This window comes from Chitinophaga silvatica, from assembly GCF_003419895.1.
GTDB classification, from domain to species: domain Bacteria; phylum Bacteroidota; class Bacteroidia; order Chitinophagales; family Chitinophagaceae; genus Chitinophaga; species Chitinophaga silvatica.
Window position 1 is genome coordinate 230686 of the sequence record NZ_QPMM01000010.1, and the last position, 57671, is coordinate 288356.

Consider the following 57671-nt stretch of genomic DNA (forward strand, 5'->3'; position numbering starts at 1 on the left):
ATATTGGAGGAAATTGAAAAAGGTACGATTGTAATTTCTCCTTATGACAGGAAGTACCTGGGAACCAACTCCTACGATGTACATCTTGGCAAATATCTGGCCACCTACAAAGATCGGGTACTGGATGCTCGCAAACACAATGAAATTGAACACTTTGAAATCCCCGAAGAAGGATTTGTATTACAGCCAGGAACCCTCTATCTGGGTGTAACTGAAGAATATACAGAAACTCATGCGCATGTTCCCTTCCTGGAAGGTAAATCAAGCACCGGTCGTCTGGGTATCGATATTCATGCAACTGCCGGTAAGGGCGATGTAGGTTTCTGCAACACCTGGACTCTCGAAATCTCCTGTGCACAACCTGTAAGAGTATACGCAGGCATGCCGGTTGGACAACTAATTTATTTTGTAGTAGAAGGAGATATCGCAACGTTCTATAATAAGAAAGGAAACGCCAAATACAATGGCCGCACAATCAAACCGGTTGAAAGTATGATGTGGCGCAACGAATTCTAAATATTACAACAATTCCTGCCATGAGAAAAATTCTACTTTGCGCCTATGCCGCAGTAGCTGCCTCCGCTTGTAATACTGGTACGAGTACCAGCAAAAGCGCTGTCGACAGCACTCTCAATCAGGCATTTGCAGGCTACGAACAACATTTTATTGATGACCTCTGGAAAGCAAACCCCGATTGGGCCACCAGCGTTGGCTATCATAAATATGATAGTGTGCTGATTATACCCAACAATGCAGCCAGAGAAGCAGCTTTACAGTTTGCCGGCCGGCACCTGGATTCACTTAAATCCTATAATCCGGATGCCCTTACCGATGCCAACAAAATTGACTTCCAGTTAATCAACAATTTCCTGGAATCTGTAAAATGGAGCATCGATACGGAGAAAAATTATATCTGGAATCCTTCAAACTACAATGTAAGCGGAACATTTGCTTTCATTCTAAATGAAAACTATCAACCATTAGAACAAAGGCTCCGCAGCTTTGCAGCAAGACTTAATAATGTTCCGGCATACTACGAAGCTGCTAAATCACAGATTAGCAATCCGGTACCAGAACTTACTACCCTGGCTATTGAGCAGAATCTCGGAGGTTTATCTGTTTTCGAAAAAGACTTCGCAGATTCTCTCCGCAAAACCACTATTCCGGCAGCCGAACAGGCCAGCATGGTGGCTCAGGCTAAAGCAGCGGTAGGTGCTATAAACTCGTATGTAAACTGGCTTAAGGCATTAAAACCTGAAAATCCACGCAGCTTCAGATTGGGTAAAGACCTGTATGATCAGAAATTCAGGTACGACATTCAGTCTGCTTATACAGCCGGTCAGATATTTGATTCCGCCATGGTTCGCAAAGCCTATGTACATAAAGAAATGGCGCGGATCAGCAGGGAATTATGGCCTAAGTACTTTGGTAATAAAGCAATGCCGGCAGATTCTTTGGAATTGATTGGTGCAATGATAGATACTTTATCTGCCAACCATGTAAAACCTGAAGAATTTCAGACAGCCATTGAAAAGCAATTACCAACTCTTATCAGCTTTATCAAAGAAAAAAATCTTCTTTATATAGATCCATCAAAACCGCTGGTGGTGCGTAAAGAGCCAGCATATATGGCAGGAGTTGCAGGTGCTTCCATCAGCGCGCCTGGCCCTTATGATAAAGGAGGAAATACTTATTATAATGTTGGAAGTCTTGAAGGCTGGCCTAAAGATAAAGCAGAAAGTTACCTGAGAGAGTACAATCACTATATTCTTCAGATCCTTGATATTCATGAAGCAATCCCAGGACACTACACTCAGCTGGTATATTCCAATCAATCGCCAAGCCTCATTAAATCGATCCTTGCCAATGGTGCTATGATTGAGGGTTGGGCTGTATATACTGAGCAAATGATGTTGGAAAATGGATATGGTAATAATGAACCTGAAATGTGGCTGATGTGGTATAAATGGAATCTTCGCACCGTTTGCAATACTATATTGGATTATAGTGTGCATGTTAAAAACATGAGCAAAGAAGAGGCTATTCATTTATTAACAAAAGAAGCATTTCAACAAGCAGCAGAAGCAGAAGGAAAATGGAGACGTGTAAGCGTGACCAGCGTTCAGCTGACCAGCTATTTCACTGGTTACAAAGAAATTATTGACCTGAGAACTGCATACCAAAAGCAGGAAGGTGCCAATTATAGCTTAAAGGCTTTCAACGAGAAGTTCCTTAGCTATGGAAGTGCGCCGGTTAAATATATTAGTCAATTAATGTTAAAACATTAATACTGTTCTTTTTAATGTGGAGGCCGACTAAAAAGTAAAAAAGTGCTTTTTGGTCGGCCTTCTTTTTTGGGTTATAAATTTCAGTTTTGTTGATTCGAGTACCGTGTCGGCGCCTTTAAATCTCTAAAAATGTAGTTTTAAACAGTCTTCTACTTGTTAACGAGATGATATCTCAACTGCGTTTCCTGGAGAGAAATCTGTGCACCAGGATTTCCTGAAAGATCCTGGTGCACAGATCAATAGCGTTTTTCACTAAAGTCTTACGTTTTTTAATCCTTTAGTGGCACCGGAACAACTTCATCGATGTTATGGGTACCTTCCTTTATCAGAACCAGGTTTCCGTTATCACCCATTTAAAGATCCCGGTGCACAGATCAATAGCGTTTCAATAAAGCCTTACGTTTTTTAATCCTTTAGTGTCACCGGAACAACTTCATCGATGTTATGGGTACCTTCCTTTATCAGAACCTGGTTTCCATTATCACCCATTTTAAAGTCAATCAGGTATTTATTAATCTTTGACAGCAAATTAAACTCGATTTCAAATATATCCGAGGCTTTCCAATAGCCTCTTAATGCATACAGATGGCCTGAATGGGGATCCTGATAAAATTTATAGGCGACCCCAATTCCTAAAGGATAGACGACGGTTGGCTCCCCAATTTGTTTTAACATCAGGGACAGACTTCCTTTTTGCGATATAATTTCGGCGGTTTCGATAGCTAAACTATTTGTGGGAAAAGTGATTATTTTATTAAACAGCTTGTTTTGCTCAGTAGCGCTGGAAATATACCTGGGAGTATCGATCACCATTTTTGCCGCTTGAAGTTCCATTTTTTTCAAGGCATTAAACGCTACAGGATCACTTTTCAATTTCTTATCAGGGTGTAGTGAATGACCAATAATTTCACCAATCTGTTCCTTCTGATCATTAGTAATGCCACCTGCCGTTTGTACGATAATTGCATTATGAATGGAATCGATATGTACTTTTTGACTGCCTCTGCCTTCCATATTGATGCTACCATCCTCGTCGATCCAAAAGCCATAGCCGTAGCCGTCTCCATTTGGAAATACCGTGTTCATTGATTTGGCTTTCTTTATCCATTCCGAAGAAACAATTGACTTATTATTCCATTTACCATTGTCTAACAACAGCTGACCAATTTTAGCCAGGTCATATGGTTTCAAAGCAAGATCCCCCCAGCCATAATTAATACCACGGCTATTTTTCGACCAATAAACGGACTTTATCCCTAATTCATTAAAGAGGTATTTTTTGGCAAAATCTTCAGGAGATAATCCGGTTGCCCGGTAAATAATTTCGGCCAGCAAGTAATAATTGCAACTGCAATAAGAGAATTGCTGACCAGGATTAGCTACAAAAGGAATATTGAAAATGAATTTGGGCCAATTATTTGTTGGAAAAAATTCATGCAACAGACTATCTTCATTTGAAAAGCCACAATCGAAACCCGACGTCATGGTGAGTAAGTTTTTGATAGATAAAGTTTCAAAACCCTTAGCAGTTAATTTGACCTCTGGAAAAAATGAGGACACCAATTGATCTTCATTCTTGATAAAACTTTTGTCTATGGCGATGCCAATAAGGAGTGATGTTATGGATTTTGTACAAGACGCCAGGTCATGGCGTAAATTTGAGCGAAAGGGATAAAAATAAGCATCCAGTATGACTTTCTTATTCCGTACAATTAACAGGCTATGAATATTTACTTTGTTTTCTTTTACATAAGTAAAAATCTCACTTAAACCTTTTGAAGAAAAACCTTCGTTTTCTGGTGTGGAGAAAGCAAGTATTTCCTCCGGGGTCAACGGTTTAGAAACCTGTGTTGTTTGTGAAAAAATCAGCACTGTTTTAAACAACAGTAGTAGTAATAGGGTAATCCTCTTATAATGGAAATTGTTCATAAGTATCATTTAATATATGTACGAAGATAAAAAAGGCTATTTAAAAGCACTTTTTGCTTTTAAATAGCCTTTTTTTGTCTTTATACTTGCGGAATAACTTTTGCAATACAATGATATCACCTCAAAATCAGCAATCATGAAAAAAGCATCGTTATCATTATCATTACTTGCAGGAGGGATATTTTTACTTACATCATGCGTGGTACCAAGACCGCCCAGACCTCCACATCATAGGCATCACAGGCATCATATGGAGACTACTTTTTCTGCTTTGGTTTATTCCTTTGTTGCAGAAGTTTCAAAATTTTATTGAGTTTGGCAGGATCATCGACATATGGAGAAAGGTCGAAGAGCTCTACCTTCCTGAATGCAACAGGGTGACTTTCACTTTGTAAAGAGATCGTGCCTTCAGAAAGCAAGCGGCCTTCCTCCAATAGTTTTGGATCGGCATGGGAAACTGAGCCACCACCTACCTGAGGCTTATTGTAAACAATCACGGTATCTCCTTCAACAATGTGCTTGATTACTGAATCTCTGAGTACCAGTGCTTCAGCATGCACCCAAACATCGCCATGATATGTTTTGGAAGTAGAACTGATACAGTGATCTTTAATCAGTTTACCATTCATTACAACGTTGGTGCCTGGCGTACACAGATTGGAAGTAGTACGAACATCTTTTCCATTTCCACCTAACAATTGTTCTTCCAGGGAGATAGGAAAATCCTGATCTTTAGTCATACTCGCAGCAGTTTGTCCGTGCAGCATTACACCACTATTGCGATAAGCCCAACCTGGTCCGCCTTTCACCTGATCGCCGGTAAATTTATATTCAACGACTACCAGGTAAGCAGAGAAATTCTTTCTATAAAAAATATGTCCATATTGATTGTTAAAATCGTCGTATCCTTCGTAACTCACTTTGAGCATGCCACTATCAACGCGAAAGGTATTGGCAAAATTATCATTCAATTCATGTCCGCTGATTTTAATATCCCAATCTTTCAGGTCTTTTCCATTAAACAGTTTTATCCATTTGTCGGGTCCAATTTCTTTTTGTGCATAGGTGTTTAGTCCAGCTAGTAACAATAACGCGGTCAGTGTTTTTTTCATGTGTTCAGTATTTAACTGATCAAGATACTTGTTAGAAAAGATAAAAGCAAGGATGGCACATAATTCGTGAAAAAAACACAGATCAAAGTGTTGAGGTATGCGATATTTTCCGTGGTTGATAATAGCAATCGGATTGTTAACGAGTCAGTTATTGTATAGCCAGAGTGCGTGGCAGAATACGCTTAAGACAGAGTTGGAACAATTGGATAAAGTGGGGCCTGAGAATTGGCCAGCTCATGTTTCGGCGTTGGAAAAGCTTGCAAAGCAATATCCTGATGAGTGGTTATTACAGTATTATGCAGGTTGGTCGGCCACCCAGTTATCATTTAGAAGTGGTAAGGCAGAAGCAGAAAACTTGTGCAATAAGGCAGAACCTTATGTAAAAAAAGCCCTGGATATGCAACCGGATAATACAGAAACGCTGACATTGATGGCGTATTGGTTATCGGCTAAAATAAATGCAGTGCCATCGAGGGGTGCGAAATTGGGAGTAGAAAGCCGTAAATACGCAGAAAAAGGAATTAATGCCAATCCAGATAATCCGAGGGCCTGGCTGATTAAGGCACTGAATATTTATTATACGCCTAAAATCTTTGGGGGAGGAAAGCAAAGGGCTAAGTCGACCGTTGACATAGCAGGGAATAAATTTGCGGCATTCAGGCCTAATAATACGCTGGCGCCAAATTGGGGGCAACAAATTTATAATGTGTTATCTGAGAGTTATAAATAGTGTGTAAGAAAATATACAACGGGTCGCGGGTGCCACAGTACCGAATACACGAAATATATGTAACATATTGATTATTAAACAATTGAAAAATTTGCAAGATTTTGGTGGCGATAGCTACAAACGCATCTTATGAATTTACGGACACCTCGACTCAACCATTTGGAGCCTGCCCCTCCTAAAGCCGGGCCACTGTACGACAGTTCCAACATTATTAACGTTACACCAGAGGGTAGAATAGTTTCGATTTTTATAGGCTCATGGCTGGTTGGATCGGCAATCAGTAAGGTGGATAAATCGCCGGTACAAAGTCTTTTCAAGCTATTGGGAGCCGGGTATTTATTGTACCGCGGGATTAGTGGTAATGATTTTATCAGTGGTTTATTTGGGAAGCGGATGCCCGACAGGCATACTTCCTCTATCAATATCCGAACATCAATAAGAATCGATAATCCTAAGGAAGAAGTATATTATTTCTGGCGCCAGTTAGGAAATCTTCCTTCTTTTATGAAGCATTTGCAATCTGTGGAGGAGAAAGATCCTTTTCATTCGCATTGGATTGTGAAAGGACCAGGAGGAATTGGCTCTTTGGAATGGGATGCAGAAATAGTGAAAGAGATACCAGGAGCAATAATTGGTTGGCGATCCTTACCAGGATCAAGTATCGCAACAGCGGGAAGAGTTACTTTTATTGATACGCCCAATGGAGGAACTGAGATTGATGTAATGATTACCTACAGGCCGCCAGCGGGATATGTAGGATCCGGACTGGCCTGGCTTTTAAATCCAACTTTTGAGAATATGGTGATAAAAGATATACGAAGATTTAAAAACTATATGGAAACTGGCGAGAGCATCCAGTAAATCGACTTACCAAAACTCACCAGGTACGCGAATAAAAAGAGGCTTTTTCTACTGAGTAGAGAAAGCCTCTTTTCAATAAGTTAATGGCTTTTAAGAAAGTACTTCTCTTTTAAAACGGTTGAATCCATTTTGGCTTTTGTTGATCAACCTCAAAATCCTTTCCCGGGTATCGTCCTGTAGCCCAGAAATTTCATGTTCAAAAAGTTCTTTCAGATCAGAAAGATCTTCCCCACCTTTACCAATAAGGCCATTGATTTTATGGCGCCAGTCATCGGCTGTGCTTTTGATTTTTTTACGAGTTTTATTACCGCTATCAGGTGCAGTTAATAATCCAATTACTATTCCTGCAGACAATCCGGCAATAGCACCTGCTAAAAATTTCGTTGTAGACATAATACTGGATTTTTTTATGGTTTAACAAAAGTTGCGTGTGCATGGTTTAAACACGCTCAGCTCATATTTTTCAAATATCGAGCCATACCAGAATTATGGGAAGAAAAAAACCACCTGTTAAAACAGTGCAAGAATGCTAAACAAAAGTGTGGAATTGTGATCCCGGGACAACCTCAGAACGATAATTGCCCCGGTCAGGTGGATAAGTAGATAAGCGTAATAGATAATGGAATTTATAAAAGTCAAACGGTGAAAATAAAAATAAGCACATTCTGGTATTTTTCAAACCTTTTTGAAAGATATGAAATAATAAATTTTATTAAAAAGTAAATCCCCTCCGGAAATTCAATACCAGAGGGGATTTACTTAGTTTTTAAATATATTAAATAAGATTGATTTTTTTTCTAGTTCGCTTCCAACAAGCGATTTATAAGCCTGTTGAAGTCTGATTGAAATTGTTGGTAATGCTCGCCGGTACCTGGTCCGGAGAAGCCTGTATGTATTTCTTCCACGTCTCCGTGTTTGTTTATAAAGATGGTAGTAGGAAATCCTTTGATACCTGTTAGCTGAGGTAAAGTTTTTTCACCTTTTTCGGGATCACCTGGCGTTACTCCGGTAATCAGCACGGGATATTTCACATCAAAACGTTGGAGGAAGCCTTGCAGGCTCTTTTTAGATTTCTCGAAATCAGTAGTTCTTTCGTAAGCCAGACCAATTACTTCTACTCCCCTGTCCTTGTTCTTATCGTACCACTTGCTTAAGAAACCAGTTTCATCCATACAATTGGGGCACCATGAACCCATCAGTGTAATGACTACAACCTTATTTTTAAACCTCTCGTCTTTGATACTTACTTTATTTCCGTTTAAATCCGGGAAGGTGAAGTTGAGCTGCTTTTGCCCCGGTTTCATTGTTGCCAATGTTCTTTCATCGGGAAGTTTTGCAGAATCATTTTTTACAGCGCTGAAGTATTCCAATCCGTCACCAATGCCGGCATAAAAAATACCGTTAGTGATGCTATCTTTTTTTACGAGGGCAGTAAACAGATAAGCATGGGAGCCATCGAAGGTAGATAAGCGAAGCGTATCGCCATTCATTACCCCATCGAGGAAACGATAATCACCGGTCGTAGTAAGGAAAGTACCATGTACTATGTTTCCTGCCTGTTTGAATTCTCCGATCGCAGTAGAAGGTGCTTTATCCTTATCTTTTGCAGATACAAACTGAGTAACCCACCTGCCAGAGACATCGGCAGTAGCAGGAGTTGTTTCAGGGAATCTTTCTTTTATTCCGGCTTTAGCCGTAAACGGAACACTTACATCCTTATCTGCCAGATGCCTGATCCAAAGACCGGTGGCTGTACTATCGTCTGTTAGTTTTGCCTTAAACTCAGAATCAAAGAATGGCATTTTGATAAAGAGAGAATCTCCTTCAACCTTAATATCATCAACCAATAATCTATCATCTGCATTTAAAACATACAATACACTATCCTTTACATCAAAGTTGAAAACAATATCTGCTCCATCGCTTCTGTGTAATTTGGCCTGCCATATACCATTGGCCAGGTTTCTGCTTGTGTTACCAGCACCACAGGCTGCTAAAAACAAGCCCATAATGCCCATCCAGCTTTTTTTCATACCATTAAATTTGTGAATAATTTCTGTTACCAAACAGCAGACTGCCGATGCGCACCATAGTACTTCCTTCCTGTAAGGCTATGTGATAATCGGCACTCATACCAATAGATAATTCTTTGAAATAGGAATGATCCTTCAGAAAGGTATTCCTGATGTTATTGAAAATTTCATGGAGCTGGTGGAACTCCGAGCGAATTTTAGATTCATCATCTGTATTGGTAGCCATGCCCATTAAACCAGCAATTCTTATGTTGGCATATACAGATTGGTTTTCGGTAAATGCTGTGAGAAGTGATTCAATCTCATTCACATCCATTCCAAACTTTGTTTCTTCATCAGCAATATGTACCTGTAACAAACAATTAATGATGCGCTGATTTTTTGCAGCCTGTTTATTTATTTCCTGCAGGAGTTTCAGGCTATCAACAGCATGAATAGTGTGCACATAAGGGGCAATATACTTTACTTTATTGGATTGCAGGTGACCAATAAAATGCCATTCGATATCGCTTGGCAGTACTCCCTGCTTTTCGGTCATTTCCTGTACATAATTCTCACCAAAGATCCTTTGTCCTGCTTCATAAAGAGCTGTAATATCCTCTGCCGGCTTGGTTTTAGACACTGCCACAAGTCTTGCATTGTAGGGATTTAGCTCCTGAAGTATTTGCTGATATGCTACTAAATTGATTGCCATGCCACAAAAATAATCAGGATTCAGCGAATTTTGTGTTGTAACCACAAAATCCGTGAATCCTGACGTATGTGTTGACCTTAATTTTATTTGTTAACCTAAGATAGATCTGCTGATTACGATCCTTTGAATTTCGGATGTTCCTTCATAGATCTGAGTAATCTTAGCGTCTCTCATCAGCCTTTCTACATGGTATTCCTTTACAAATCCATAACCTCCGTGCACCTGTACCGCTTCGGTGGTTACCCACATTGCAGTTTCAGAAGCAAATACTTTGGCCATAGAACCACTAAGGGTATAATCGAGATGCTGATCTTTTTCCCATGCGGCTTTCAGGCATAATAATCTGGAAGCTTCCACTTTGGTGGCCATGTCGGCTAATTTGAACTGAATAGCCTGATGATGAGATATTTCCTTACCAAAAGCTTTTCTTTCTTTTGAATATTTAAGAGCCAGTTCGTAAGCTCCACTTGCAATACCAAGAGCCTGGGAAGCAATACCAATACGGCCTCCGGCTAAGGTTTTCATTGCAAATTTGAAACCGAAGCCATCTTCACCGATTCTGTTCTCTTTCGGCACTTTCACATCCTGGAACATTACGCTGTGCGTGTCGCTACCTCTGATACCCAGTTTATTTTCTTTAGGGCCGATTGTAACACCGGGAGTATCTTTTTCTATAATGAGGGCATTAATACCTTTACTGCCTTTTTCGGGATGAGTTTGAACAATTACCAGGTAAACGCTGGCGGTACCACCATTGGTAATCCAGTTTTTTGTACCATTAACTAAATAATGGTCCCCCATATCTTCGGCTGTGGTACGTTGACTGGTAGCATCGGAACCAGCTTCTGGCTCGCTGAGCATAAAGGCACCGATAATCTGACCGGAAGCCAGAGGTACCAGGTATTTTTGTTTTTGTTCTTCGGTTCCGAAAGTTTCTAACCCCCAACAAACCAATGAGTTATTTACACTCATAACTACAGAAGCAGAAGCATCAATTTTAGAAATTTCTTCCATAGCCAATACATAGGAAATGGTATCCAGTCCGGCACCGCCGTACTTAGGACTAACCATCATTCCCAGAAAACCCAACTCTCCCAATTTCTTTATCTGCTCGGTAGGAAATTTCTGATGCTCATCTCTTTCTATCACACCTGGAAGTAATTCATTGACTGCAAAATCCCTTGCGGCCTTTTGAATCATCAGGTGCTCTTCTGTAAATTGAAAATCCATTGTTTTAGTTTTAGTGTATTAAGCCCAAATTATTTATAAATCAGGACCTAAAAAAATAGGTAGATTAAAATTCAGGTTTGTCAACCAGAACAGGGGAAATATTAAACAAATCGTTATAATAATTGATCTGTATTGGAATTGGTTTAGTGATTTCAGTCAAGTTTTACACTAAGATATTATGGCATCCTTTGTGGGTTCATCTAAAAACCAGTAGCTTGCCAGTAATTCTATCTTTATGAAGAATATTAAAATAATAGAAGTAAAATCAGAAATTGGAGCTGGAACCCGAGGCGCCAGTTTAGGAGTAGACGCAATTAAGATAGCCGCTCTTGACTTTATGAGTAACTTTTTTGTGCACTTCCCCACCGAAGCAATTGAAACGGAAAACAAACTTTTATTTGAGCCCATCGAATCTCCTTATGCTAAAAGGATAAAAGGTACATTAACCATGTACGAAAGGATCAGCAAAAGTGTTTGCGAAACAGTAAAAACCAACTGGTTCCCTGTTTTATTATCCGGTGATCATAGTACCGCAGGTGCTACTATTGCAGGTTTGAAAATGGCACATCCAAAAGCCAAACTTGGAGTAATTTGGATAGATGCTCACGCAGATCTGCATACTCCGTATACCACACCTTCGGGTAATATGCATGGTATGCCGCTTGCTACTGCGATAGCAGAAGATAATCTCGACTGTAAAGTGCATGATATAGATGAAAATGCAGCCAAAGCCTGGAATGCGCTTAAGAATATCGGAAAGATAGCTCCCAAAGTATTACCGGAAGATATAGTATTTATCTCTTTGCGTGACTATGAAAAAGAGGAAGATCATCTCATCAAAAAATACGGGATGAAAGTGATCACCACTAATGAAGTACGCAGAAAAGGCCCGGAAGCGATTTCCAGGTCGGTATTCCGCTACCTGAGTGATTGTGATTACATCTATGTATCATTTGATGTAGATAGTCTGGATGCTTCTATATCCAGGGGCACAGGAACTCCGGTAAGTAATGGACTGAGAGAGCGGGAAGCAGAAGATCTTATTGCTAAGTTTATGCAGCACCGTAAGATCTGTTGTTTCGAGATTACAGAAGTAAATCCAACACTGGACAGAGAAAACCTGATGGCAGAAATAGCCTTTAATATTCTGCAGCGTAGTGTGAATGTGCTGATGATGAATTAGCTTCTACAGATGGAAATATGCAATTAACCACCCGGTTACTTCACTGTAGCTGCGGATTCCTTTTTCCTGGTTATTGGCTTTCAGGTAGCGGTCGTAGAGCATGGTAGAATATTCATCCACCTTCCCGGTATAAGGTTCATAAAACTCGATAATCGATTTATAATCTGCCTTTACCCCAGGCAATGCCCTGCGCCAGATTTCCTTAGCTAAAGCAGTATCACGATAACTTAACTGTCGGATACTGTACAGAAACATATCGAAATTGGCGGAATAACGGAAACGGGTATCCGAAGTACTGGTAGCAGCCAGATAACCAACAAAATTTGCTGTTTCTTCGGGGGCATATCCCAATTGATGTGCAATTTCGTGGCAGGAAATAAAAGGATGTAGAACAGGAGGAACTGTGAGGTTGACCTGTGCTTCATTGGTAAAAGGATTCAGGTAACCGGTTACGCCGGTATAATTCAACCATTTACCATAAATAGATCTCTTGATACTAGGAGCTTTATATCTGAATGCCGGCCAGGTTTCGGCAGCAGCTTTATACGCTACGATGGCCCGTTTAAAAACATTCTTATCAGGATCGGGAGATAAAGCGTTTAGGGTATCACCTGTCTGGAGTTTTCCTTTGTTGACCAGAGATAGCAAGGTATCAGTCAAATGATAGAGCTGTTGGGTATTATAAGAGGGTTGAACAACTAGTCCAACATCTTTAGCGGGGCTACTTCTTTCATAGTTGAATCCCCATAAAATCAGAAAAGCCAGATAAGTTCTCAACAAAAAATGAAGGGCTCTGAGAAGGATCTCAAATACACCTTCCCAGGCAAAAGTTATGAGTTTATAACATAGTTTTAACAAATAAACTATAGCTCCAATAACCCAGGCAGTATATATTACATCGCCAATGCTAAATGGAACTATACCTGTTATCTGTCTAAATACCAGACTACTCCAATTATACCACCTATCGAAGTAGAAACTACTGAATTGGTTGCTCCAGGAGAATAAACCTTTTAACAACAGTATAGCCGCAAGTGTTAGTACAATACGGAAGATTTTCTTATTAATCCAGACTTTTGTCTCCATATAATGTGGCGAACATGATAGATGAAATTCTACAAAAACAATTAAGTACGGCAATTACCGAACAATTAAAGGTAAAAATACTGATTAATGATGCAAAAAGCATTCATGGAGGAGATATTAACCAGGCTTATCGTATAAATACCAATGAAGGGTATTTTTTTCTGAAGATGAACGATGCAGAAAAATACCCGGATATGTTTGCACAGGAGTATATGGGAATGCTTGAATTGAAAAAAGCAGATGCATTACCAATTCCGAAGCCATTGGCATACGGACAGGTAAATGGGCAGTCGTACTACTTATCGGAATATATCACCAAGGGCCAGACCATACCGGATTTTTGGGATGATTTTGCTTTATTACTGGCCAGACAACATAGAATTACCCAACCACATTTTGGCTTTATTTCGCCTAATTATATCGGTTCGTTGAAGCAATATAATACCCCATACAGCAATTGGCCGGTATTCTTTGCATTTAACCGTTTATTGCCGCTAATACGAATGGCATATGACCAGAAGATTGTAGATAAATCGATGGTTCAGCAGGTAGAAGCATTATGCAAGCAGCTCCCGCAGTTATTTCCATCAGAGCCGCCGGCCTTGTTGCATGGCGATTTATGGTCGGGGAACTTCATGGTGGGAAGTAACGGGCGAGCTTGTGTATTTGATCCGTCAGTGTATTACGGGCATAGAGAAATGGACCTGGCAATGACAAGGTTATTCGGCGGATTTGATACCCGCTTTTACTATGCTTACCAGGCCGTATATCCTTTACAACCGGGATGGCAGCAACGCATCGGTGTATGTCAGCTATACCCGTTGTTGGTACATTTAATCTTATTTGGGGGGAATTATTACGGAAGCATCAAAGAAATACTACAGTCGTACTAGTTATTGTTCGTCATTCGATTCCATGAATTCGCGCATCTTGTGATACTCTTCCTGGATAAGCGGATAGTACTTATCGACATCAGCCTGCACTTCTTCAAAAAGTTTGACAACTTCCTGGTCGTCAGGGATCTGGTTATTTCTGAAAATATTTTCCAGGTTTTGCATTTTGGCACTGATCCAGGTAAGTCCAACCATTGCGAAGTTAGGTTTGAGCTTGTGTACCTGAATTTTCATCATATTCCAATCTTTATTGTCGACCATCACAATGAGTTTATTCAGTTCTTCTCTGATGGTACGAATAAAGATTTCAAACAAGTCGGCGGCATAGGAGATATTACTCTCATAGAGATCTGTGAGATACTTAACATCTAAATCTTCATTAAACTCAAATCCGCTAATATTCTGCACTTCTTCCATTATTAGTTCTGTTTCGTCTTCGTTTAGATATTTATTAAAAATCTGTAATAGTTGATCTGGTGTATAGGGTTTAGTGAGTATATCGGTAATCCCGGCCTCTCTTGCCATGGTTGCAGTGCTTTCCATTGCAACGGCGGTGGTGGCGATAACGGGAGTAGCAACATTGGGTTTATTTTCATCGGCTCTGATCATTTGAGCGAGTTCGAGTCCATTCATTCCGGGAATTCGTATATCCATCAGGATAAGATCGTACTGTCTGGATTCCAGGAACCAGGAAGCATCCGGGCCGTTTGTAGCTATCTGGTATTGTATTTTATATTTTTCCAGTAAGCTCATGATATATCGAAGATTCATCTGATTATCTTCAACTACCAGTACTCTTGCTCCTTCAAAAGATCTATGAACCAGTTGTTTGTTTAATTTTCCTGCAGTTACCAGTGGTTTACGGCTATCCATGAAAGGGATAGTAAAACTGAAGGAGGTATTATATCCGGGTACTTCTGTTACTACAATATCGCCGCCCTGAAAGTTTACCAGTTGTTTGGCGATGGCCAGGCCGAGGCCGGAGCCGCCGTATTTTTGTCTGATTTCTTCTTCGGCTTGTTTATAGTTTTGGAAGATGAGTTCCAGTTTATCTTTTTTTATGCCGATACCGGTATCGCAAATACGAAACCGGACCCATACTTTATTTTCCTGCCAGTTTTCGAGGGTTGCTTTGAGAGCGATTTCTCCCTCATGGGTGAATTTCTCTGCATTACCTAACAAATTGATTAATATTTGGTTTAAAAGCATATCGTCACCGATCAGCCAGGTATTCAGAGCAGATTCTACTTCAGCAGTTACGGTAATTGGGCGATTTCCGACCTTCAGTTCAAAGGTTTGGCGGAGAGACTGAATCAGTTCTCTTAGGTTAAACTCACGCTGATTGACTTGGATTTCACCAGCTTCGATACGTGAAATATCGAGTATATCGCTGACAATTCCCAGCAGTATGTTGGAAGAGTGTTTTAGTATTCTTACGTATTCGGACTGGCGTTGATCCAGGGAAGTTTCTTCCAGGAGGTGAGACATTCCGATGATGGCGTTGAGGGGCGTGCGTATTTCGTGGCTCATATTGGCCAGGAAATCTTTTTGTGCGTGCCGGGCTTCTTCAGCCTGGCGGCGGGCGTCCTCGAGTTCGGCCTGTAGTTTTTTCTGAGGGGTGATATCCATATGGATGCCTGCCCCACCGATTACCTTTCCTTTATTATCGTAGATGTTGGTAGAGCTTGCGAGGATCCAGCGGGGAGAACCATCTTTTAGTCTGATTTCCATATCATAGACCAGAGGGATATTGTCTTCCATTCGTTTTTTACGAAGTGCTTTGGCATAGGCGCGATTTTCTTCGGGAACGAAAATATCGGTCAGGTTTTTACCGATCAGTTCGTCTTCTTTATATCCGGAGAGGCGGCAAAAGCTTTCGTATACTCTGGTGATATTTCCTTTTTCGTCGGTTTCGCACATGGCGGCGTTGAGGTTATTCAGGATTACCCTGAATTTTTCCTCGTTGCGTTTTATTTCGGATTGGATGTGATGTCGCCGGGTGACATTAATTGTTTGCCAGATAGCTCCTTTGAATGATTGGCCGTGGAAAAGGGGGAGGTAAGTAATTTCCCACATTTCTCCGTTTTTGAAGGGTACTTCCCAACCGAACCAAGGTTTTTTTTCTTTTCTGAAGGCTTTGAGTCGATCTGCAATATTGACAGATGGGTCGACCATTGGTTCGAAGAAGCGGATGAGTTTGGTGAATGAGAGATTGATAGGATTTTGGCCTTTCATGTGTTGGAGGAAGGCGTTGTTGACCCAGGTGCAGCGGTACTTTTCGTCGGTGACGAGGAGGCCTGCGATAGAGCTGTTGAGCCAGGCGGTTAAGGGCAAAGAAAAGATATCCGGGCTGTCGGTAGTAGACAGGTCGGTTGACTCATTGGCATACTTTTCAATGTTTTTTCGTATGGCTTTCATCATCTAAGATGGACTGGGGATAAGGGTTTTTCTAAAAGTAATAGGTTGTGAGAACGGGCGAAAATGCTTATCTTTGCGGTTCACACCAGTTGGACACAGCGCTAATATGGTTGATATTTTATCATATAAATATATATATAAGATATCATTAGTGAACAAAATTAGTAAATTTTTGCAATTGCAAATATTTAATTACCTTTGCATCCCTCTAAAAGTGAGGATATTGATATGAAACAACTCCGCGAATTTGACATTGCCTTTGTTGGGTTAAAACCAGGGGAGCATTCATTTCAGTACACTATCGGAGATAGTTTTTTTGAGAATTTTGAGGAGCCGAAAGATTTCAGTGAATGTGAAGTTACGGTGCAGTTGACATTGGATAAGAAGAGTAATTTCTTTTTATTGAAGTTTGCCATAGGAGGTAAGGTTACTGTAACTTGTGACCGATGTGGGGAGCCTTTCGAGATGCAGCTATGGGATGATTTCAATCAGATAGTTAAGCTGGTTGATAATCCGGAAGAGATGAGTGAAGGTGAAGAGGATCCTGATGTTGCGTATATCTCAAAAACGGAGAGTCATTTGAATGTAGCGGAATGGATATATGAGTTTATTCATTTAAGTATTCCGATGCAACGAATACATCCGGATAAGGCAGGAAAAAGCGGGTGTGATCCGAAGGTGCTTGAAATGCTGGCTCAGATGAATCAGCAGGCAAAAGAGAACGATAACCCAATCTGGAAAGGATTGGATAAATTTAAGGACAATTAAAAATTAAATAAAATGCCAAATCCTAAACGCAGACATTCTCAGCAAAGATCAGCAAAGAGAAGAACGCATTATAAGGCGGTAGCGGATACATTAAGCACAGATAGCGCAACTGGTGAAGTGCATCTGAGACACCGTGCTCATTGGGTAGAAAACAAACTGTACTACAGAGGAAAAGTAGTGTTGGAAAAACAGAGTGCTGCTAAATAATAAATTTTACTAATTTTACCCCGGCTAACAAGAACAAACTTGAGTTACATGAGAATCGGGCTTGATATGATGGGTGGCGATTTCGCACCCGCAGAAGCAGTAAAAGGAGTAAAATTATTTTTAGACACTGTTGCATCTAATGTGCATCTGGTATTAATTGGAGATGAAGAACAATTAGCTCCGTTATTATCAGCTGCACAGGTGGACCAATCAAGATATTCAGTTGTTCATTCATCTCAGGTTATTGGGATGAATGAACACCCTACCAAGGCACTGAAAGAAAAGCCACAATCTTCTATTGCAATAGGCTTCTATCTTTTAAAGAATGAAAAAATTGATTCCTTCATCAGTGCAGGTAATACCGGAGCAATGATGGTGGGAACTTTTTATTCTATTAAGGCAATAGAAGGAGTGCAACGTCCTACAATCTCTACTCTGGTACCCCGTGAAAACGGTACGTACGGTCTTTTACTCGATGTAGGTATCAACGCCGACTGCAAACCTGAAAACCTGTCACAATTTGCCATTTTAGGCTCTCTTTACTCCAAGCATATTTTGAATATCCCTAACCCTAAAGTTGGTTTATTGAATATCGGGGAAGAAGAAGGAAAAGGCAATTTACTGGCAATGGCCACCTACCCTCTGCTTAAAGAAAACAAACAAATCAATTTTGTTGGTAATATCGAAGGAAGAGATGTTTTCTCCGAAAAAGCCGACGTTATTGTTTGTGAAGGTTTTACCGGCAACGTAGTTCTAAAAATGGCCGAATCATTCCATGAATTAGCAGTAAAACGCAATATTCATGATGAGTATATCGACAAATTTAACTTTGAAGCATATGGCGGTACCCCAGTTCTGGGTGTCTCTAAACCAGTGATCATCGGTCACGGTATTTCAAAGGGGCTCGCATTTAAGAATATGATACAGCTGGCTCAGCAGATCAACGAAAGCAAACTGCTGGAAAAAATTAAAGAAAGCTTTGACGCTAAACCTACAGAATAGGTACTGTCACGACGAACTTAAAGTATTGAACGCTTCGGGAAACCGGAGCGTTTTTTTGTTGGGGTAATACAAATTTGTCATTAATATCCTAAGTGCTTGTTTCACTAATAAAATACCAGGGGTGTTTTCTCTATAATTGCTTCCATTTTACAATAGTTATTTGTTTTCTTAATAAATCACAATGGCTCACCTCTATTTTCCAGAATTCCCAAATCACTTTTTGAACAGAATGAATTGACATTTAGATGGTCATTAACAAAGAATAATCAATTGGGGCGAGCTTATATCTTAATAGATCATTCACAATTTCATAAAAATCATCAACCTCGATTTTAAACTCTTCCCGGCTTTGCTTTATACCTTCATACAACTCATCTGATAGGATAGAATTTAGCTTTTGTGTAATAATAAAAATTGGAGAAATCTGAATAATAATTGTACCTGCAATATCCTTATCAATATGATTGAAATTATTATAAATTGATTCAACTAGTTGCTTTATCCTGGCAGTAACATCACCTAACCTTTCCTTCATCAAGAGTAATCTCACCAAATGTTTATCTGAATCCATTTTAAAATACCCTGGATCAGGATTATTCATATAAAATGTTCTCTCCGTTTCTCTTAAGGAATCAACAACAATTTTAATTTCATCAATTACAGTCATAGATTAAATCATTGAGAGGAATTTATTCGGGGAATTTTTGTAAAATAAAAATACTGTAAAAGTCCGAACAATACATTTTACAACACCAAATATTTATAATTAAATACTTCATAAGTATTTAATTATAAATATATTATCAAACTAAAATTAGTAATTCACATTTAATAATATAAATTATAATTTGATTGACAGAGGATCAAGAAAATGCATTTTGAGGTTTGTAAAATTCGATTTAGTAATAATGGTAAAAATACAAGGACACAGACATTAGTAAGATTTTTTTCAATTCAATGAATGTCCGATTAAACTTTTTCTATCGTTGTTTTCTGGTCGTTTTTAGCTTTATTTCAATTCAGCAATTGTACGATTACAACTTACGTAATTAGAGTATGGCGAGGAACAAGAAAACAATTTCCATTCAACTATTGTACGATTACAACTAAAAACTTATTGCAATTGCCACCAACTGTTGTTCCAATTTCCATTCAACATTGTACGATTACAACTGAAGGTCCGGGAGTTGAACCCGCCCGCCGAATATATTTCCATTCAACATTGTACGATTACAACGTGTTGCGCATTATTCAAAAGACCTTTCAACTCGTAATTTCCATTCAACATTGTACGATTACAACTTTAAGCGGTGAAAATGCAAATAAGGTCATCGCTAAATTTCCATTCAACATTGTACGATTACAACCATTACTGACCGTCGTCCGTTTGTTCCGCGCTTGCCTATTTCCATTCAACATTGTACGATTACAACTTTTGTTTGTCAGAAAAGAAATAGCACCACCGGCAGATTTCCATTCAACATTGTACGATTACAACTATTATCACGCAGGAGAAAGTACACTTCAAAAATCAATTTCCATTCAACATTGTACGATTACAACCCTCCTCCTCTCCCGCCAAAACCCTTGCCCCTCCTGCCCTCTTACCTCAAAAACATAGGCAAAAAGTCGTCGATGTCTAATAACCGGTTTTATGCCGGGGATCGACGACCAATAAGAATCAATAAGTTAAGCAAAAAATAGCTAAAATCACCTGCAAGGACAAACGAAAATTTCAACGGTCGACGACTTATTCTGCCAAAGGAAGTTTCACATAAAACGTTGTGCCTTCATTCAGCTTGGTTTCGAACCATATTTCACCTCTTGCCTGTTCCGCAATGTTCTTACACATCGCCAAACCAAGACCAGTACCAGATGATTTAGTAGTGAAGTTAGGTACAAAGATGCGTGATTGAATTTCAGTTGAAATACCTTCTCCATTATCCGAAACACTTACCAATACATGATTATCGGCTGTTTGCTGAAGCCTTACAACTATGTGGCCATGCTTATTCTCAGGAATAGCCTGGCTTGCATTCTGCAAAAGATTAGTAAACAAACGATTCATCTGAGTTTTATCTGCATATACGTAGAAATCGTGATGTGGCTGAATATATTCAATCTCACAGTTTTCCTGCCCCTGGTACAACGATGTTAATGAATGAATTACTTCGTTTAGAAGTACCCTTTCATTATTCGCTTCTCCAATCCGGGCAAAAGTAGAGAAGTCGGAAGCAATATTAGATAAGTGATCTATCTGCTCAACCAGCGTATTAGCTACATTGCGCGAAAGCTCTTTTACATTCGGAGAATCATTTGCTATTGCACGTTGAAGATACTGGATACTCAGCTTCATCGGAGTAAGCGGATTCTTGATCTCATGAGCTACCTGCCGCGCCATCTCTCTCCACGCCCCTTCCCTTTCACTCTTCGCTAACCGCACCGCACTGACTTCCAGCTTCCGCACCATCTTATTATACTCTTTTACCAAAGCACCAATTTCGTCGTCTTTATCCCACTCAATTTCATCGTTACGCTGCCCAAGGTTCACATGCCGCAGCTTCTCAGCTACCAGCGAGAATGAACGGGTGATAGAATTCGTGATCAACAAAGCAAGCATACCCGCAATTAAAAAGATAAATGCATTGAAATTGATCAGGGCAACCAGGAAGTTCGAAATCTGCTGATTCAACTCTGTTTGCGTAGCGAAATAAGGTACATTCAAATATGCTACTACCTCATGGGTATCATGATTACGAATCGGCGTATAACCCGATAAATAAGGCATTTCACCAATATACTCCGTATGGATGTATTGTACCTGGTCTAAACGTGACAGGTGATAATACGCACGAGGGTCCATTTTCGTTGAGATCAGACCTTTGCCTGTCATCATAGGTTGGGTGGTAAGTTGAAGATTCCCATCTCTATCATAAACATTTATATCCAAAGCTCTTTCATCAGCAATATCAGCTAAAGAAGTATTCAGCTTTTTCATAAGCTCCGAATCGTAAATATCTCCAACCTGATCGAGGTCGCGCTGCGTCTCGAACACCTTCTCAATATCTACTCCTACTTCACGCATTGTTTTGCTAAGTCGCTCCCTGTTCTGAGTTTGAGAACGATAGGTGAAGAATTTAACAGTAGTAATACCTAATATTACAAATGAGAAAACTACTACAAAAATGATTGTTCCGTGCACCTTCCTCCGGATGCTAACATCAATGAGAGAACGAAGATTGCTCAGGCGCATACGAGCTTTGATCAACAAATCAAATACCTTATATACTGCAACAATCAACAAAAATAAACAGAACATGTAGGCAAACAGCGTAATAAACTCAACAAACATCCTGTTCTCCTTCACCACTATTACTACCTTATCCGGACTTGCCTTATAAATCATTTCCGAATATCCATTTACCGATCTTACAGACAGATCAGAAACCGGCAAATCATGGGCATATAAACGAATAGGAAATGGATATCCACTATTATTACTTACTAATATATTCTTATCGTAAACTGCATAGGCATAATTTCCGGCATTATCTCTACCCGGATCAGTAAGATCACCTTCTACCAGCAGCTCAGGATAAAGCCTTCCATTATTAACAACCTTAGGAGTAAGTGTATAAACCAACCATCCACTTACTTCATTATTTGTATTATGGAATTCTTTCTTCACTATATAGCTGTAGTCATTAAAGCTGCGCTCATAGTAATAGAGATCATTACCAGCACCCGATGCAGGAGTAGCCTGAGACTCAAAAAACATCAGGCGGTTAAAAGTCATCAGACTTACAGTATCGGAGTTCGGGAACAGGGAACTACCGTTTTCGTCATACACGTAAATATTGACCTTAAACCTGCTCAGGTATCCCTGGAAATATTTTTGTAAAAGTTGATTATCAAATACCGATTTTCTTCTTTCCCTACGCTGACTGTCCTGAAAGAAATACTGGATTGCTTCATCCTGCTCAATCTTCTTTCCTACATCATTCAATAACATTTCCAGATAAGGATCTTTCTTGCGGGAAAGATCTTCAGCCAGCTTTTGACGTACCGATAATTCCTTATGGTTGTTGTAGTGTACAAGAACTGCAGAAGTGGTAATCGTTAACAGAAACAGCCAGAATAAAAATGGAATGGTTGCCGTACTGCTTTCAAATCTATCTGCCAGAAAATCCAGCAAAACGATATACAACAACAACCAAATCACCATCGAAATAAAAAAGTAAAGCTCCGGATGATGGATTCTGAATAACAGCCAGATTAATCCAACAGCTCCCAACCAGATGTATTTAGTTTTATACTGGAAGTTTGTCAGTTCATTTAGCAGATAGTTGATGATCTGGGAGAAAAACAAAAAGCTAAATGAGATAAAACCTAAAACTACAAACCCTACAATACTGTATTCTGTTAAACTAAACGGATTAGTTACATCAAACGAGATTTTAGAATCGATCACCAAACTTTGGATCAGTTCTGCCAGGAATTGTTCTACTATGTAAAGTATGAGACTGGCTATAATAATCACCAGGCTTTGAATCCAGCGGTTACGGATTACGGGAGGGTTAATAGTTTTAACATGCTCTCTGAAAAATAAAATCATCCAGAAAGTAAGTAATACGTTCACCAACAGATCTCCCAATGAATAGAAAATTTCATCCTTCGCGTAGATCCTGGGATCAAAAATATTTAAAGCACGGAGATTAAAAGGGAATGGATAATAATAACTGGTAACCCTTAATGTAAGTACAATGGTAAACAAAAACAGGAATCCATATAACGGATTGGTTGTTTTTGCAAGAAGGGTTGCAAATAAGTTGATAAAGATCAACACACAAATACATCCCAATACCATCAGCAATACACTAAGGGAATTGGGAGACCTGATTTTCATATTGCTGTTATAATCGAGATAGAATAATGTTTCTCCATCACTATTATTTACAGGCAATATAATATGCTCCGGAAGCCGCAGGGAAGGCATATCTCTCAATATGCTATATTCTTCTCCTAATTCTTCCTTATCATAAAAATGACTAACGAGATAATTATTTTTGATAGAATACTCAAGTCTGACAGGGATTACACCCACCAGATACTGATGATGCCGGGCCGGGGCTTTTAGTCTTTTTGTAATGACTTCATAATAGCCATTATTCAGTTTCATGAAGCGGGAACTATCTGAAAAGGTAGCTTCCAGTTCTTCGGGCTGAACCTGATTAGTACTCCAGAAGGTAAGCCAGATACCGGCATTACTGGAATCGTAGGCAAAAAGGGAGTATTCGAGATCGGTTAACTTATCGAGGGTTGTCTGATCATAGTTTCGATTGAGTAGTTCGGAGGTGAGAGTAGTATCATTGGCAAGTTTATAAAAACTTCTTTCTCTTTGATGAATACTTTTCTCCATACTCCTTTTAACTCCCTGAGGAGAAGAGTAATAAGACCAATAATTGCTAAACAGAAAAGCGAATGTAAACAGCCAGGCGGCAATGATTAAGAGATAACCATGTCGCAATAAGAACAACCTTATTTCCTTAGTATCAATCAATTTACCTAATCTTTATTTTTCAGCAGCTTTAATCTGGTTCCAGAGCGCATCCATTTCGGATAAGGACATATCATTTAATGTTTGTCCGTTCTCCAATGCTAATTTTTCCATGGCCTGAAAGCGGCGTTGGAATTTCTTATTAGTTCTTTCCAGGGCGTTTTCAGCGTCAATTTCCAGGAATCGTGAATAATTAACGAGCGAGAAAAGAACATCACCGAATTCGTCTTCAATCGCGTCTTTATCATTAGTAGCCACTACCTCATGAAGTTCACCTACTTCTTCCTTTACTTTATCCCATACCTGAGAGGCATTATCCCATTCGAAGCCAGTTTGCTTTGCTTTTTCCTGTAATCTCATGGCTTTAACGAGAGCGGGCAGGGATTGTGGTACTCCGCTTAATACAGATTTCTTTCCTTCCTTTAGCTTTAATTTTTCCCAGTTTTGCTTAACCTGTTCTTCAGTTTCAGCTTTTACGTCACCATAGATATGCGGATGGCGGCGTATTAATTTCTCACAAACTCCATTTATTACATCATTAATATCAAAATGCTGCTTTTCTGAGGCAATTTTTGAATAAAAGACCATGTGCAGAAGAATATCTCCTAATTCTTCTTTTATTGACATCCAATCTTCCTCCGTAATGGCATCGGCCAGTTCGTAGGTTTCCTCAATAGTAAGCTGACGAAGTGTTTGAATAGTTTGTTTTCTATCCCAGGGGCACTTTTCTCTCAGGTCGTCCATTATTTTGAGAAGGCGGTCAAATGTAGCAGTCTTTTCCATATCTTGTAAAAATAGGGATGATTTTCCGAATTTCGACTGGACTCAGCAGATATCGTGCCATAGCGGCTTTTAGAGATTATTAAATATTTGTTGTTTTTGTTGGTTAACAGCCCATTTTAATTACATTTGCCAGCTATTAAATTTGTAGCGATTTTGAGATTGGAAGACATAGAATTTGTTAAAATTCAGAATCCGAAAATCCTGGAATCCCAAAATAATTGAATTATGAATCCGAAACACATTGCACTTATTTCATCGGAGTTAAGTATTTCCGGTAAACAGGCAGAAAATACCATGAACCTCTTATCGGAAGGTTCTACTGTACCATTTATTAGCCGTTACCGTAAAGAAGTAACGGGAAGCCTGGATGAAGTACAAATAGGTCGTATCGAAGATCTGCAAAAACGTTACAAGGAGGTAGATGAGCGTCGCGAGTTTATTATCAAAACGATAACTGAACAAGAAAAAATGACCCCGGAACTGCTTTCAAAACTGGAAGATACCTGGGTGTTGGCAGAGCTGGAAGATATATATCTACCGTATAAACCTAAACGTAAAACACGTGCAACCATTGCAATAGAAAAAGGCCTGGAACCACTTGCACATTCATTATTCGACCAACAGGACAGCGATACCAACGCCGCTGCAGAATTTATCAATGAACAGGTAGCCACTTCAGAGGAAGCATTAAAAGGAGCCAGAGATATTATTGCAGAATGGATCAACGAAAATGCAGAAGGCCGTGATAAACTACGTAAATTATTTACCAATACAGCTAAACTGACTTCCAGAGTTGTGGAAGGTAAAGAAGCAGAAGGTGATAAATATAAAGACTACTTTGAGTTTTCAGAAGATCTTCGGGAGATGCCTTCACACCGTGTTTTAGCGATCTTACGCGCTGAACATGAAGGAATTCTCTTTAGCTCCATTGCTCCTGAAGAAGAAGATGCAATGACCATCCTCAACAAACAATTTGTTACAGGAAAAGGTGCAGCTGCCGAACAAGTGGGCAAAGCCGCTACCGATGCCTATAAAAGGTTATTACGCCCTTCTCTCGAAAACGAATTCAGAGCTGTGGCTAAGGATAAAGCAGATGCTGAAGCAATTGAAGTATTCGCTGAAAACCTACGCCAGCTTTTATTGGCAGCACCATTAGGGCCTAAAGCCGTAATAGCTATTGACCCGGGCTATAGAACAGGTTGTAAAATTGTTGCACTGGATAACCAGGGTAATATGCTTGCCAATGATGTTATTTACCCGCTGGAAAAAAATTATAAGCGTGATGATGCAGAAGCTCTTCTGAAGAAATGGGCTGATAAATATGAAGCAGAAGCTGTTGCCGTTGGTAATGGTACGGCAGGTAGAGAAACAGAGGAGTTTGTGAAAAAGATTGATTTCGGAAGAAAGATCAACGTTTTCATGGTAAATGAAAGTGGTGCATCTGTATATTCAGCATCAGAAGTAGCCCGTGAAGAATTCCCTGATTTCGATGTAACAGTACGTGGAGCCGTATCTATAGGCCGCCGACTGATAGACCCGCTGGCAGAACTGGTGAAAATTGATCCTAAATCCATTGGTGTGGGTCAATACCAGCACGATGTTAGCCAGTCGTCATTGAAGCAAAGCCTCGACAGAGTTGTTGTTAGTTGTGTAAACAATGTGGGTGTGAACCTGAATACAGCTTCCAAACATTTACTGGCTTACGTTTCAGGTCTTGGTCCTTCTTTGGCAGATAATATTGTTAAGTATCGTAAAGAAAACGGAGCATTTAAGGATCGTATGCAACTGAAAAAAGTGCATAGATTAGGAGATAAAGCATTCGAACAATGTGCCGGGTTCTTAAGAATAGAAAATGGTGATAACCCGCTGGATAATTCGGCTGTTCACCCAGAGCGTTATGAGGTGGTAGAAGCAATGGCAGAGAAACAGCATTGTAGTGTGCCGGATCTTATGAGTAAGGAAGATTTGCGCAAAAAGATCAATCCAAAGGAATATGTGAGTGAAGAAGTTGGTTTACTGACCCTGGAAGACATTCTGAAGGAATTGGCTAAACCAAGTCGTGACCCTCGTGACGAAATTTCTATCTTCGAATATGCAGAAGGTATTCATGCTATTGAAGATCTGAAACCAGGAATGGTATTGCCAGGTGTAGTAACGAATATCACTGCATTTGGTGCATTTGTGGATGTGGGAGTAAAACAGGATGGACTGGTACACATATCCCATCTTTCCAATAAATTCATCAGCAACCCTAATGAAGCGGTGAAGCTCAATCAGAAAGTTCAGGTAACTGTACTGGAAGTAGATGTTCCTCGCAAGCGTATTTCCTTGTCGATGAAAACGAATGAGCAACCGGCAGCAAAGGGAGCAAACTCTAACCAGGGAGGTGGCCGCAAAGAGCCAAGGAAAGATAAGGCGCCTGCAAATGAAGCGCCACTGAATGATTTCCAGGCGAAATTAGCAGCATTGAAGAATAAATTCAACTAACTTAGTTAGCAGCTATATGATGAAAAGGCATCTCAATTTCTGAGATGCTTTTTCTTTTTATTGAAATTGCTGCATCCATTGAAGGAACTGTTCCGGATAATCTGTATCCCCTTTTTCGCTGAAGACGATAAGATTTTTGTTGATGGTAAACCCAATATAAATGACGTCTTTATCAAAATCCACGGCGATAGCTGCTTCATCATACCTCGATTTGCCCGGCATGTAGCCCTGGTCGAACAGCACATGGTTTTGAATTTCAATCGGAGGAGTAACTTTTAAGCGTTCCAGGAATGTTTTCCTGGCCTTTCCTACCAGTGCATTAAAACGGGCTTTAAGCGGCGGAGTATCCAGTAATTTGCTTTCAGAAGGGTATTGACCTTCAAAGACCTGGAAACTGCTCCAGGAGGTAATTGAATCGGTTTGAATAGCTTCTTCGGAGGCTATCATTGTATCTGTTGGTACCACCCTTTTTTCAGCCACAACATTTTTTACAGGGGGCGAAGGGTTATTACAGGCAGTAATGCATACGGTAACAGAGAACAAGGAGGCAACAGGAAACCTTATGGCACTCATGGTTAAATTTTTTGATCGACATACGACTGGTAATATCGAAAGTCCGATTTTCGTTAGTGGAAGGTTAACACCTTAAATGATAAAAATGTTTAATTTTTAAATTATTTTCCTTTGAATACAGGTTTTCTTTTTTCCGTAAATGCCTTCATACCTTCTTGTTGGTCCTGAGAGGCAAAGAGAAGATAGAAATTTTTCCGTTCAAAGTGTAATCCCTCTTCTAACGATGAATCAAATGCTTTCAGTACGGCTTCTTTAGCCAGTTTTACGGCCACAGGGCTCATATCGGCTACTTCGCTGGCTAACTTGATGGCTTCCTGCAAATATAGTTCAACGGGTACTATTTTGTTTATTAGTCCGGCGTGGAGGGCTTCCGTGGCAGTGATCATTCTGCCGGTGAGCACCATTTCCATTGCGAGGGCTTTACCTACGGCGCGGGTAAGGCGTTGGGTACCGCCGGCACCAGGCATGATGCCTAACTTAATTTCGGGTTGCCCGAAGCGGGTTGTTTCGCTTGCAACGATCATATCGCAAAGCATAGCCAATTCGCATCCGCCACCCAGGACGAAGCCACTGGTTGCGGCGATTATTGGTTTTTTAGTCTTTTTGATGGTATCCCAGGTACTGAATTGGTCGATATTCAGCATATCTATAGCCGACTTTTCAGCCATTTGCTTAATATCTGCACCTGCTGCAAAGGCTTTGTCATTTCCGCTGATTACAATGGCTCTAACCTGGTCATCGCTGTCCAGCAATTTCAGGGCATCTCTTAATTCCCCCATTAATTGAAGGTTAAGCGCATTCAGTTCAGAAGGGCGATTTAGCTGGATATGTGCCACATATGGGGCTACCTGTTGGTGTACGATGATGTATTGAGGCTGCATGCCTAAAGTTACAGAAATAACGCAAATATCAGCATCAGGTAAATAGTGAAAACAAATCCAATAGTAAATGAATAGATGAAGAATAAAGCAGTGGCTTTAAAAAAAGATTTAATCAGTGATTGTCTAAAGTTATTATAAAGCGCCAATACGAAATAGGAAAATGCAATAAAATATCCTATTTCGAGAATAATTTTCTTTTGAAAAAGAGCATCCAGGGAGTAGAATATTAATCCTACAATAAAGAGAAAGGAATGCAAATGCATAGCAAAAATAGCATGATCGGCATACAACCATTTCTTTCTATCATAGAACCATCTCATGAATAGGGCGAATAAAGGTAGCAGTACAAACATCAACTTTGGAACGTTATGCTGGAACATTTCTACTATTGCTTCTTTCAGATTGTCTTTAGTATATCTGCTCTTTAAATCGAGGGAGCGGTGTTGGAGCCAGGCTTCAGCGCCTTGCATACGAAGAGAATCTGGCAGAATCTTTTGGAGAGAATCGAAGCGTGCCAGGGTTATATTGTCATTCTCCAGTTCAGCTGCCAGTTTATGCAATGAGTCGGCTGGTTGTTTTGAGCTATCAGTAATTAGGGCAGTTGAGCTACCTTCTCCGCTTGCAGAAGTTACCGAATGTTCCGATGCTTTTGCTTTTTTGTGATGTCCTGGCTCATACTTAGGATACAAGAAAGAGATACCAAAGAAGAAAACAAATGATACAAAAACGTAAAGTTTGATAGGATTCACATATCTTACTCTCCTACCTGCGAGGTATTCTCTGGTAAGGAAGCCAGGCTTAAAGAGCAGTGACTTAAGTGTAGTAAGAAATTGTGAGTCGTAATGAAATATATCGGCAGTGAAATGTTTGACCAGGTGGCCAAAGGTTTCATGTTGTACAGTATTCTCCTGACCACAAACCGTACAATAGCGCTGAGGTACATCGGCTCCGCAGTTTAGACAGTTTTTATCCTGGCGTATAGGTTGTGTTTTCAATTACTATCAGAATTTTGGTTGAAATTGCTGCAAGATATGAAAGAGGGTGACACAAACATAGTACGGTAAAAAATTTTAATGTAAAAATTGCGTTTTACATTTGTCGACTCAACTTATCAACGACTCTAATATTCATGAAGAAAGGATTTCTATTGGTCATTAGCGCTCTAACCTTTACAGCAAAGGGTTATAGCCAGTACTTTTTCCAGGACATTTATAATACGCAGCAGACAATGGCAACCATGGCGCTGCTGAAAGAGAATAAGATAAAGACGCAGCAGGTGCAAACCTTAGATGCCAATATGGAAATTGATAAGGATTTTCGATGTGAACGTAGTGTGAATCCGACTTACCGTCAGATGAAGTCACAGACTCAGTCCAGTGCTACTGGGTATTCGGCCCTGATTTCCAGTTTTTCTCCGAAGGGGGAGCTGTCTAAAACGGTGGATAGTTCGGGAGCGAGTATTACCACTACACAATACAGGTATGACAATAGTGGCCGGCTGCTGACAGTAAGCAGTACATCGATTGCCCGTAGCAATAAGATGAGGTTTGATGAGAGCAGGAACTATATATATGATACCAGTGGAAGATTACAGCAGATGGTGCAGCGGAAGAGTGGTACAGGAGATTCTCTTGTTGTAGTTTTTAAGACGGATAGTGTGGGTCATGTTATCGAAGAGATGGAGTTGAAAGGGGGAATTGGCAAGCGGGTTTTCTATAATTATGATAAGGAAGGGCGATTAACGGATGTTTACCGGTACCAGGCAGCCAAGAAAAAAATGCTGCCGGATTACATTTTTGAGTACAATTCTCAGGGTAAACTAACGAAAATGACTACCGTTAACGCACAAACGTCGACCTACACTATTTGGGAGTATGAGTACCAGCCGGACGGATTACCATCTAAGGAAATCTGCTATGGTAAAGGGAAAGAGCTGTTAGGTTTGGTGAAATATGGCTATGAAAAGCAGTCGGAAAAGCAGTAGAAAAAAAGTGAATGGATAAAATATTTTAAATCAATGCAAAAAAAATTTTGTGAGTTAAAAAAGATTCCTATCTTTGCAATCCCAACGAAAAACGACGGGGTCAGTTCTTAAGAAAAGCGGAAGTAGCTCATTTGGTAGAGCACGACCTTGCCAAGGTCGGGGTGGCCGGTTCGAGCCCGGTCTTCCGCTCGAAATTTCTCACAAACCCTGGTGGTGGAATTGGTAGACACGCGGGACTTAAAATCCCGTTCGCAGTAATGCGAGTGTGGGTTCAACTCCCATCTGGGGTACAAAGGAGAGTAGCGCTGGCGCGCACTCTCCTTTTTTTTTGAATACAACTGAAAATATTTCTGCAGATATTTCTGCGAGTAATACTGTCCACATAAGTGAACTAACTACTTTATCTTACTTGCGATACTGGTTAACCCTTTCTTCACCCATCCCTTCTTCAAGGCATTCTTATCCACCATCACCACCTTCTTATTCTCTAGCTTCACTAATAAAGTCGGCTTTGCCATCCCATCATACAAACAAACCACATTAAAAGTCTCCCAGTAATCGTTTATAAACTTCAGATTTTGTTCATAAACACCTTTAATAGTTCTCGCATCCACCGCATGACCACCTTCTTTAACCCGCTGTTCACAATCCAGGATACTATCAAGGCATAGATAGTTCAACAGAATCTGATATCGGGCATTTTCGAAACGATCTATATATCTCCAATAATCAGGGTGTGATAATGGAGTTTCTAACACAAAGTGTTGCTTACTGGCGATTGCTTCATTAATCTTTGCAGAAAGATAATTTTCCATCATTAATGATGACTGGCTACTGATTTCTTCCGGAGTAAGTTCTTTTCCCTGGAGTTCTTTCTCAAACATGGTACGGGTCAAATCTCTGTCAAAAGGGGGAACACCATCGAACAATTCGGGGAGCATGGATTCTATGTGGGTAGATTTTCCTGCTCCATTGGGGCCGGAGATAACAAGCAATGTTGGCTTATTGTAATCCATTTTTTAGTTTAAAATCATTGCGAACTGAGATTGCTTCTATTTCCGAAAGGGTGCGAATAAATCTTGTTTCAATATCAGCTCCTATAGTATATACTTCCTGGATCTCTATATGTCCATCAGCATATTCATAGTAGCCTTGGCCTTCAGGTAACTTATTAGATAAGATAAGGAAAGGCAGGTTTCTGGAGAAATTACGATTCCTGAGCCGCTCAATTGTAGCGGCAAATTTCTTATCCTGAATAGCTAATTCTTTTTCTAATGCAGTCATTTTTAGTCCTTAAAAATCCTAATAAAATAGCAAAAAATAGGCAACTGACCAAACCCAAATTTCCACATTTAATTATCGATAAAATATTAAAAAAACATTATTTAATAAGATTTCAAATATTTATAACTGAATGAATTTCATTTATAAAATGAAAATAAGTGTTTGGCTGTACTCCCGTTTGTGGTACACAATCGGATTCAAGTTAGAATCCACAAAAAGGTCGCTTAACAAAGCGGCCTTTTTGTTAGTGTGTAGGAAAAAAGATTATTCATATCTTTTCTCAAAACCCCTGACATCATGTATACTCAACTACTTCAAATAGTCCATCATAACTTATTGGAAAAATTTAGGGATCATAGTGATGTTGAAACTCTCTCAACCGCATTTTCTAAACTGGAGGATGCAGAAATTTCTACAGCTGATTTTAGTTTTTATACTTCTGTTGCCTCTGTTTATTCCAGTAAAATTGAAGGTGAACCAATTGAATTAGATTCTTATATCAAACATAAAAGATTTGGTATTGAATTCCTCCCAGATTACACCAGGAAAATTGACGATCTATATCTTGCCTATCAATTCGCAAAAGACCATACCCCCTCTAAAGAAAACATCACTAAAGTAAATGGCATTTTAGCAAAACATATAGTTTCTAAAAGCTGGAAAGGCAAAATCAGAAATCAAAATATGTATGTCACAACTGAAGATGGTAGAATCGAATATATAGCAGCTTCTCCATTTATTGTAGGTACAGAAATGGAAAAGCTATACCATGATATTGACTTGCTCCTACAACAAAAACTTGATATCCAATCTGCATTTTATTTTGCCAGCATGATTCATCTTGTATTTGTAAAAATACATCCATGGAATGATGGAAACGGAAGAAGTGGACGATTACTCGAAAAATGGTTCCTCGCACAACATTTGGGCCCTAAAGCCTGGTTTGTACAATCTGAAAAGTATTATTATCTGAATCACAAGGAATATTATAACAATATCAGGATCCTTGGATTAGAATATGAAGAATTGGATTATAATGCGGCATTACCATTTGTGGGGATGTTGAATAATGCAGTAATGAATAATGATTAATAAATGTGAGGTATATAATCCTTTAAGTCACTAACCAGCTTTTACGTTTCTAATTCTGAATAGCTAATTATTTCTGTATGGTTCAAAACCATACAAAAATAAACACTGCATAAATGATTCAGTTACCCTATTTATATTTACCTATTATAAAAATTACAACATTAATTTGTTTATCAAGCACTAAGATTAACCTATACTCATTGTACTTATTATCCTAATTCTATCATTTCTAAACCCAAATCTCATGATTAAAACAAAACATGCCTTAGTTGTTTTTGGATTAACCACTGTATTGTTAGCAAGTAATTGTAGCAAAAATGAAGTTTCTTCTGTACCCGAGCACAATAAAACTATTCTTCAAACAAAACAACCTATTGTGAGCAACAATAGACTTCTCTTTAACTCTCAGGAAAATTTAATCGCGTACCTCAAAGAAAACATGAGAAAAAAAATTATTGACCAGGATGGATTTACATCGCTTTCTACAGCCTTAAAAAATTTACCTGATAAAACTCCTGTTTCCGATGAGCTTAGAGATCTTCTCTCATTTGGCTTCCCGCAAGAACTACTTTCGGTATTAAATTCTAAAGGCGAGGTAAGGATAGGAGACGAAATTGTGTGGTATCATTCCGGAAAGAAGTATTACATTCCTGTAGCAGATGAAAGTAAAATAGATCAAATCAAACAGAAACCTGAATCTATCGACAAGTTCTTTGATGCTAAGCAAATTAAGCTCCAATCCATTAATCCTAATGCAAAAACTGACATTGGTCTAACAGCTACAGACTCTCGCTATATAAAAGAGTTCTATCTTTGGGGAACTACACATACCAGATTTGTACATGAAGCTTCTGCCTTCATTGAAGGAACAAATGTAGGCACATGGATTGCTTACTCAGTTATAAGATTGAAGCTCGAATGGAAAGATTGCTGCAAATGGAACCCGGCAACAACAATAAGAGATGTTTCAGTGAATTTAACAGGCAGCGCTAACCTCTACAACGGAACAGGCACACTTCCTACAAATGGTAATTATATTATGGGGCCAAGTGTTTCAATTAATGTAACAGATGTAGTTAACAGTGATTATGTAGTTACTTTAGCAGCAGTAGAAGGTTATGGTTCGCTACTAAGTGGCTCACATTGGACTTTGAGGCTAGATGGTTCAATCTATCAATACGCACAAGGAGATTACCTTACAAATGCGTGGACAAATACCGCCACGCCAATGTGGTAAAATATTCAAAATAATAATTGCTCTCATAAGTACAATGTTTTTAAAAATCTGGCTGCCAATCAGCCAGATTTTTATATTTTTCATCCCATGAAACATCCTTTTCAGTGCATCGACTGGAGCACTATATCTCCCACTACCCATCCCGGCATTACTGGTACCGCCTTATGGCAAACCCTTCAACTGCCAGGTTTACGCATTCGAACTGTCACTTACTCGCCGGGCTATCTTGCAGATCATTGGTGTAAGAAAGGGCATATAGTTCATTGCCTGGAAGGAAGCTTTATCAGTGAACTGGATAATGGAGAACAGTTTGTATTGAACCAGGGCATGACCTATGTTGTTTCTGATGACCTTAGTAATCACCGTTCCAGTACAGAATCAGGAGTAAAGCTATTGATTATTGATGGCGACTTTCTGAAGTAAGTAATATGATTTCCTATACATTCTAATTGCAATAGAGCTTCGCCATAACTATCATATGGATTGATAAAGATAATCATAGACCAAGGTAGTTCATTTGTCCGCGAATATGCGAGGGCCTTGGAGACTTATTCTCCTAAACCCCAAAAGGATAAGTTTCCGGCATTTGCCTTCCATCCGGTTTGATATGTAATGGATGTAATGCTGTTACCTGATCCAGGTAAATGAAGGCATCATACCGCAAAGGAAGTATACTAGGCACATAATTACCATACTGCTCATACTCGGGATTGTAAACTACTCCAATGGCGCGATGTCCAACCGGTACTTCTAGAAATTGAGTGTTGCGAAGATCATCCATCCATAACCATTTATTACCACTCCCTTCAATCTTTAACAACTGTTCCCAACTCCCGGATTGGGCTGGAGGAACAGCTACACTTCTCATTGGTGCTCCCCATCTGCTTCCTGCCATTACCTGCCCCTGATAAGCACCAAATCCCAACAGTGCAACCTGGTGTTCTCCAAATTTCATTCTTGCCAATTCACCAATATTTACCATGCCTTCGCTTGTCATGTCGGTAGCCCTCGCATCACCAATATGTGTATTATGCGCCCAAATAATAGCTTTCGATTGCTCACCATGAAATTGTAATAACCGCTCCAGGGTTTCCTCCATATGCAGGTCACGAATATTCCATGAATGAGGTCCGCCTTTTATCATAGCATTATAGTAATTCTCGGCATGTACTGTTATCAGTGCATTCTGTTCTGTGCTAAAAGCACTTTCGTGATCTGTATCATAATTGGGGAAATGAAGTCGGATTCCCTGAAGCAGGTTAACAACTTCAGTTCTGCATAACTCCGGTACCAGGGAAGTGGCTCTTGCATAACCATGTCCTTCTTCTGTACGATAAGGTTCAAAACACTGATATGCTTCTTCAGCCATGGCAACCATTGCAGGATCTTTCTCTTTCAGGTAGGTTATGATTGCTTCCATACTTTCCCAAAGGCTATATACATCCAGGCCATAGAAACCAATTTGGTTTTCAGAAGATACTGATCCATTGTAATCATACAGCCATTCACCTAAAGCAGTGATTTCCCAGTTTGCCCACATCCAGGTGGGCCAACGATTGAAGGAATGTAATACATCGAAGGCACTGTTCCCGGATTCTTCGTAATGTTTTATATACCTGTTAAACCGGTAGCAATCGGGCCAGTCTCCTTCTACTGCAATAAAATTGAAGCCTTTCTCCAGAATAAGCCTTTGTGTGATATAATTACGCCATTTGTAATATTCATGATTACCATGTGAAGCCTCTCCCAACATTACCACACGAGCACTTCCTATCCTTTCAATTAAAGCATCAAGCTCTTCTCCTTTGCCTAAAGGATGTGATACATAATGAAGATTAGCGACAGAATCTGCAATATCTAAAGTCTGTTTGAAATAATGATTCATGATAAAAAATCCTTGTTAAGATAAAATCCCAGCAATTTTCGGGCAACGATAATAGACTGTATTAGTTCTGGCATTCATTTTTCTGAATCTCAGGTATGAAACAGAATTTTCATGAGATCGTGAATATACCAACCGGACAAGTGTTCCTGGAAGGAGAACTGACAATACCTGCAGAAGCCAGGTCAATAGTTATTTTTTGTCATGGTAGCGGTAGCAGTAGATTTAGTACACGTAATAAGGCAGTTGCATTAAACTTACAACAACATCAGTTTGGTACGCTATTATTCGATCTGCTGACACAGGAAGAGGATGAGGCTTCTTATGCCATGCGTTTCGATATAGATTTGTTAGCGAGCAGACTTGTTGGTGTAACAGAATGGTTATCCACCTCCCAACAATTCGATTCTTATGCACTGGGATATTTTGGAGCCAGTACAGGTGCTGCTGCCGCGTTGAAAGCTGCGAGTCAGTTACCCTATGTACAAGCTGTGGTTAGCCGGGGAGGCCGACCCGATCTTGCAGGTGAATCATTAGTTCACGTATCTACTCCTACCTTACTAATAGTAGGGAGTCTGGACCTTGAAGTATTAGCGCTGAATCGGGATGCCTTAAATCTGCTGAACGGCCCCAAAAAACTCCTGGTAATAACTGGTGCAGGGCATCTCTTCGAAGAAGGAGATACACTTTCTCAGGTTAGTAAAGCTGCGCTGGAGTGGTTTAAACAATATCTCATCAATTAAAAACTCCCCGTATGTTTAGAAACAGAATAGAAGCAGGTCATCAACTTGTACCATTGTTGGAAAAGTACAAACACCAGAATGGAATAGTGCTGGCCGTACCGCGTGGAGGTGTGCCAATTGCGTATATTGTTGCCAGTGAATTGCAGTTGCCATTAAGTCTTACTCTTACCAAGAAAATTGGTCATCCCGACAATGAGGAATATGCTATTGGGGCCGTTAGCCTTACCGCCAGCTATATTGTTCCGCATCCAGATGTTTCTGAAGACTATATTCAAAAAACCATAAAAAAAGTACGCAGCAGGTTAGCTGAGATGCAAAGGTTATATCTTGGAGATCGCGCCCTCCAACCTGTTACGGGGAAAATAGTAATAATAATAGATGACGGTGTTGCTACCGGGAGTACTTTACTGGCTACCATTAAAATGTTGCGTAAGGAGAAGCCAGAAAAAATTGTTGTGGCAGTTCCTGTAGCTTCTGAATCGGCCTACCAGTTACTACAGCTGGCAGCAGATGAAGTCATTGTATTACAAATACCAGAGTATTTCTTTGGTGTTGGTGCTTTTTATAATGATTTTAGTGAAGTGAGTGATGAGGAAGTGATAAAATATATGCACAAATCTGAAAAGTAATACGTGCTTACCCCATACTTTGAAATAACTCCTCTGCATCTTTCAAATGACAAAGCGCTGTACCCGAATTCATTGTTGCCGCCGTTCCACTGGCTACCCCAAATTTTACAGCAGTATATATATCTGCACCCCGTGCTAGTTGCAATACCATCCCTGCCACCATACTATCTCCGGCTCCTACTGTGCTTAGGGCCTTTACCACCGGCGCCTGATAATGCTTAACTTCCTCTTCAGTAACCAAAATTGCCCCTCCTGCACCTAATGAAACAACAACATACCTGCAATCTCCAGCCTGGATAATAGACCTGGCAGCAACGACGGTTTCTTCACCGGTAAGCTCCTCCTTGCCTGCAAGTGTAGCAAGTTCAGCAAGGTTTGGCTTTAATAAATAAACCCCGCTATTGGCAGCTAATTGCAGGGCCTTACCAGAAGTATCCACAATAAAAGGAATTCCTTTTCTTTTAGCCAATAACCCAATATGCTGAAAGGCATTTTCAGCAAGTCCGGGTGTCAGGCCTCCACTGGCAACTACAAACGATACATCATTCATGGCATTATCTAATATTTCCAAACCCTGAAGCCATTCTTTTTCCGAAATGTAAGGTCCGGGCATATTAAAGCGGAATTGCTGTTGGGTTGCCTCATCAGTTACGATGAGGTTCTCTCTGGTATGTTGGGCTATGGGTATCATAATAGCTGTAACCTGTTCGGCAGCAAGCAATTCATTGAAAAAATGACCAGTATAGCCTCCTCCAAAAAATGCAGCTGTTGCTTGTCCTCCGAGCTTAACAATTGCTCTTGCCACATTCACACCTCCCCCACCCGGCTCAAACACAGGTGGAGAACATCTAAGTTTTCTATCAGGTACTAAAGTAGTAACGCTTGTACTTTTATCGATTGCCGGATTAAAAGTTATAGTTATGACTGGTTTCATAACATAGTTTTATTCTTTTAACATCCTGGCTGCTCTGCAGGTTCTACAGATTAACAATTTTTACTATTCAAACTACTGCTCCTTCGGCTCATTAAACTCCAGCTTATTATAAAACGGATCACTAACCGTTACCGTTAATGCATTCCAAAAAGCATGTTCCAAACCCGGTTTGTTATACTTATAGTTCTTTGCTATAAGCTCCTGGTGATAGGCTTCCAAACCATCGTATTGAATTAGTACCTTGGCACCCGGACTACTATCGCCATGATGTTCCGACAGATGCAAAAGAATATCTCCCAGGGAAATTTGCATATAAATTGGTGAATTATCATCGAAGCGATGTTCCCAATCGATTTTAAATCCTAACCAGTCACAATAGAATTCTTTTGCTTTGTTGTAGTCGAAAATTCGAAGAACGGGGATTACTTTATTTGTCATACTTAGAATTGTGACATAAAGCTATTAAAAAAGCGCCTCAAAACTGAGGCGCTTCTCATTAATTAACAACCTTATTAAAACGCTGTAATTTTATCTCCCAATAAATCTTTCAATACAAAATCCAATTCTGCTCCTCTTATTTCGCTTGCTACTATTCTTCCTTTAGGGTCGAGCACAATGGAAAAAGGAACACCTTCCACTTTGTAGCGTTGTACAACCGGCCCTTTCCATCCTTTCAAATCACAAAGCTGTGGCCATTCCATTTGTTCTTCCTTCATAGCTTTATTCCAATCGGCTTTGCGTTCATCAATGGAGATACTAATGATATTGAAATCCTTTTGATCAACAGTTTTACTCAGTTCACGCAAATGAGGTATTTCAGCCCGGCAAGGCCCACACCAGGAAGCCCAGAATTCCAGCATATTATATTGCCCAGGCTTTACGAGGCTTGAAAGCTTTACCGTTTTGCCATCACGATCGGTAAGAGGAATATCGATATACTTTACTCCTTTTGCTATGAGCTTTGCTTTAGCTGCAGATTTTTTCAGTTCTTTCACAATGCTGGAGGCCGATAACTTTGCTGAAGGCAAAGCAACAATGGCATCAATTTCAGAAGTGGTCATACCAGACTGAGCACGACTTATTAACTCAAAAGCCAGGTAAGCTGATGCTATAGAAGAACGATTTGCTTTTATAAAAGCAAGCTTTTGTTCTTTCAATTCATTATCTACCTGATTCATTTCTTTTACCAGCTCTAAACCTCTTGCTGTGTTGAATTTACCATCAGCCGCAGGAATATGATATTCCTGCAGGTAAGCCTGATAAAGTTCCTTGTTTCTTGAGGTAAGATCATTGACCGAAGTTTTAAATTGTGTATATAGATCCTGATCTTTTGCACCAGTGATGCTAACATTATCCATGCTGCCACCAGTACCATAATAGTAACCAGGCAAGCTATCTAACAAACAGGTAAAACTCACCTGCTCGTCGCCCATGAAAAAGCGTACAGCTTTTTGATCTCTGGGTACTCCAGGGTTTTTATCGATGACCAACATTACTTGTCTGCTATACCCCCATGGTGCTTTACCATTCAATAAGAACCGCTCATCTTTTATGACAGCCGAATCTCTCATGATCGGTTTATTGCTCTCAAAGGTATCTGAAAGATATACTTTGGTACCATCTTTAGCTCCTGGGATATTTCCATGCAGGCTATATGGTTTTTGAGCAAATGCGCTGCCGGTCAGCAATGTGAATGTTAATAATATTAATGGTTGTTTTATCATTTTACGAAAGATTATTGTTGATTCAATGGCATGTCTTTGTTAAAGGCCTGTACCTGTAACGGAATCTGGAAGGTATACTGCAGGCTGTGAGGTTTTAGGGTGCCCATTATTGTTACACCATCAGCACCTAAGCGATTTACAGCTGGCATACGTCCTTCCTGATCCAATCGTTTCATATCTCCCCATCTCACACCTTTCATGGCCAGCTCTCTTCTTCTTTCACCCAGCACCTGATTAATTGCCTCTTCACCTGAATCAGCAGAAAGCGCTACAAAATCTGTAGGTTTGAAGCGATGTAAACGAATTTCATTTACTATGTCCATTGCGGATTCTGCATCTCCCATGCGAGCCAGGCATTCTGCTTTATTAAGCAGTATTTCTGCATAGGAAACAGCCCGGTTAGGGTTGTATTGCAGAAAGTTATTGTAAGTAAGTACACGTGTATCTCCGGTTGTATTACGTTTGGCAAACATGCGGATACGCAGATCCCTGGCTGTGTCATATTTACTAAGCAAATCGCTGGAATACCTTAAGCTTACATTATTGGAATATCTGACGTATACCTCTTCCGGGCTGATGGTAGTATTTGGAAGAGTAGAACCCAGATAGTTGTTATAATCCAGCAGGTAATACTGATTACTTTCAATTACTGAATCGGCATAGGCCATTGCATTTGGATAATCCTGCATATACAAATAGTAACGGGAGAGCATTCCGAAGGCGGCAGATTTATTAGCTCTTGTACCATTTGGGGTAGTAATCTCCAGATCAGGTAACGCTTTCTTCAGATCAGCAATCATTTGCTGAAGATTTTCTTCCAGTAATGGTCTTGCAGGTGTTGCTACACTGATATCTGTTGAAGTGATATACGGAACGCCATAGTTTTTGCCCGCGGTTGCTTTACTATACCCTGGTGCAAAGAAAGTAAGAAGATGATAGTAATTGTAAGTGCGCGCTACCAAAGCTTCGGCATACAATGTTTTTTTCTTCTGCAGTGTACCCGAAGTGGCTTCCATAACTCCTTCTGTTATTACATTCATGTTTGCTATAGTATTGTAATAATCAATCCAGATATCTGGTCTTTCAGGTGAAGCATTGATATACGGATGCCAGAAGTACAGATTGCCGGGGGCCGACATCTGATTTTGCGGATTATAAGTTATATCTGCTAAATCATCCGTTACCGTGAGTGGGCTTGTATTCCCGGTATTACTAATGGCATTGACACTATTCAACAATGCATCATAATCATTGATGTTACTAGCAATGATGATACCCTTTGGTTTTACATCCAGGTATTTACTACAGGAAGTTGTCAATAGCGATATAGATAGCAGGAATGGTAAATAATTCTTTCTCATACTGCTGATGTTAGAAGTTTAGATTCAATGAAATGGTGTAGGATGGCACGATTGGAAGACCTCTGCGGCCAGAAGTATAATCCAGCGTTTCAGGATCAATATCATTGCCACTGAATACATACTTGTAAGGATTCTGAACCTGGAATATGACTTTAGGTTTAGATAGACGAACTTTTTTTGCCAGCCTGTCATTCACTTCCCATGTAAGCGTTACATTCCGTAAGGCGAGAAAATCCATCTTCCTGAAATATTGTGCAGCATATTCATAGCCATAGCGGGTCACGAAATATCCTGGCTCTCCATAAGCAGCCGAAAATCCCGGCAGATCAGTATGCAGTTCATCACCTGGTGCTTTCCAATAATTCTGAATTCCATTTGTGGGTCTTTCACTATAAATTGAAGGAGGTGCCACTCTTGCAACGTTTCCACCATAATACATAATGAGAAAGTTCAGACTGAAATCATGATAGGCAAACTGGTTATTTAACCCTAAGGCATATTGGGGATCATTCACCCCCATAAAGCGCAGTGAGCTAAATGGTACATCCTGGCGTGGGGTAAAAGACAATACAACAGGCTTACCATCCGCACCAGCCACTGTAGGTTGACCATACTCATTAAGTCCGAGGTAATTATGTGCAAAAACCGCACTGATTGGGTACCCAACCTGATTTTCAGGATAAGCTACCCTTGTAAAGTCGTAGTATCCATTGAACAGATTCGTGACATTTAATACCTTGCTTTTATTAAATGATCCGGTTATCTGTGTCTGCCACCTGAATTTATTTGCAACAACATTTACAGTATTCAAACTAATATCAACTCCCTTATTCTCGATCGTTGCATTATTCATCAGCGCATTGTTAAATCCTTTAGTAGGATCGATCTGCAAACTGGAGAAAATATCCTGCCCCCGCTTCATGTAATAATCGATACTTCCATAGATTCGTCTGTCTACCACTGCAAAGTCGATACCTGCATTGTAATTGAGTGTTTTCTCCCAGCGAAGCTGATTATTTCTCAGGGTATTGATTGCATAACCAATGGTGGCATTAGGAATGTAGTTATTAAGACTTGTTCCCAGTATTGTGTAAGGTCCACTCCTTTTGATAATGTTACCATTGTACCCAACAGATAAGCGTACTTTCAACTCTTGCAGCCAGGTGGCATCGAGAAGGAATGATTCGTTTTGTGCATTCCAGCTAACGCCGGTCGACCATAATGGGGTGTATCTGAACTTAGGATCAGTTCCAAATAAATTAGACTGGTCAATACGCATACTACCAGTGATACTATAGCGATCGTTATAGGAATAAGCTCCGTTAGCATACCAGGAAACAAAGCGATCATCGTAGTAAAATTCATTAAAGAAGTCTGAAAATGCGGTGTAGTCATCAACGTAGCTATCCATCGGTGCCAATACATCCGAATAAGCAGGGAATACCATCCTGTTACCAATCAGAGTCAGATCAGCAGGTTTCATTGATAAGGTATTATTATCATATCCAAAAGCTGTATTTAATCTGCTGCTGGTAGTAAGTCTTCTTACTTCAGTACCTCCGAGCAGGGAAACATCATGCATCTTCCCAAACTGTTTATTATAGGTGAGTTGAGCTCTGGTAGTGTAGGTACTCGTTAGCAAATCTGTAGTTTTATTTACACCCCCCTGAGGGAAACGGAAGATGGGCTTACCTGTAAGCATATCTCTGTCGGCATAATAATTCAGCATAAGCCTTGTTTGCCTGGCGTTCTCAGACGCGAAATTGGTGATGGTGGTAAGCTCTCTTTCAAAAACGCTACCTACCTCCAGGTGTAAAGCAGGAGTAATTTTGGCTCTCAGATTGCCCTGTAATCGAAGCATATTGCTTTTGTTGGTGATTTTAGTTTCAAACATTTCCTGGTAAGGATAATAGTAAGAATCATATAACCCCATAGCCATATTGGCTGCATTTTGTTGCGGACTAAGCGTACCCCATTGACTTTCAAATCCAAAATAGGAATCATTAAAAGGAGATAAATAGGAAGCTACCGGATTGCCAGCATCATCTCTGAAGCGTTGATATGGTTTGAATGAATTGTAATCCGGAACCGGTACCCGCTCATCATTAGTATTGGCGTAGATGCTTTGCACATCGAGGGTAAATATTTTCATGAAATCATATGTACCCCGGTAGTTAATTGCCGTTTTACTGAAGTTTGAGAATTTGGCACTTCGTTGATTATCAACCCTGCTTACGCCAAGGAAATAATTATTCCCGGTAGTACCACCATTCACACTGAAATCGATAGTTCGTAAAAGCTGATCCTGCATGAACAGGCGTTTAAAGTCGGCGGTATTATCGTAGTTGCTATATTGTGCAAGTAATTTATCAGCTTCCTCCCGGGTAATACGCCCATAATACAAATCATCAGTAATACTGAATACAGGAGTATATGTACCATTAGTCATATCCAGATATTCTTTATCTGTTCCCTGGCTGATGTACTGATTCAGGGAATATGCACTTTCAAAATCTATATATTCTTTACCGCTTGCCAGATCCAGTTTTTTAAAGTCGGGCTTCGGGCGATAAGTGAAAGCAGCATTCAGATGAAACTGTGGTTTGGAATTTGTTCCTTTCCGGGTGTTGATAACAACCACACCATTAGATGCGCGTACACCATATATAGCCGCGGCGGCAGCGTCTTTCAGGACGGTGATTGTTTCAACATCATAGGGATTGATAGATTCAATATTTATTTCAGTTGGATAACCATTCAAAACAATTAAAGGCTTTTTGATAGCCTGAAAAGTGGAGACACCACGAATTGAAAACGGAGAAGTATTATTTGCATCGTATTCATTGCTGGTATTTGTTTTAAGGATCAGCCCTGCAATACGGCCTTCCAGGTTTTCAACTATATTCCCTGAGGGAGGAACACTTTGCAGGTACGATTTTCTGTCGAGAACCGAAAATGCACCTGTCAATTGCGTTTTTTTCAGCGTTTGGTAACCAGTGCTTACTTCCACCACATATTCTCCTAATTGAGCAACAACCGGATGCATTGTAGCATTGAGGATGGTTGATTCATCTGTTACTTTCAGCTGTACTGGTTTGAATCCAATAAATGTGACGAGAATTACATCACCTTTCATTGCATTGATTTGAAAACGACCCTGAGCATCAGCAGTTGCACCCCCACTTTTGCCAATAAATCCGATATGTGCACCTGGCAAAGGATTGCCGGCAGTATCTCTTACAATACCAGTTACTGTAATTGTTTCAGAAATTGTTGTATTGGCAGATGGATTGGCAGTTGCTGATTTACGGGTAACCGTAATAGTTTTACTTCTGATAAAAAAATCTAATTGCTGATCTTTTAATACCATTGTTATGAATTTCTCCAATGGCAGGTTAGTAGCAGCAACAGTAACAGGTTTCGCAGCGCGAATAATATCGTAATTCGAAACAATACTATATCCGGTTTGTGTTTCTACCTCTGTAAATACTTTCTCCAGCGGAGCATTTGTAACCTGCATAGAAACAGTTTGAGCACTAAGCACTGTAAAAAACAGCAATAGCGGCAAAAGAAGCAGGATCTTTTTAAACTTCATGGCAGCGGAATTTGGTTGATTTACATAAAATAAATTGCCTGAGGATGGGTGGCCTTACCATCCTCCTTTATTCAAATGACAGTCATTAAAAATTTATGGTATTACAATCAGTTTACTTCCATTATTTTCTATTCTAAAGTGTACATCAGATTTCTCTAAAATCAGCAGTACATCCTGCAATGGAAGATTTCTGTCCATTCGCCCCCAGAATATGATATCAGGAATTTTATCATCGTAACTTACTTCAATATTATACCACCTCGAAAGCTGTTGCATTACTGCTTTTATTGGCATTTTGTTAAAATCAAACAATCCGTTTTTCCAGGCCGTTGCCTGTGCAATTTCAGCATTGGTAACCAGTTCAATGCCCTCACGATCTTTAATAGTTTTGGCTGCCTGTCCTGGTTTCAGTTCTAAACGTTTGTTACCATCAGTAATTGCCACGGCACCACTTACCAGGGTAGTTTGTGTACTTACTTCATCTGTATAGGCATTCACGTTAAATGTAGTACCGAGTACCTCAATTGTTTGCCCGGTAGCCGTTTTAACTTTAAAAGGTTTATTTGGATTACTGGCTACTTCAAAATAGGCTTCTCCACTTAATTCTACGGTACGATTCATACCAAAAGAAAGTGGATAATGCAAACTGGAAACCGCATTCAGCCAAACTGTGGTGCCATCAGGTAAGATTACTTTAAACTGTCCGCCTCTCGGTGTTGTAAGGGTATTATATCCACTTAACGATTCGCGGCTTTGTGATTGATAAATTAATTGCCCCTGTTGTTGAACCAGTGTGGTATGCTGTTGCGCAATCTGCTGATTTCCAGCGCTATCCAAAATCACTTGCTGACCATTGGCTAAGGTCAGCACAGCTTTATTACCTCCTGGTTGTAAGTTTTCGATTTTAGCAACGGGAGTAGGTTGACTGTTTTTCCGAAATGGCAGGAAGGTCAGCATTCCCAATAGCATTGCAGCTGCTGCCCACCAGCCTAAGCGGAAAATGGTTGGTATTCTCTTTTCTGCCAATGGTTCTTTTTCAACAGCATAGATAGCCTGTAACATAGACTCCATTTCTATGTCGCTGAGGTCCTGCATTTCCTTGGGAGATTCCAGTAAAGCCGTAATCTGATGCTTTAACTGCTCTTCTCCCGGAGGCATCTGCATTATATTATAAAGCTCTTCCCGCTCTGCGGGAGTAGCGGTATTGGTCAGAATTTTATGAAATAATATCTCTGCTCTTGATGGCATAATAAATAAAAAAGTAGCAGTACAAGGATACTGTTACTTATATTGTCTGTTAATTAATAGGCTTTGGGGGGGATGAGTGAAAAAATTTTTTTAGCGGATGTTCAGGAGGAGTAGTAACGCGCCTAAAGGCAACTGTGCCAGGCAGTAGGCTCTAACCTTTTTAGAGGCTTCGTCGAGATTATATTTAACAGTTTCAGTAGAAACCCCCAACTTGGCTGCTGCTTCGCTTCTTTTAAGACCTTGGAGTTTTATTAAGCGATAAGTCTGTTGTTGCTTTTCCGGTAACCTGGAAATAGCTGTGTGGAGCAAATTAGAATATTCCTTTTCGAGCAGAGGATCGGCAGTATTGTAGCCGGCATCGAGACTTTCTTCCAGCTCACCAACTGGCAATACTTTTTCCTTTAAAGAACGCTTAAAAGCGCTATAAATGGTATTTCTTGATACTGCATTGAGCCAGGCCGGAAAATTATCAATTTCCGTTAAGGAACTACGTTGTAGCCATACTTTCAGGAATACATCCTGTAATACTTCCTCCGCCATCTGACGGTTGTGAAGTAACTGGAGAGCAGTTGTGTAAATGTTGGCTCTATATGCTTTCACCAAGGCAGAAAATGCCCGTTGATTTCCTTCAGCAACCAACTTAATAAGCATTTCTTCATTTACCGTCCGATTCTCCATGTGCCTAAAAGTAGTAAAATAAATCGTTTATTTTTTGTTGCCCATTATTTGATCCATATATGATTTATTATCCCAGAATAAGTATTCTTCAGTCATAACACCATCTTTCCAGATACCAAAAGTAGCCATCGGGATCCTGAACTTATTTCCGGTAGGCTGAATAAATTTTCCGTCTCCAATTGGCATTGGTTGGGTAAATGTGCCTTCCATCCAGCCGGTTACAGCGGTAACATCTCCACTTCCAATACGAATAGGGTGAACTTTTATCCGAGTATCGGGGGCATATACGAACATCGCATCCAGTGTTTTTATGTGTTGTTCCAATCCTTTTTCAGTATGCCCATCAGGAAAATGCACCAAAATATCTTCTGCATGACTTTCATGTAAACGTTTCCAATCACGGTTACTAAATACTGTAAAATCCAGTGTATCAAAAGTGATGAGGTTTTTGGCCACTTGTGCATCGATAGAGGGAGAGGAAGTATCCTGCCCGGTAGATTGACTCTTATTATTGCCAGGTTGCTGACATGCCATAATACTAATGAAGGTGATTAATAATGTTGCAGGAATTATTCTTTTCATATAAATGGAGTTATTTATGAATGAGTTTAACACCAGGATAGATTAATTTGTTGCAGGCGTACAAACACAAAAAATCCGTCTCTACTGAGTAGAGACGGATTTTAATATTTTATAACATAATTAGTTTCTAAATTTCTCCAGTATAAGTATCGGTGGTAAACAAATATTACTATTTAGCGATTTAAGGGTATCATTTGAGACTAGATATCTCGCACTTTTAAGTCCACAGGCATTTATAGAAATATCCGCAATTGTAAATATTATGGTATCATTCTGATTTTTCCATATTCCAAAGAATTCTGATTTCGATATTTTTTGATATCGGGAATCCTCTTTAATAAAGTTAAGATTAAATGTACCATGTTCTTTCAAATGTAAATCCCAATCTGTCTTTACAGTATATAGGAAATAACATACATTATCAGAAAATGAATAATACTTATCCTGGCTTACCAGACAAGATTTCATTAGAAAATACAAAAGCACAGCATTCATAAATATTAACGGTATAATAATTATTTAATTCACCCACTGGTAACTAATACAGGACCATTAGAGGTCATCCTTATTTATGTGATATTTCTTCAGATCTAATTTATAGTAATCGACATTAATAATACGAATGTGTGTAGGGCTAATAACTGTAAGCACGCACCCATTTAACTCTTTAGGATTGGGAATAGCTATCACTTTATCTTTTCCCTCAATGGAAAAAACATTCGATTCAAAATTATCGGCGGTCACAATTTCGCCATTCTCAATTATGGTTTTAGAGGTAATAGTAAAATAGAGTTCATCTTTATCTATCCTGTACTTTCCTTGTAGTTTTCGAATTACTATTAAATCCTGGTTCGGGTCGCTAGTATTAAATGTAAATCTACCATCTTCAGAAAAGCGGAAGTTTTGTCCTACTCCACTTCCTACTTCCTTTGAGCCTATCTGCCAAACCCCGGCCAATTGTTTATTTGTAAGATAAACAGGATTCGTTTGTTTTTGTTGGCCCAGCGCTGGCAACACTAATACTATACTTAAAAGAAATCCTATTAATTTTTTTATCATCTATTTAGCGTTTGAAAATCATAAAATGGAACAATCTGAAAAGATTGTTTTGGTTTAACATCCGGACTAAGAGTATGAAAGTTAACTGATGAAATCTTTTTAGCAAATACCCCATTTGTACCAGTTATTGGCAAATATCCGTTATGACGGCCTATATTTACTGTTTGTCCGAGATTTGTATTATCACCAACTGAAAATGTTCCTACGTGTCCATGCTTCCCTTCACCAGCATCATAGGAATACACAGATAAAGTACCTACCGCCGTATTATTTTGATTAGCTGATGCATTAAGCGCCCCAGCCATATCTGTGCTCAAAAGTAAAGGCGATTCCAAAAATTGGTTTGTCATCGAGTTGGCTGTTCCTGTCATACTAAGACCTTTAGAATTATCAGTTGCAGAGGCCACTGTTGATAGAATATTTTGGGTTGCAAAATTGCAATATGTGTCCTTATGAGGTACCAGATAAGGATTGGCAATATTAAGCTTTTGAGCTTCTTGAATTGCCGATGTTACATTCACTTTGTTTAATCCTCCTTGTCTTGTGTCAAAGCCAACAAATTTATATCTCACAAAATGTTTACTTCCACTTTGAACATACACTGCGTTGGAACCATCGTTAACATGCGAAACCAATAAACCATTATTGTCGTAAAAATCAGAAGGAGGAGCTGCAAATCTACCATCCGGGTCGATATTCCGTATTGGGTTATTCCAGCCATACTGATAAGGAGACCATTTTCTACCCGAATCTGCCAATGGATCTAAAATTTGCCATCTACCTATTTGCACATCATACATTCTCGCTCCATAATCATACCATTCCAATCCACTTCCATCCCCAAACTCCTTACTAAGTAATTCTTTTCCATTGTATTTTATTCTATTTTCTGAATAATTAGTTCCTTTCAACGCATTCGAACTAATCCCCGCCATTGATAATCCAAAAGGGTAATAATGCGTTTCTTCCAATACCGGCCCGGAAGCTTGCGTAATTAGCAAGTTATCAAAATAAACTTGCTGTGTACTTTCGTTACTGGTATAAACGTATAAAAATCCGCTTTTTTCAATTGGCATTTGATCCTGCGTTAATGTTTGAAGTTCATCAGGCGATGCCTTTACTTGTTTCACCCCACTATTTCCATTTACCATATTAAACTGATCGTCGAATAGTATGTAGTTTAAATATGCTTTGGGTCGATTTACCATTGGATTATCGGAGTTTTTCTCCTTTAGTTTGCGATAATCATTGTTATAAAAACCGGTATTAAAAGGGGTATTGTTGTCTCTTATGGAGCCAGTATGAGAAGTGGCAGCGCCACCACCTGAATTAAAGGTTTGTATAAGATCTGCTACTATACTCTCCACAGGATTTTCGTCTGATTTTTTATTTTGAGAACCATCGGATTTGTAAAATGCTTTACTTGAAATAGCAATGGTATCTCCAGCCATTACACGTAAAACAAGAGACGGTCCTATTTTCTTTTCTCCGGAAAGTGCTACCAGTTTTGCCACAGATGCATTTGATCCGGCACTGTTGTCTTCCGGATATCCTGCCGGTTTTGCTATACGGGTTTCATCAAGATTGCTAAATAAAGCACTTTCTGTAGAGGCTACCGGAGTTTCCATAGTAGCGGAATACATTGTTAAATCTGATTGCTCCGTTAATACCATTCTGGTATTATTCAGGTTGTCCAACACAAAATAATCATAGAAATATTGTACCGGCTGTCCTGTTTTAAAGGCTGTGCGTAAACGTCCTTCCTGATGACTAACAAATTGCAGGGAGTCGTTTTTATACACATATTCCCCTAAATAATCAGTCGTTGTAGTTGCGTTGGTAGTACCAGTTGTTTCGCTAACTATGCGTCTTAACCTATTGCCTTCAGCATCATATAAAAAGTTGATCGTACCCTTTCCTGCAACTGTTACCTGTACCGGTAAATTCAAATGGTTATAAGTAATGGAAGTAATACCTTTATTCAAATCTTGTAAAAGGTTTCCGTTAACATCGTAAGCATAATCCGCACCTGTGTTCGTACCATTTTTAAAATCCCCCAATTTGGTAGTAACCGTACTGGTATCATACACCGCAAGAAGTTTATTGCTACTTTCCTGGTAGGTATAGGCAAGACGATCTACAGGCACACTGGTATTTCCATCCACTCCGTACTGCGACATTCTAAATATATTGCCATTATCGTCATACCCATAATTTGCAGAAAAATTCATTTTATCGCTTGTCCAGGCCGCTCCGGTTGTATTTTGTTGAGTAAATGAAGCTTCTGTAAGCCTATTTATCTTATCATAATTATAACCATACGCCCTTACTAGAGGATCATTCCATCCTTTCCAGCGAATACCGGCAATATTGCCATTATAGGCATTGGTCTGGAAACCATAATCATAGTTAAATACCTGACCAAAATGACTGGTATCCTGATTTCCATTAACATAACCGCTATTTATACTTTTGATCCAGCTACGGATATTATACTCATATAATAAACGTTCTAATGCTTTACCATTTGTATTGATACCTAAACGTTTGGTTTTAAGTCTTCCTAGTTCATCATATTCCATTGTTACAATAGTTCGCTGAAGAGTGGAATCGTCATTATATCTTTTCCTTACAGCAATAAGATGGCCAAGTGAATCATAAACATTCATCGTCAATTGCGAAATTTTCGCAATACTGCTACTACGCTTATTAGTATGAACCTGGTAGGAACTTAGAATTTTCCCACTGAAGTCGTACTGGAATGTTAATACATCCTGCCCCCCGGATAAATTATCGTCTATATTCTGAACTCCACGACTGTCATCATTATAATAAAAAGTGGAAGTCAACCATTGATCAGTATCCAATATTCTTACTTTCTTACCTGTGAGCAACCCTCTTGTCATATTGGTAATTGAAAAGGGGATTTTATACAAATTACTACCAGCATTTAGTTTTGTTGTATCTGAATAACTGGGTGATTGTACACCCGTAAAATTGTAATTATCGTAAAATAAATAAGTTAGTGGTGTCAGATCTGCTGCAGGAATATCCGGTAAAGGATTATTGACAGCATTATTCATTTGAGTTTGTAATGATTCTCTTGATGCGCTGCTATTATAAAGTGCTGTCTGAACCGGTCTGTCGAGGTCATCATAAAAGGTGACTATCCACTTGTTCTTCAGTTTAAGATTACCATCGCGCGTAAACACCTGTCGGTCACGTTTGTCGTAAACCGTTTCCATCGATGTTTTACCTGGTAAATTCTTTGTTATTAACCGTTTACGATCGTCATAGGTATACTGGAAACACAATTCCGATAATACAGCTGCAACATTCCAACCTGGTTGTATTTTACTTATGGCTAAAGGAGGAATAACAAAGGTCAGATTACCCAGATTATCATATACATAGTAAGTATTTAACCAGCCATTATGTCCTGTGGCAGGGATTGCAGCAGATTGCACTTTTACAAGAATAAGCTGGCCTTCTTTATCAGCATACTTAACAGTAACATTACCAGCTTCGTCGATGAAAACTTCTTTGGTTAATTCACCAGCTGCATAAATGCCGGCCATAACTGGTAAATTATTTGAAATATTCCAGATAGCAACAGAATCGCTTGCTGTATTGACCTTATATTGCATTTCAACGGGTCTGTTACCACCTTCCTTAGCCCAGCTGTTACCTGGTGCAAAGGTTTTAGCTATCCTCTGAAGGGCTGAAGATTCATATAGGGTCTGACTATAAAATATCGATTCTCCTGCTGATCCAGGGCTAAATGTTGCATTTTTATAGAAGACATCCTGATCATTAAAAGGATCCCTCTTTATTGTTCCATCTTTGTTATTACCACTCAACTTTACATATGGCAAATATGTATAGCGCTCACGATTAAATGCATCATACAGTTGTGGTGTAACAATATCGTACCCTGAGGTGCTCCCTCTTTTATCTACTTTTTGAATACTACGCCCTAAACCATCAAAATACTGGATACTCTGTCTTACTTCCCCGGTAGTGCGACTGGCATTTGTGACAGTAGCAGGAGTTGTAACCGGCATTGCAGGTATCCAGGTACTGATAGAATTAAATGAATATTCAGTAAACCTGGAAGGAATATTTATGGGAGTAGCGGCAGGTTGTGCACCTGAAACCGGAATATTCTGAGCCTTAGCTATTGAGTTAAGCAGCAATATTCCTACTACTGAGAATGACTTGAGTTTATTATATAAAGAGGAGTTAAGCATTTTCTATTAATTTAGAATCCAATAGTTACCAGTTCTCAGCGAAAAACCTGTCCACCAATAGTCTCCTATCGCCGGATCATAACGTTGTACGCTTACCTGTGACATTAATACTTTAGAGCTTCCTGTTGCCGTTGCATTGTAATTGGTAATAACAGGGTCATAATCCCCACTACTCAAAGTTTGGGTGTAATTGACAGTGAGATTGGAAACTGATTTGGGAATGGTACCTGCATAATCAGAATAAAACCTTACGACAACATCTGCTTTAATATTATTGCTATTAGAACGATCGTAATTCTCCAGACTAATTCTGGCAAAGGTTGTATTAGCAGGATAACAAATACCAGTTGCATTGGCATATGCCTGACCATTATTATTTAGGTCTGTTTGTGCCATGTTATTTGCGTCTGCTTTACTGATTGTAGATGAGTATGTAGCACTTCCCACTCTATAGATAACGGAGGTACCAATTTCATTTGTTCCACAATTATTTCTGGTAAAGGACTTTTCCATAGCATCACTAACATAGCGGCAAAGTCCTACTCTGTTGGCATATACCTGTCCACTGTCGATCATTTCACGCATCGCTTGCTGATCAGCGTCGGCCTGGCTAATAGTAGAGGTATATTTATTTGCAGGTATAGTATATTTTATAGCAACAGGTGTTCCTCCTCCTCCACATACCTTATTAAATGGAGAATCTAATTTGTTGCTATAGTAACGCGTTTCATCATTACATAATGTGGGAGCAGTATTGGCATATTTATAGCAAAACTGCTTTAGAATATTTCTATTCTGATCCCGGATGATAGACAATCTCTGAAAATCGTCATACTCGTAATAAGTAAATTTATTGTTGTTGCTGCATTCACTGCTAACTCCCCCATGCCAAAAATAGGTTGCTGTGCTCATCATGGCATTATCGGGATACAAGCGTAGCTCATCCAGTTGCGTACCAGCGGCGGACGCACTTACTGTAACTGAAGTTGTAACAGATAATGTCCATGAATATAGGGTCCATCCATTCCGTGTAGTAAGAATCGTTGTATTGGTAGCAGAAGGTGTAATAACCACACTTCCATTATTCTTTACCCAGGCAGTGACCAGGTATTTTTTACTGCTGTTCAATCCGGTTTTGGTGAGGCCATTTGCAACCCCCACACTGTTCAATACTCCTACTCTGGTGCCACTCAGTGCGTCTGATTGTGTAACCGAAGTAACCCCGTTGGTATTTTGCCAGTTACCCAAATCTTTACCCGAACCAGAAAGCGGATAAACATATTCGAAGCTAGTGTAGGCAATATCTGAAAAATCGGCGTTCTTTACTTCCGCAACAGGATATAAGCCATTATAACCGTATATATATGCTGCGGAAAGGTCTCCTGTCTTTTTAATCCCATTCAGATTTCCATATTTATCATAATCAGAATAAGTTAGCACAACTGGTTGGCCACCTGCCTGATACAACTGGGTAACAGTTGCAGGAAATACCTGATTTGTATTAAACGAGGCATAATTAATTGTTTCATCAGAAATCTGTGCACCATTTCTTTGTACTGTTCTTTTTAAAACAGGTGAAATATTATTATCAGATATCAGCTTTTGTCGGGCAGTTTCCGCAGCTCCGGATTGCGAAACATCCAAGACATACTTTCTGCTTTCTACTGTAGTACCATTATTGTTTATATTGGATGTTATACCAGTTGGAAGTAAATGGTTACTTCCATCATAACTGAAGTTGGTTACTTTTTGCTGAGATGTTCCATCATCACTGTAAAGAGTTTCAGTAGTACGTGACAGCTTCTTTATACCTGCATCAACTAATACATCAAAATAATAGAAATCGAGATGCCCCGGGTGTAAATACCCACAAGGGTAACCTGGATCTCCCTGCACATGCTGGAACTTCTCATTAATGATTATTCCTGTATTAATAACTTCCTCCTTCTTTTTCACATATTCATTGGTGATTGATTTCACCTGTTTATAATTTGTACCATCATATTTATAAAAGATCGTTGAAGCAGGCATTCCTCTTGTCCATCCTCTATTAGCAATATATCCATCAGGATATCGTGTATTCTTATTATATGGTCTGTTAATGAACCTGGGATTATCAATATTATAAAGTCTGTCATCTTCAAATACAAATTGATAATCTGTTTTTTGTTTATTGCCTTGATTATCATCAAGTATTTCGGATACATGCGTATACATCAAAGGCGCACCATTGTGATTTGCCAATGGAATAATAGGATTCGAGTAATAATAGAGCCTATAAAGATGTGCCAGATCCAAAGGATCAACAATTGGGTTATCATTCCGAATACCCTGGTCGGTATATTGCATATAAGAGTATGATCCCCTATACAGATCTGTTAGAACAGTTCCAATATTATAAACATATTGCTTAACAATTGGAATTGCATCAGTATTTGCAACAGAAGTAATCTTATTAATTCTTAGCCCTCCAATTAGTTCTGTTTGTCCAGGAACCCTATTAGCTTCAAAATCGAATGCAGTATATCCACCAGTTGGATAATCGATTCTTACAAGGGAGCACGACTTCATGTAAGTTTCATTAGGAGCTCTGTTAGCGCTTCCGACCAGCCAGGGAAAAAGTTCAGGGGGGATAGTTGGAATAAGATGAGGGTTTGCTATCTGACCATTATAATACCCCCAATAGTCCTGTGCACAACCTTCGTTGGCAGGAGTAGTTGTGTGAGGCATCGGCGGCATTTTTTGCATATTATAGGTGAACCCATAATTGTTAATGTATCTGTTAGTTCCATCATACACCTTAACTCCCGACAGTTGTAACCGATAACTATATTTATCCACTATGTCATCAGAGACGAAATAATTATGAAGCAGCTCAAATTTCTGTAACTGTACTTCAATATTTTGCTCATTTGTTTTATTGATTGTTATGTTCGTAAGCCTGTCTGGTACAATATCTTTTCTATCTGCCGCATAATTAAATACAACGCTTCCTCCTCTATAGCTTATTTTTTTTATCAATTCATTTGAAGAATATAAAAGACTATAATACACAGGTTCTATACTTGGTATATCATTAACAAACTTTGTTGAAAACGATTTATTAACATAACTATAAGCATTGAAATGATAATATTCAAGGTTGATGGTATCTGTATTTGAGGTAGAAATGATCTGGGTTAACAACCATGAACTTGTGGATGGAATATCTGATCCGGAAGTAACCAATTGAGCGTTATTATCAAACAAATATCTAGTTCCATCGTTCCCTACAATTTCATATTTCACATTACTCGCATCAGGCTTCCTTATGATTTTATCATTTGAGTAACTGAGTAGATGCAATTGCTTGGAAACATCATAGGTAAATTGGCCCGATAACTTATTTCCTACGGAATAAAAATAATCATCTGCTCTCCCATCCCTAGTACTAAAGAACTTGGATCGAAGTTCTTCACAAACTGTACGAAATAAATAGGGATCGCTTACAGTCGTTATAGGAAAGTTGTCTATTTGAGCAGTTGTCAGATGAGTTGCATCAGATAATAAAAATGATTTTTCATCTGCAAGTCCATTTATTACTCTTGATAACATTCCACCAGCATTCAGAGACCAACCCAATCCAACACTGGAAGCAATTTCATTTACTTTAATCCCTGAAGCATGATAGCTTAAAGAAATAGGTAAATTTAATGCTCCAGCCCTTACTTCATATAGAGGGATTTCAATTTTAGGAATACCAGTAGATTGATCTACCGGATAATCACTATACTTCAGAAATGCCTGTGCATCAGGCGAAGGAGGTAATACTCGCTGATTAATGTTGAGATTTGTCTGGGCAACAGCTCTTACTGATACTAATAAAATAAATGACAAGTAAAAGCACCTCCAGAAATTGGCAGATAACAAATTCATAAAAGGTTAAGGATAAATAATTAAGGTTAAGCTACAGATAAACTCTATCGGGTTTTCACAAAGCAAGGGCTCACAATTACAATGTATCTATACAACTTATTATCGCAAACTAAAATATGTCCTTATTTTAAATTCAAATATTAATTCTACCTCCAACTAATCATGTAAATAATAAGATAACATTAATGTAATCTGGGTTATTATTCAATTTATTTATTTCACTGAATTTCAGACTATAGAAAAAATTTATGTAGATATCTCTCACTGAGATATCTACATAAATTTTACAACGAAATTCCTCCATCACAACGTATAACCGTTCCCGTCATATACGTATTTCCAATTAAAAACAGAATAGCATCTGCTACTTCTTCCGGCCGGCCCACGCGCCCCATCGGTATTTGTGAGGCATATTGCTGAAAGGCGGCAGCTTTATCTGCAGGAGAAAGGAAATCCCACCAGGAAGTATCAATTACTCCCGGAGAAACAGCATTAATCCTTACAGGCTGTAATTCTTTCGCAATAGAAGGAATCATCAGTTCCAGCGAGCCATTTATAGCAGCTAGTCCGGACACTCCGGGAGCCTTCATTGCAGCCGAAGCAGCGGTAATAAGTGTAGCGCTACCGCTTTTATTGATATAAGGAATAGCAGCCTGCAAGGTGTTTAACAATGGCCAGAATTTACCTTCAAAACCAGTTCTCAAATCCTGTAAGGGAAGGCTGGAAAACTCACCGGCACCTTTCCCTCCGCTTAATGTT

General features: G+C 39.4%; 45 protein-coding genes, 2 tRNA genes and 1 CRISPR repeat array (2 of these 48 only partly in view). Of the genes, 18 read left to right on the plus strand and 29 right to left on the minus strand.

All coding sequences use genetic code 11. The annotated features are described in order from the left end of the window. Together dcd and DVR12_RS18840 are read left to right on the plus strand one after the other, a co-directional pair. A protein-coding gene (gene dcd / locus DVR12_RS18835) for a dCTP deaminase (protein ID WP_116977339.1) crosses the window boundary here: on the plus strand, positions 1–516 show its 3' portion. Its footprint begins 21 nt before the window's first position; only the last 516 of its 537 coding nucleotides appear in the window; its start codon lies beyond the left edge, outside the window; it ends in the stop codon at positions 514–516. 20 nt (positions 517–536) lie between these two features. Next, complete coding sequence (locus tag DVR12_RS18840) at positions 537–2288, plus strand: DUF885 domain-containing protein (protein ID WP_116977340.1); 1752 nt, start codon at positions 537–539, stop codon at positions 2286–2288. Positions 2289–2693: 405 nt separating this feature from the next. On the opposite strand, the gene DVR12_RS18845 is transcribed toward DVR12_RS18840, so the two are convergent. Both DVR12_RS18845 and DVR12_RS18850 read right to left on the minus strand, forming a co-directional pair. Continuing rightward, the gene (locus DVR12_RS18845) at positions 2694–4217 is read right to left on the minus strand and encodes a serine hydrolase domain-containing protein (RefSeq protein WP_158563304.1); all 1524 of its coding nucleotides are present in this window, start codon (positions 4215–4217) and stop codon (positions 2694–2696) included. 257 nt (positions 4218–4474) lie between these two features. After that, positions 4475–5329 (minus strand): 3-keto-disaccharide hydrolase, encoded by an 855-nt coding sequence (locus tag DVR12_RS18850; protein ID WP_116977342.1) that lies wholly within the window; start codon positions 5327–5329, stop codon positions 4475–4477. Positions 5330–5426: 97 nt separating this feature from the next. On the opposite strand from DVR12_RS18850, the gene DVR12_RS18855 reads away from it, so the two are divergent. Together DVR12_RS18855 and DVR12_RS18860 are read left to right on the plus strand one after the other, a co-directional pair. Further along, positions 5427–6059 (plus strand): tetratricopeptide repeat protein, encoded by a 633-nt coding sequence (locus DVR12_RS18855; RefSeq protein WP_116977343.1) that lies wholly within the window; start codon positions 5427–5429, stop codon positions 6057–6059. A gap of 129 nt (positions 6060–6188) precedes the next feature. Further along, positions 6189–6920 carry an SRPBCC family protein gene (locus DVR12_RS18860; protein ID WP_116977344.1) on the plus strand — a complete coding sequence of 244 codons (732 nt, stop codon included), beginning with the start codon at positions 6189–6191 and terminating at the stop codon, positions 6918–6920. Between the two features lie 90 nt (positions 6921–7010). Here the strand turns inward: DVR12_RS18860 and DVR12_RS18865 are convergent, their stop codons facing one another. From DVR12_RS18865 to DVR12_RS18880, 4 genes are all read right to left on the minus strand, one after another. After that, on the minus strand, positions 7011–7313 hold the full coding sequence (locus tag DVR12_RS18865) for a YtxH domain-containing protein (RefSeq protein ID WP_116977345.1): 303 nt from the start codon (positions 7311–7313) through the stop codon (positions 7011–7013). Between the two features lie 404 nt (positions 7314–7717). Next, positions 7718–8953, minus strand: coding sequence for a TlpA disulfide reductase family protein (locus DVR12_RS18870; RefSeq protein ID WP_116977346.1), 1236 nt, complete (start codon positions 8951–8953; stop codon positions 7718–7720). Positions 8954–8957: 4 nt separating this feature from the next. Continuing rightward, the gene (locus DVR12_RS18875) at positions 8958–9647 is read right to left on the minus strand and encodes a YggS family pyridoxal phosphate-dependent enzyme (RefSeq protein ID WP_116977347.1); all 690 of its coding nucleotides are present in this window, start codon (positions 9645–9647) and stop codon (positions 8958–8960) included. Positions 9648–9737: 90 nt separating this feature from the next. After that, positions 9738–10877, minus strand: a complete 1140-nt coding sequence (locus DVR12_RS18880) for an acyl-CoA dehydrogenase (RefSeq protein WP_116977348.1) — start codon at positions 10875–10877, stop codon at positions 9738–9740. 235 nt (positions 10878–11112) lie between these two features. Between DVR12_RS18880 and DVR12_RS18885 the strand changes: the two genes are divergently transcribed. Then, a complete protein-coding gene (locus DVR12_RS18885; protein WP_116977349.1) occupies positions 11113–12060 on the plus strand; it encodes an arginase in 948 nt (315 codons plus the stop codon). A gap of 3 nt (positions 12061–12063) precedes the next feature. On the opposite strand, the gene DVR12_RS18890 is transcribed toward DVR12_RS18885, so the two are convergent. Continuing rightward, the gene (locus DVR12_RS18890) at positions 12064–13146 is read right to left on the minus strand and encodes a DUF3810 domain-containing protein (RefSeq protein ID WP_116977350.1); all 1083 of its coding nucleotides are present in this window, start codon (positions 13144–13146) and stop codon (positions 12064–12066) included. Between the two features lie 14 nt (positions 13147–13160). Between DVR12_RS18890 and DVR12_RS18895 the strand changes: the two genes are divergently transcribed. Beyond that, positions 13161–14039: a fructosamine kinase family protein gene (locus DVR12_RS18895; protein WP_116977351.1), complete on the plus strand. Its 879-nt coding sequence runs from the start codon at positions 13161–13163 to the stop codon at positions 14037–14039. Here DVR12_RS18895 and DVR12_RS18900 read toward each other — a convergent pair whose 3' ends face one another. Further along, complete coding sequence (locus tag DVR12_RS18900; protein ID WP_116977352.1) at positions 14040–16460, minus strand: PAS domain-containing hybrid sensor histidine kinase/response regulator; 2421 nt, start codon at positions 16458–16460, stop codon at positions 14040–14042. A gap of 225 nt (positions 16461–16685) precedes the next feature. Here DVR12_RS18900 and DVR12_RS18905 point away from each other — a divergent pair, with 225 nt between their 5' ends. From DVR12_RS18905 to plsX, 3 genes are read left to right on the plus strand one after another with little or no spacing between them, the layout of a single operon-like run. Next, positions 16686–17225, plus strand: a complete 540-nt coding sequence (locus tag DVR12_RS18905) for a YceD family protein (RefSeq protein ID WP_116977353.1) — start codon at positions 16686–16688, stop codon at positions 17223–17225. 12 nt (positions 17226–17237) lie between these two features. Continuing rightward, entirely contained in the window at positions 17238–17432 is a 195-nt protein-coding gene (gene rpmF, locus DVR12_RS18910) for a 50S ribosomal protein L32 (protein WP_079473289.1), read from the plus strand. Positions 17433–17480: 48 nt separating this feature from the next. Next, positions 17481–18434 (plus strand): phosphate acyltransferase PlsX, encoded by a 954-nt coding sequence (gene plsX / locus DVR12_RS18915; protein WP_116977354.1) that lies wholly within the window; start codon positions 17481–17483, stop codon positions 18432–18434. A 241-nt stretch (positions 18435–18675) separates the two neighbouring features. Here the strand turns inward: plsX and DVR12_RS18920 are convergent, their stop codons facing one another. From DVR12_RS18920 to mazG, 3 genes are all read right to left on the minus strand, one after another. Continuing rightward, positions 18676–19101, minus strand: coding sequence for a hypothetical protein (locus tag DVR12_RS18920; RefSeq protein WP_116977355.1), 426 nt, complete (start codon positions 19099–19101; stop codon positions 18676–18678). Positions 19102–19578: 477 nt separating this feature from the next. Continuing rightward, a CRISPR array of direct repeats spans positions 19579–19997; the repeat unit is 29 nt; unit sequence ATTTCCATTCAACATTGTACGATTACAAC. A gap of 187 nt (positions 19998–20184) precedes the next feature. After that, positions 20185–23994: a sensor histidine kinase gene (locus tag DVR12_RS18925; RefSeq protein WP_147323490.1), complete on the minus strand. Its 3810-nt coding sequence runs from the start codon at positions 23992–23994 to the stop codon at positions 20185–20187. 12 nt (positions 23995–24006) lie between these two features. Next, complete coding sequence (gene mazG / locus DVR12_RS18930; protein WP_116977357.1) at positions 24007–24774, minus strand: nucleoside triphosphate pyrophosphohydrolase; 768 nt, start codon at positions 24772–24774, stop codon at positions 24007–24009. Positions 24775–24999: 225 nt separating this feature from the next. On the opposite strand from mazG, the gene DVR12_RS18935 reads away from it, so the two are divergent. Beyond that, positions 25000–27261, plus strand: a complete 2262-nt coding sequence (locus DVR12_RS18935) for a Tex family protein (RefSeq protein WP_116977358.1) — start codon at positions 25000–25002, stop codon at positions 27259–27261. A 57-nt stretch (positions 27262–27318) separates the two neighbouring features. Here DVR12_RS18935 and DVR12_RS18940 read toward each other — a convergent pair whose 3' ends face one another. The 3 genes from DVR12_RS18940 to DVR12_RS18950 form a co-directional block, all read right to left on the minus strand. Next, positions 27319–27834 (minus strand): hypothetical protein, encoded by a 516-nt coding sequence (locus DVR12_RS18940; RefSeq protein ID WP_116977359.1) that lies wholly within the window; start codon positions 27832–27834, stop codon positions 27319–27321. A 101-nt stretch (positions 27835–27935) separates the two neighbouring features. Next, positions 27936–28715: an enoyl-CoA hydratase-related protein gene (locus tag DVR12_RS18945; RefSeq protein ID WP_116977360.1), complete on the minus strand. Its 780-nt coding sequence runs from the start codon at positions 28713–28715 to the stop codon at positions 27936–27938. A gap of 8 nt (positions 28716–28723) precedes the next feature. Beyond that, the gene (locus DVR12_RS18950; RefSeq protein ID WP_116977361.1) at positions 28724–29710 is read right to left on the minus strand and encodes a DUF3667 domain-containing protein; all 987 of its coding nucleotides are present in this window, start codon (positions 29708–29710) and stop codon (positions 28724–28726) included. A 134-nt stretch (positions 29711–29844) separates the two neighbouring features. On the opposite strand from DVR12_RS18950, the gene DVR12_RS18955 reads away from it, so the two are divergent. From DVR12_RS18955 to DVR12_RS18965, 3 genes are all read left to right on the plus strand, one after another. Beyond that, complete coding sequence (locus DVR12_RS18955; protein ID WP_116977362.1) at positions 29845–30699, plus strand: RHS repeat domain-containing protein; 855 nt, start codon at positions 29845–29847, stop codon at positions 30697–30699. Positions 30700–30815: 116 nt separating this feature from the next. After that, a tRNA-Gly gene (locus DVR12_RS18960) sits at positions 30816–30888 on the plus strand. A 15-nt stretch (positions 30889–30903) separates the two neighbouring features. Further along, positions 30904–30989: transfer RNA gene (locus DVR12_RS18965), tRNA-Leu, on the plus strand. Between the two features lie 105 nt (positions 30990–31094). On the opposite strand, the gene DVR12_RS18970 is transcribed toward DVR12_RS18965, so the two are convergent. Together DVR12_RS18970 and DVR12_RS18975 are read right to left on the minus strand one after the other, a co-directional pair. Then, complete coding sequence (locus DVR12_RS18970; RefSeq protein ID WP_116977363.1) at positions 31095–31715, minus strand: zeta toxin family protein; 621 nt, start codon at positions 31713–31715, stop codon at positions 31095–31097. Beyond that, positions 31702–31983 (minus strand): hypothetical protein, encoded by a 282-nt coding sequence (locus DVR12_RS18975; protein WP_116977364.1) that lies wholly within the window; start codon positions 31981–31983, stop codon positions 31702–31704. The genes DVR12_RS18970 and DVR12_RS18975 overlap by 14 nt, the downstream gene beginning before the upstream one ends. Before the next feature lie 297 nt (positions 31984–32280). Between DVR12_RS18975 and DVR12_RS18980 the strand changes: the two genes are divergently transcribed. From DVR12_RS18980 to DVR12_RS18990, 3 genes are all read left to right on the plus strand, one after another. Beyond that, positions 32281–33075: a Fic family protein gene (locus DVR12_RS18980; protein WP_116977365.1), complete on the plus strand. Its 795-nt coding sequence runs from the start codon at positions 32281–32283 to the stop codon at positions 33073–33075. A 244-nt stretch (positions 33076–33319) separates the two neighbouring features. Beyond that, entirely contained in the window at positions 33320–34312 is a 993-nt protein-coding gene (locus DVR12_RS18985; RefSeq protein WP_116977366.1) for a hypothetical protein, read from the plus strand. Positions 34313–34399: 87 nt separating this feature from the next. Then, complete coding sequence (locus tag DVR12_RS18990; RefSeq protein WP_116977367.1) at positions 34400–34735, plus strand: DHCW motif cupin fold protein; 336 nt, start codon at positions 34400–34402, stop codon at positions 34733–34735. Between the two features lie 133 nt (positions 34736–34868). On the opposite strand, the gene DVR12_RS18995 is transcribed toward DVR12_RS18990, so the two are convergent. Further along, complete coding sequence (locus DVR12_RS18995) at positions 34869–36197, minus strand: erythromycin esterase family protein (protein WP_116977368.1); 1329 nt, start codon at positions 36195–36197, stop codon at positions 34869–34871. A gap of 95 nt (positions 36198–36292) precedes the next feature. Between DVR12_RS18995 and DVR12_RS19000 the strand changes: the two genes are divergently transcribed. Together DVR12_RS19000 and DVR12_RS19005 are read left to right on the plus strand one after the other, a co-directional pair. After that, a complete protein-coding gene (locus tag DVR12_RS19000; RefSeq protein ID WP_116977369.1) occupies positions 36293–36937 on the plus strand; it encodes a dienelactone hydrolase family protein in 645 nt (214 codons plus the stop codon). Positions 36938–36948: 11 nt separating this feature from the next. Continuing rightward, on the plus strand, positions 36949–37566 hold the full coding sequence (locus DVR12_RS19005; protein ID WP_116977370.1) for a phosphoribosyltransferase: 618 nt from the start codon (positions 36949–36951) through the stop codon (positions 37564–37566). 7 nt (positions 37567–37573) lie between these two features. Here the strand turns inward: DVR12_RS19005 and DVR12_RS19010 are convergent, their stop codons facing one another. From DVR12_RS19010 to DVR12_RS19070, 12 genes are all read right to left on the minus strand, one after another. Then, the gene (locus DVR12_RS19010; RefSeq protein ID WP_116977371.1) at positions 37574–38500 is read right to left on the minus strand and encodes a 1-phosphofructokinase family hexose kinase; all 927 of its coding nucleotides are present in this window, start codon (positions 38498–38500) and stop codon (positions 37574–37576) included. Positions 38501–38572: 72 nt separating this feature from the next. Then, complete coding sequence (locus tag DVR12_RS19015; protein WP_116977372.1) at positions 38573–38938, minus strand: glyoxalase superfamily protein; 366 nt, start codon at positions 38936–38938, stop codon at positions 38573–38575. Positions 38939–39012: 74 nt separating this feature from the next. Continuing rightward, positions 39013–40224, minus strand: coding sequence for a TlpA disulfide reductase family protein (locus tag DVR12_RS19020; protein WP_116977373.1), 1212 nt, complete (start codon positions 40222–40224; stop codon positions 39013–39015). Positions 40225–40235: 11 nt separating this feature from the next. Continuing rightward, a complete protein-coding gene (locus tag DVR12_RS19025) occupies positions 40236–41585 on the minus strand; it encodes a RagB/SusD family nutrient uptake outer membrane protein (RefSeq protein WP_116977374.1) in 1350 nt (449 codons plus the stop codon). 10 nt (positions 41586–41595) lie between these two features. Beyond that, the gene (locus DVR12_RS19030) at positions 41596–45180 is read right to left on the minus strand and encodes a SusC/RagA family TonB-linked outer membrane protein (protein ID WP_116977375.1); all 3585 of its coding nucleotides are present in this window, start codon (positions 45178–45180) and stop codon (positions 41596–41598) included. Between the two features lie 93 nt (positions 45181–45273). After that, a complete protein-coding gene (locus tag DVR12_RS19035) occupies positions 45274–46428 on the minus strand; it encodes a FecR family protein (RefSeq protein ID WP_116977376.1) in 1155 nt (384 codons plus the stop codon). Between the two features lie 90 nt (positions 46429–46518). Then, positions 46519–47106, minus strand: a complete 588-nt coding sequence (locus DVR12_RS19040; RefSeq protein ID WP_116977377.1) for an RNA polymerase sigma factor — start codon at positions 47104–47106, stop codon at positions 46519–46521. Between the two features lie 27 nt (positions 47107–47133). Beyond that, on the minus strand, positions 47134–47688 hold the full coding sequence (locus tag DVR12_RS19045) for an ester cyclase (protein ID WP_199417146.1): 555 nt from the start codon (positions 47686–47688) through the stop codon (positions 47134–47136). Between the two features lie 552 nt (positions 47689–48240). Further along, positions 48241–48747 (minus strand): hypothetical protein, encoded by a 507-nt coding sequence (locus tag DVR12_RS19055; RefSeq protein ID WP_116977379.1) that lies wholly within the window; start codon positions 48745–48747, stop codon positions 48241–48243. Then, positions 48744–52997, minus strand: coding sequence for a DUF6443 domain-containing protein (locus tag DVR12_RS19060; protein ID WP_199417147.1), 4254 nt, complete (start codon positions 52995–52997; stop codon positions 48744–48746). The genes DVR12_RS19055 and DVR12_RS19060 overlap by 4 nt, the downstream gene beginning before the upstream one ends. 6 nt (positions 52998–53003) lie before the next feature. After that, positions 53004–56912, minus strand: coding sequence for a DUF5977 domain-containing protein (locus DVR12_RS19065; RefSeq protein WP_116977380.1), 3909 nt, complete (start codon positions 56910–56912; stop codon positions 53004–53006). A 284-nt stretch (positions 56913–57196) separates the two neighbouring features. Continuing rightward, positions 57197–57671: the 3' portion of an SDR family oxidoreductase gene (locus DVR12_RS19070; RefSeq protein ID WP_116977381.1), read on the minus strand. 245 nt of this gene lie beyond the right edge of the window; the window shows 475 of its 720 coding nt (coding positions 246–720); its start codon lies beyond the right edge, outside the window — the gene reads right to left on this strand; it ends in the stop codon at positions 57197–57199.

Bases quoted from the DNA above. Each gene is read 5' to 3' on its own strand.
- DVR12_RS18840 (WP_116977340.1), top strand. From the start codon at position 537: ATGAGAAAAATTCTACTTTGCGCCTATGCCGCAGTAGCTGCCTCCGCT.
- DVR12_RS18845 (WP_158563304.1), bottom strand. From the start codon at position 4,217: ATGAACAATTTCCATTATAAGAGGATTACCCTATTACTACTACTGTTG.
- DVR12_RS18850 (WP_116977342.1), bottom strand. From the start codon at position 5,329: ATGAAAAAAACACTGACCGCGTTATTGTTACTAGCTGGACTAAACACC.
- DVR12_RS18855 (WP_116977343.1), top strand. From the start codon at position 5,427: ATGCGATATTTTCCGTGGTTGATAATAGCAATCGGATTGTTAACGAGT.
- DVR12_RS18860 (WP_116977344.1), top strand. From the start codon at position 6,189: ATGAATTTACGGACACCTCGACTCAACCATTTGGAGCCTGCCCCTCCT.
- DVR12_RS18865 (WP_116977345.1), bottom strand. From the start codon at position 7,313: ATGTCTACAACGAAATTTTTAGCAGGTGCTATTGCCGGATTGTCTGCA.
- DVR12_RS18870 (WP_116977346.1), bottom strand. From the start codon at position 8,953: ATGAAAAAAAGCTGGATGGGCATTATGGGCTTGTTTTTAGCAGCCTGT.
- DVR12_RS18875 (WP_116977347.1), bottom strand. From the start codon at position 9,647: ATGGCAATCAATTTAGTAGCATATCAGCAAATACTTCAGGAGCTAAAT.
- DVR12_RS18880 (WP_116977348.1), bottom strand. From the start codon at position 10,877: ATGGATTTTCAATTTACAGAAGAGCACCTGATGATTCAAAAGGCCGCA.
- DVR12_RS18885 (WP_116977349.1), top strand. From the start codon at position 11,113: ATGAAGAATATTAAAATAATAGAAGTAAAATCAGAAATTGGAGCTGGA.
- DVR12_RS18890 (WP_116977350.1), bottom strand. From the start codon at position 13,146: ATGGAGACAAAAGTCTGGATTAATAAGAAAATCTTCCGTATTGTACTA.
- DVR12_RS18895 (WP_116977351.1), top strand. From the start codon at position 13,161: ATGATAGATGAAATTCTACAAAAACAATTAAGTACGGCAATTACCGAA.
- DVR12_RS18900 (WP_116977352.1), bottom strand. From the start codon at position 16,460: ATGATGAAAGCCATACGAAAAAACATTGAAAAGTATGCCAATGAGTCA.
- DVR12_RS18905 (WP_116977353.1), top strand. From the start codon at position 16,686: ATGAAACAACTCCGCGAATTTGACATTGCCTTTGTTGGGTTAAAACCA.
- rpmF (WP_079473289.1), top strand. From the start codon at position 17,238: ATGCCAAATCCTAAACGCAGACATTCTCAGCAAAGATCAGCAAAGAGA.
- plsX (WP_116977354.1), top strand. From the start codon at position 17,481: ATGAGAATCGGGCTTGATATGATGGGTGGCGATTTCGCACCCGCAGAA.
- DVR12_RS18920 (WP_116977355.1), bottom strand. From the start codon at position 19,101: ATGACTGTAATTGATGAAATTAAAATTGTTGTTGATTCCTTAAGAGAA.
- mazG (WP_116977357.1), bottom strand. From the start codon at position 24,774: ATGGAAAAGACTGCTACATTTGACCGCCTTCTCAAAATAATGGACGAC.
- DVR12_RS18935 (WP_116977358.1), top strand. From the start codon at position 25,000: ATGAATCCGAAACACATTGCACTTATTTCATCGGAGTTAAGTATTTCC.
- DVR12_RS18940 (WP_116977359.1), bottom strand. From the start codon at position 27,834: ATGAGTGCCATAAGGTTTCCTGTTGCCTCCTTGTTCTCTGTTACCGTA.
- DVR12_RS18945 (WP_116977360.1), bottom strand. From the start codon at position 28,715: ATGCAGCCTCAATACATCATCGTACACCAACAGGTAGCCCCATATGTG.
- DVR12_RS18955 (WP_116977362.1), top strand. From the start codon at position 29,845: ATGAAGAAAGGATTTCTATTGGTCATTAGCGCTCTAACCTTTACAGCA.
- DVR12_RS18970 (WP_116977363.1), bottom strand. From the start codon at position 31,715: ATGGATTACAATAAGCCAACATTGCTTGTTATCTCCGGCCCCAATGGA.
- DVR12_RS18975 (WP_116977364.1), bottom strand. From the start codon at position 31,983: ATGACTGCATTAGAAAAAGAATTAGCTATTCAGGATAAGAAATTTGCC.
- DVR12_RS18980 (WP_116977365.1), top strand. From the start codon at position 32,281: ATGTATACTCAACTACTTCAAATAGTCCATCATAACTTATTGGAAAAA.
- DVR12_RS18985 (WP_116977366.1), top strand. From the start codon at position 33,320: ATGATTAAAACAAAACATGCCTTAGTTGTTTTTGGATTAACCACTGTA.
- DVR12_RS18990 (WP_116977367.1), top strand. From the start codon at position 34,400: ATGAAACATCCTTTTCAGTGCATCGACTGGAGCACTATATCTCCCACT.
- DVR12_RS18995 (WP_116977368.1), bottom strand. From the start codon at position 36,197: ATGAATCATTATTTCAAACAGACTTTAGATATTGCAGATTCTGTCGCT.
- DVR12_RS19000 (WP_116977369.1), top strand. From the start codon at position 36,293: ATGAAACAGAATTTTCATGAGATCGTGAATATACCAACCGGACAAGTG.
- DVR12_RS19005 (WP_116977370.1), top strand. From the start codon at position 36,949: ATGTTTAGAAACAGAATAGAAGCAGGTCATCAACTTGTACCATTGTTG.
- DVR12_RS19010 (WP_116977371.1), bottom strand. From the start codon at position 38,500: ATGAAACCAGTCATAACTATAACTTTTAATCCGGCAATCGATAAAAGT.
- DVR12_RS19015 (WP_116977372.1), bottom strand. From the start codon at position 38,938: ATGACAAATAAAGTAATCCCCGTTCTTCGAATTTTCGACTACAACAAA.
- DVR12_RS19020 (WP_116977373.1), bottom strand. From the start codon at position 40,224: ATGATAAAACAACCATTAATATTATTAACATTCACATTGCTGACCGGC.
- DVR12_RS19025 (WP_116977374.1), bottom strand. From the start codon at position 41,585: ATGAGAAAGAATTATTTACCATTCCTGCTATCTATATCGCTATTGACA.
- DVR12_RS19030 (WP_116977375.1), bottom strand. From the start codon at position 45,180: ATGAAGTTTAAAAAGATCCTGCTTCTTTTGCCGCTATTGCTGTTTTTT.
- DVR12_RS19035 (WP_116977376.1), bottom strand. From the start codon at position 46,428: ATGCCATCAAGAGCAGAGATATTATTTCATAAAATTCTGACCAATACC.
- DVR12_RS19040 (WP_116977377.1), bottom strand. From the start codon at position 47,106: ATGGAGAATCGGACGGTAAATGAAGAAATGCTTATTAAGTTGGTTGCT.
- DVR12_RS19045 (WP_199417146.1), bottom strand. From the start codon at position 47,688: ATGAAAAGAATAATTCCTGCAACATTATTAATCACCTTCATTAGTATT.
- DVR12_RS19055 (WP_116977379.1), bottom strand. From the start codon at position 48,747: ATGATAAAAAAATTAATAGGATTTCTTTTAAGTATAGTATTAGTGTTG.
- DVR12_RS19060 (WP_199417147.1), bottom strand. From the start codon at position 52,997: ATGCTTAACTCCTCTTTATATAATAAACTCAAGTCATTCTCAGTAGTA.
- DVR12_RS19065 (WP_116977380.1), bottom strand. From the start codon at position 56,912: ATGAATTTGTTATCTGCCAATTTCTGGAGGTGCTTTTACTTGTCATTT.